The organism is Nonomuraea sp. 10N515B (assembly GCF_052245915.1).
Classification (GTDB): Bacteria; Actinomycetota; Actinomycetes; order Streptosporangiales; family Streptosporangiaceae; genus Nonomuraea.
Genome location: NZ_JBQQBQ010000054.1, coordinates 1 through 54,929, shown reverse-complemented (window position 1 = coordinate 54,929; position 54,929 = coordinate 1). Strand labels below are relative to the sequence as shown.

Annotated in this window: 56 protein-coding genes and 3 pseudogenes (1 of these 59 running past the window's edge); 30 read left to right on the top strand and 29 right to left on the bottom strand. The window is 68.3% G+C overall.

What is annotated here, in order from left to right:
* From ACTWQA_RS45955 to ACTWQA_RS45930, 6 genes and pseudogenes are all read right to left on the bottom strand, one after another.
* Positions 1-255 carry the 5' end (the start) of an ATP-binding protein gene (locus ACTWQA_RS45955; protein ID WP_443165169.1) on the bottom strand. It extends 1,794 nt beyond the left edge of the window, so only the first 255 of its 2,049 coding nucleotides appear in the window; the start codon lies at positions 253-255; its stop codon lies beyond the left edge, outside the window.
* 163 nt (positions 256-418) lie between these two features.
* Positions 419-1,108: pseudogene (locus ACTWQA_RS45950) on the bottom strand (Tn3 family transposase); the annotation flags it as partial.
* Between the two features lie 3 nt (positions 1,109-1,111).
* Positions 1,112-1,633, bottom strand: coding sequence for a GNAT family N-acetyltransferase (locus ACTWQA_RS45945; protein ID WP_443165168.1), 522 nt, complete (start codon positions 1,631-1,633; stop codon positions 1,112-1,114).
* Complete coding sequence (locus ACTWQA_RS45940; protein WP_443165167.1) at positions 1,615-1,815, bottom strand: hypothetical protein; 201 nt, start codon at positions 1,813-1,815, stop codon at positions 1,615-1,617. The genes ACTWQA_RS45945 and ACTWQA_RS45940 overlap by 19 nt, the downstream gene beginning before the upstream one ends.
* Before the next feature lie 201 nt (positions 1,816-2,016).
* The gene (gene pta / locus ACTWQA_RS45935; RefSeq protein WP_443165166.1) at positions 2,017-4,095 is read right to left on the bottom strand and encodes a phosphate acetyltransferase; all 2,079 of its coding nucleotides are present in this window, start codon (positions 4,093-4,095) and stop codon (positions 2,017-2,019) included.
* 208 nt (positions 4,096-4,303) lie between these two features.
* A complete protein-coding gene (locus tag ACTWQA_RS45930) occupies positions 4,304-4,831 on the bottom strand; it encodes a hypothetical protein (protein WP_443165165.1) in 528 nt (175 codons plus the stop codon).
* Between the two features lie 360 nt (positions 4,832-5,191).
* On the opposite strand from ACTWQA_RS45930, the gene ACTWQA_RS45925 reads away from it, so the two are divergent.
* Entirely contained in the window at positions 5,192-6,052 is an 861-nt protein-coding gene (locus ACTWQA_RS45925) for an Acg family FMN-binding oxidoreductase (RefSeq protein WP_443165180.1), read from the top strand.
* Here ACTWQA_RS45925 and ACTWQA_RS45920 read toward each other — a convergent pair.
* Positions 5,957-6,154 (bottom strand): DUF1918 domain-containing protein, encoded by a 198-nt coding sequence (locus ACTWQA_RS45920; RefSeq protein WP_443165164.1) that lies wholly within the window; start codon positions 6,152-6,154, stop codon positions 5,957-5,959. The two genes, ACTWQA_RS45925 and ACTWQA_RS45920, sit on opposite strands and share 96 nt — an antisense overlap.
* A 176-nt stretch (positions 6,155-6,330) precedes the next feature.
* Between ACTWQA_RS45920 and ACTWQA_RS45915 the strand changes: the two genes are divergently transcribed.
* Positions 6,331-6,936 carry an Rv1733c family protein gene (locus ACTWQA_RS45915; protein WP_443165163.1) on the top strand — a complete coding sequence of 202 codons (606 nt, stop codon included), beginning with the start codon at positions 6,331-6,333 and terminating at the stop codon, positions 6,934-6,936.
* A 156-nt stretch (positions 6,937-7,092) separates the two neighbouring features.
* On the opposite strand, the gene ACTWQA_RS45910 is transcribed toward ACTWQA_RS45915, so the two are convergent.
* Both ACTWQA_RS45910 and ACTWQA_RS45905 read right to left on the bottom strand, forming a co-directional pair.
* Positions 7,093-7,626 (bottom strand): NUDIX domain-containing protein, encoded by a 534-nt coding sequence (locus tag ACTWQA_RS45910; protein ID WP_443165162.1) that lies wholly within the window; start codon positions 7,624-7,626, stop codon positions 7,093-7,095.
* Complete coding sequence (locus ACTWQA_RS45905) at positions 7,584-8,324, bottom strand: helix-turn-helix domain-containing protein (RefSeq protein WP_443165161.1); 741 nt, start codon at positions 8,322-8,324, stop codon at positions 7,584-7,586. The genes ACTWQA_RS45910 and ACTWQA_RS45905 overlap by 43 nt, the downstream gene beginning before the upstream one ends.
* A gap of 110 nt (positions 8,325-8,434) precedes the next feature.
* Here ACTWQA_RS45905 and ACTWQA_RS45900 point away from each other — a divergent pair, with 110 nt between their 5' ends.
* From ACTWQA_RS45900 to ACTWQA_RS45885, 4 genes are all read left to right on the top strand, one after another.
* On the top strand, positions 8,435-8,776 hold the full coding sequence (locus ACTWQA_RS45900) for a hypothetical protein (RefSeq protein WP_443165160.1): 342 nt from the start codon (positions 8,435-8,437) through the stop codon (positions 8,774-8,776).
* A 574-nt stretch (positions 8,777-9,350) separates the two neighbouring features.
* Positions 9,351-9,611: a dsRBD fold-containing protein gene (locus tag ACTWQA_RS45895; RefSeq protein ID WP_443165159.1), complete on the top strand. Its 261-nt coding sequence runs from the start codon at positions 9,351-9,353 to the stop codon at positions 9,609-9,611.
* A 391-nt stretch (positions 9,612-10,002) separates the two neighbouring features.
* Positions 10,003-10,350 carry an STAS domain-containing protein gene (locus ACTWQA_RS45890; protein WP_443165158.1) on the top strand — a complete coding sequence of 116 codons (348 nt, stop codon included), beginning with the start codon at positions 10,003-10,005 and terminating at the stop codon, positions 10,348-10,350.
* A gap of 76 nt (positions 10,351-10,426) precedes the next feature.
* Positions 10,427-10,597 (top strand): hypothetical protein, encoded by a 171-nt coding sequence (locus ACTWQA_RS45885; protein ID WP_443165157.1) that lies wholly within the window; start codon positions 10,427-10,429, stop codon positions 10,595-10,597.
* On the opposite strand, the gene ACTWQA_RS45880 is transcribed toward ACTWQA_RS45885, so the two are convergent.
* Positions 10,594-12,375 (bottom strand): DUF4132 domain-containing protein, encoded by a 1,782-nt coding sequence (locus tag ACTWQA_RS45880; protein WP_443165156.1) that lies wholly within the window; start codon positions 12,373-12,375, stop codon positions 10,594-10,596. The two genes, ACTWQA_RS45885 and ACTWQA_RS45880, sit on opposite strands and share 4 nt — an antisense overlap.
* A gap of 53 nt (positions 12,376-12,428) precedes the next feature.
* On the opposite strand from ACTWQA_RS45880, the gene ACTWQA_RS45875 reads away from it, so the two are divergent.
* The 4 genes from ACTWQA_RS45875 to ACTWQA_RS45860 all read left to right on the top strand — a co-directional run bounded on the left by ACTWQA_RS45875 (position 12,429) and on the right by ACTWQA_RS45860 (position 14,727).
* Positions 12,429-13,052: an HD domain-containing protein gene (locus ACTWQA_RS45875; protein WP_443165155.1), complete on the top strand. Its 624-nt coding sequence runs from the start codon at positions 12,429-12,431 to the stop codon at positions 13,050-13,052.
* A 16-nt stretch (positions 13,053-13,068) separates the two neighbouring features.
* On the top strand, positions 13,069-13,554 hold the full coding sequence (locus ACTWQA_RS45870) for a DUF6193 family natural product biosynthesis protein (protein WP_443165154.1): 486 nt from the start codon (positions 13,069-13,071) through the stop codon (positions 13,552-13,554).
* On the top strand, positions 13,544-14,092 hold the full coding sequence (locus ACTWQA_RS45865; RefSeq protein WP_443165153.1) for a hypothetical protein: 549 nt from the start codon (positions 13,544-13,546) through the stop codon (positions 14,090-14,092). Before ACTWQA_RS45870 ends, ACTWQA_RS45865 begins: the two co-directional genes overlap by 11 nt.
* 242 nt (positions 14,093-14,334) lie before the next feature.
* Positions 14,335-14,727: a hypothetical protein gene (locus ACTWQA_RS45860; RefSeq protein ID WP_443165179.1), complete on the top strand. Its 393-nt coding sequence runs from the start codon at positions 14,335-14,337 to the stop codon at positions 14,725-14,727.
* Positions 14,728-14,943: 216 nt separating this feature from the next.
* Here ACTWQA_RS45860 and ACTWQA_RS45855 read toward each other — a convergent pair.
* From ACTWQA_RS45855 to ACTWQA_RS45845, 3 genes and pseudogenes are all read right to left on the bottom strand, one after another.
* Positions 14,944-15,111, bottom strand: a pseudogene (locus ACTWQA_RS45855) (WS/DGAT domain-containing protein); the annotation flags it as partial.
* A gap of 194 nt (positions 15,112-15,305) precedes the next feature.
* Complete coding sequence (locus ACTWQA_RS45850; protein WP_443165152.1) at positions 15,306-15,962, bottom strand: wax ester/triacylglycerol synthase domain-containing protein; 657 nt, start codon at positions 15,960-15,962, stop codon at positions 15,306-15,308.
* A 122-nt stretch (positions 15,963-16,084) separates the two neighbouring features.
* The gene (locus tag ACTWQA_RS45845; RefSeq protein ID WP_443165151.1) at positions 16,085-16,789 is read right to left on the bottom strand and encodes a universal stress protein; all 705 of its coding nucleotides are present in this window, start codon (positions 16,787-16,789) and stop codon (positions 16,085-16,087) included.
* Between the two features lie 164 nt (positions 16,790-16,953).
* Here ACTWQA_RS45845 and ACTWQA_RS45840 point away from each other — a divergent pair, with 164 nt between their 5' ends.
* From ACTWQA_RS45840 to ACTWQA_RS45825, 4 genes are all read left to right on the top strand, one after another.
* Positions 16,954-19,545: a bifunctional acetate--CoA ligase family protein/GNAT family N-acetyltransferase gene (locus tag ACTWQA_RS45840; protein ID WP_443165150.1), complete on the top strand. Its 2,592-nt coding sequence runs from the start codon at positions 16,954-16,956 to the stop codon at positions 19,543-19,545.
* Between the two features lie 86 nt (positions 19,546-19,631).
* The gene (locus ACTWQA_RS45835; protein WP_443165149.1) at positions 19,632-20,312 is read left to right on the top strand and encodes a CBS domain-containing protein; all 681 of its coding nucleotides are present in this window, start codon (positions 19,632-19,634) and stop codon (positions 20,310-20,312) included.
* A 2-nt stretch (positions 20,313-20,314) separates the two neighbouring features.
* Entirely contained in the window at positions 20,315-20,920 is a 606-nt protein-coding gene (locus ACTWQA_RS45830; RefSeq protein WP_443165148.1) for a CBS domain-containing protein, read from the top strand.
* A complete protein-coding gene (locus ACTWQA_RS45825) occupies positions 20,917-21,621 on the top strand; it encodes a CBS domain-containing protein (protein ID WP_443165147.1) in 705 nt (234 codons plus the stop codon). Before ACTWQA_RS45830 ends, ACTWQA_RS45825 begins: the two co-directional genes overlap by 4 nt.
* A 342-nt stretch (positions 21,622-21,963) precedes the next feature.
* Here the strand turns inward: ACTWQA_RS45825 and ACTWQA_RS45820 are convergent, their stop codons facing one another.
* Positions 21,964-24,129 (bottom strand): hypothetical protein, encoded by a 2,166-nt coding sequence (locus ACTWQA_RS45820; RefSeq protein ID WP_443165146.1) that lies wholly within the window; start codon positions 24,127-24,129, stop codon positions 21,964-21,966.
* A gap of 156 nt (positions 24,130-24,285) precedes the next feature.
* On the opposite strand from ACTWQA_RS45820, the gene ACTWQA_RS45815 reads away from it, so the two are divergent.
* The gene (locus ACTWQA_RS45815) at positions 24,286-24,519 is read left to right on the top strand and encodes a hypothetical protein (protein ID WP_443165145.1); all 234 of its coding nucleotides are present in this window, start codon (positions 24,286-24,288) and stop codon (positions 24,517-24,519) included.
* 213 nt (positions 24,520-24,732) lie between these two features.
* A complete protein-coding gene (locus ACTWQA_RS45810) occupies positions 24,733-25,257 on the top strand; it encodes a hypothetical protein (protein ID WP_443165144.1) in 525 nt (174 codons plus the stop codon).
* Between the two features lie 181 nt (positions 25,258-25,438).
* On the opposite strand, the gene ACTWQA_RS45805 is transcribed toward ACTWQA_RS45810, so the two are convergent.
* From ACTWQA_RS45805 to ACTWQA_RS45795, 3 genes are all read right to left on the bottom strand, one after another.
* Complete coding sequence (locus tag ACTWQA_RS45805; protein WP_443165143.1) at positions 25,439-25,771, bottom strand: amino acid permease; 333 nt, start codon at positions 25,769-25,771, stop codon at positions 25,439-25,441.
* A 195-nt stretch (positions 25,772-25,966) separates the two neighbouring features.
* Positions 25,967-26,959: an Acg family FMN-binding oxidoreductase gene (locus ACTWQA_RS45800; protein WP_443165142.1), complete on the bottom strand. Its 993-nt coding sequence runs from the start codon at positions 26,957-26,959 to the stop codon at positions 25,967-25,969.
* A 221-nt stretch (positions 26,960-27,180) separates the two neighbouring features.
* Positions 27,181-27,699, bottom strand: coding sequence for a flavodoxin family protein (locus ACTWQA_RS45795; protein ID WP_443165141.1), 519 nt, complete (start codon positions 27,697-27,699; stop codon positions 27,181-27,183).
* A 284-nt stretch (positions 27,700-27,983) separates the two neighbouring features.
* Between ACTWQA_RS45795 and pflB the strand changes: the two genes are divergently transcribed.
* The 6 genes and pseudogenes from pflB to exaC all read left to right on the top strand — a co-directional run bounded on the left by pflB (position 27,984) and on the right by exaC (position 34,444).
* Positions 27,984-30,230 carry a formate C-acetyltransferase gene (pflB, locus tag ACTWQA_RS45790; protein WP_443165140.1) on the top strand — a complete coding sequence of 749 codons (2,247 nt, stop codon included), beginning with the start codon at positions 27,984-27,986 and terminating at the stop codon, positions 30,228-30,230.
* A 10-nt stretch (positions 30,231-30,240) separates the two neighbouring features.
* The gene (gene pflA, locus ACTWQA_RS45785; RefSeq protein WP_443165139.1) at positions 30,241-30,966 is read left to right on the top strand and encodes a pyruvate formate-lyase-activating protein; all 726 of its coding nucleotides are present in this window, start codon (positions 30,241-30,243) and stop codon (positions 30,964-30,966) included.
* A gap of 154 nt (positions 30,967-31,120) precedes the next feature.
* Positions 31,121-31,531 (top strand): pyridoxamine 5'-phosphate oxidase family protein, encoded by a 411-nt coding sequence (locus ACTWQA_RS45780; RefSeq protein ID WP_443165138.1) that lies wholly within the window; start codon positions 31,121-31,123, stop codon positions 31,529-31,531.
* 241 nt (positions 31,532-31,772) lie between these two features.
* A complete protein-coding gene (locus ACTWQA_RS45775; RefSeq protein WP_443165137.1) occupies positions 31,773-32,333 on the top strand; it encodes a hypothetical protein in 561 nt (186 codons plus the stop codon).
* A gap of 43 nt (positions 32,334-32,376) precedes the next feature.
* Positions 32,377-32,910: a hypothetical protein gene (locus ACTWQA_RS45770; protein ID WP_443165136.1), complete on the top strand. Its 534-nt coding sequence runs from the start codon at positions 32,377-32,379 to the stop codon at positions 32,908-32,910.
* Positions 32,911-32,925: 15 nt separating this feature from the next.
* Positions 32,926-34,444 (top strand): annotated as a pseudogene (gene exaC, locus ACTWQA_RS45765) (acetaldehyde dehydrogenase ExaC).
* Positions 34,445-34,749: 305 nt separating this feature from the next.
* On the opposite strand, the gene ACTWQA_RS45760 reads toward exaC, so the two are convergent.
* Both ACTWQA_RS45760 and ACTWQA_RS45755 read right to left on the bottom strand, forming a co-directional pair.
* Positions 34,750-35,307 (bottom strand): vitamin K epoxide reductase family protein, encoded by a 558-nt coding sequence (locus ACTWQA_RS45760; protein WP_443165177.1) that lies wholly within the window; start codon positions 35,305-35,307, stop codon positions 34,750-34,752.
* 74 nt (positions 35,308-35,381) lie between these two features.
* On the bottom strand, positions 35,382-36,137 hold the full coding sequence (locus ACTWQA_RS45755; protein ID WP_443165135.1) for a DsbA family protein: 756 nt from the start codon (positions 36,135-36,137) through the stop codon (positions 35,382-35,384).
* Positions 36,138-36,628: 491 nt separating this feature from the next.
* On the opposite strand from ACTWQA_RS45755, the gene ACTWQA_RS45750 reads away from it, so the two are divergent.
* Entirely contained in the window at positions 36,629-37,039 is a 411-nt protein-coding gene (locus ACTWQA_RS45750) for a hypothetical protein (protein ID WP_443165134.1), read from the top strand.
* A 37-nt stretch (positions 37,040-37,076) separates the two neighbouring features.
* On the opposite strand, the gene ACTWQA_RS45745 is transcribed toward ACTWQA_RS45750, so the two are convergent.
* From ACTWQA_RS45745 to ACTWQA_RS45715, 7 genes are all read right to left on the bottom strand, one after another.
* Positions 37,077-38,039: an Acg family FMN-binding oxidoreductase gene (locus ACTWQA_RS45745; RefSeq protein WP_443165176.1), complete on the bottom strand. Its 963-nt coding sequence runs from the start codon at positions 38,037-38,039 to the stop codon at positions 37,077-37,079.
* A gap of 2 nt (positions 38,040-38,041) precedes the next feature.
* Positions 38,042-38,533, bottom strand: coding sequence for a hypothetical protein (locus tag ACTWQA_RS45740; RefSeq protein ID WP_443165133.1), 492 nt, complete (start codon positions 38,531-38,533; stop codon positions 38,042-38,044).
* Positions 38,534-38,568: 35 nt separating this feature from the next.
* Positions 38,569-39,252, bottom strand: coding sequence for a respiratory nitrate reductase subunit gamma (gene narI / locus ACTWQA_RS45735; RefSeq protein ID WP_443165132.1), 684 nt, complete (start codon positions 39,250-39,252; stop codon positions 38,569-38,571).
* Positions 39,249-39,962 carry a nitrate reductase molybdenum cofactor assembly chaperone gene (narJ, locus tag ACTWQA_RS45730; protein ID WP_443165131.1) on the bottom strand — a complete coding sequence of 238 codons (714 nt, stop codon included), beginning with the start codon at positions 39,960-39,962 and terminating at the stop codon, positions 39,249-39,251. Before narJ ends, narI begins: the two co-directional genes overlap by 4 nt.
* A complete protein-coding gene (gene narH, locus ACTWQA_RS45725) occupies positions 39,959-41,509 on the bottom strand; it encodes a nitrate reductase subunit beta (protein WP_443165130.1) in 1,551 nt (516 codons plus the stop codon). The genes narJ and narH overlap by 4 nt, the downstream gene beginning before the upstream one ends.
* Positions 41,509-45,177, bottom strand: a complete 3,669-nt coding sequence (locus ACTWQA_RS45720; RefSeq protein WP_443165129.1) for a nitrate reductase subunit alpha — start codon at positions 45,175-45,177, stop codon at positions 41,509-41,511. Before ACTWQA_RS45720 ends, narH begins: the two co-directional genes overlap by 1 nt.
* 887 nt (positions 45,178-46,064) lie before the next feature.
* A complete protein-coding gene (locus tag ACTWQA_RS45715; RefSeq protein ID WP_443165128.1) occupies positions 46,065-46,532 on the bottom strand; it encodes a hemerythrin domain-containing protein in 468 nt (155 codons plus the stop codon).
* A 278-nt stretch (positions 46,533-46,810) separates the two neighbouring features.
* Here ACTWQA_RS45715 and ACTWQA_RS45710 point away from each other — a divergent pair, with 278 nt between their 5' ends.
* Positions 46,811-47,803 (top strand): ISAs1 family transposase, encoded by a 993-nt coding sequence (locus ACTWQA_RS45710; protein WP_443165127.1) that lies wholly within the window; start codon positions 46,811-46,813, stop codon positions 47,801-47,803.
* Positions 47,800-47,973 (top strand): hypothetical protein, encoded by a 174-nt coding sequence (locus tag ACTWQA_RS45705; protein ID WP_443165126.1) that lies wholly within the window; start codon positions 47,800-47,802, stop codon positions 47,971-47,973. The genes ACTWQA_RS45710 and ACTWQA_RS45705 overlap by 4 nt, the downstream gene beginning before the upstream one ends.
* Positions 47,974-48,151: 178 nt before the next feature.
* Here the strand turns inward: ACTWQA_RS45705 and ACTWQA_RS45700 are convergent, their stop codons facing one another.
* A complete protein-coding gene (locus ACTWQA_RS45700; RefSeq protein WP_443165125.1) occupies positions 48,152-48,874 on the bottom strand; it encodes a winged helix-turn-helix transcriptional regulator in 723 nt (240 codons plus the stop codon).
* A 106-nt stretch (positions 48,875-48,980) separates the two neighbouring features.
* Between ACTWQA_RS45700 and ACTWQA_RS45695 the strand changes: the two genes are divergently transcribed.
* On the top strand, positions 48,981-49,436 hold the full coding sequence (locus ACTWQA_RS45695) for a DUF6632 domain-containing protein (RefSeq protein ID WP_443165124.1): 456 nt from the start codon (positions 48,981-48,983) through the stop codon (positions 49,434-49,436).
* Between the two features lie 278 nt (positions 49,437-49,714).
* The gene (locus ACTWQA_RS45690; protein ID WP_443165123.1) at positions 49,715-49,978 is read left to right on the top strand and encodes a hypothetical protein; all 264 of its coding nucleotides are present in this window, start codon (positions 49,715-49,717) and stop codon (positions 49,976-49,978) included.
* Between the two features lie 270 nt (positions 49,979-50,248).
* Here the strand turns inward: ACTWQA_RS45690 and ACTWQA_RS45685 are convergent, their stop codons facing one another.
* Positions 50,249-51,181: a nitroreductase/quinone reductase family protein gene (locus ACTWQA_RS45685; protein WP_443165122.1), complete on the bottom strand. Its 933-nt coding sequence runs from the start codon at positions 51,179-51,181 to the stop codon at positions 50,249-50,251.
* 562 nt (positions 51,182-51,743) lie between these two features.
* On the opposite strand from ACTWQA_RS45685, the gene ACTWQA_RS45680 reads away from it, so the two are divergent.
* Positions 51,744-52,064, top strand: a complete 321-nt coding sequence (locus ACTWQA_RS45680) for a hypothetical protein (RefSeq protein ID WP_443165121.1) — start codon at positions 51,744-51,746, stop codon at positions 52,062-52,064.
* Between the two features lie 164 nt (positions 52,065-52,228).
* Here ACTWQA_RS45680 and ACTWQA_RS45675 read toward each other — a convergent pair whose 3' ends face one another.
* The gene (locus ACTWQA_RS45675; protein WP_443165120.1) at positions 52,229-52,585 is read right to left on the bottom strand and encodes a serine hydrolase; all 357 of its coding nucleotides are present in this window, start codon (positions 52,583-52,585) and stop codon (positions 52,229-52,231) included.
* 207 nt (positions 52,586-52,792) lie between these two features.
* On the opposite strand from ACTWQA_RS45675, the gene ACTWQA_RS45670 reads away from it, so the two are divergent.
* Positions 52,793-53,479, top strand: a complete 687-nt coding sequence (locus tag ACTWQA_RS45670; protein ID WP_443165119.1) for a GbsR/MarR family transcriptional regulator — start codon at positions 52,793-52,795, stop codon at positions 53,477-53,479.
* A 717-nt stretch (positions 53,480-54,196) separates the two neighbouring features.
* Positions 54,197-54,664: a pyridoxamine 5'-phosphate oxidase family protein gene (locus ACTWQA_RS45665; protein WP_443165118.1), complete on the top strand. Its 468-nt coding sequence runs from the start codon at positions 54,197-54,199 to the stop codon at positions 54,662-54,664.
* Positions 54,665-54,929: the final 265 nt, after the last annotated feature.

Below are 54,929 nucleotides of genomic sequence, written 5' to 3'. Positions count from 1 at the left end.
CATCCGTAAACTCTCCGCCGAGCAGTCGACGTCCCGGCCGTCGACGGTGACGGCCACGCGGCCCGCGGCCAGGGCCCGCATCCGGAACTGGTGAAGCAGCGTGGTCTTGCCGATACCGCCAGGACCATGCACGAACAACACCCGGCGCAGCGTGTCGGCCCCCAGCGCCGCCTCGAAACTGGCCAGCACGGCCGCCCTTCCCACGAACGCTCGGCGGCGGGCTTCATCGATGACTGACGCGAGATCCTTCGCCATCACAGCTCCCGCCCATCCACGGCCGAGGCGCAGCGCGCGACTCCGTCCGAAGCCAACGCCGTCAGAATAAGCCCCGCTGGTGCGAGCGACACCTCGTCAGACCTGGAGCTCTCGACGATCCACCGGCGCGGCAGCCGCCGCGGGCCTGCTTGCCTGACGTGCCTTAACGACCTTCAAGCCGCTGACCAGCCAGAACGCTCGACAATCCCAGATAGCGATCGACGCTGTCCTCGTCCACGACAGTGGCACTGGCGGTATTGGCCTTGGGTGACGTCGCCGTGCCGAGAGGCCGCAAGCCCTTGTCCGGCGCCGAGGAGGCGCTCGCATAACGGCCCAGGCAGTTGAGGTGGGCATGGCCCAGCGGAGACAGCCGCGCCACGTCCTCATCCTTCACCGGCACACCTTGCGGATCTGGCCGCCTCCGCCGTGGCAGATCTTGCGGGCCAGCCGGTGCCGGGACTCCTGGACGGTGAGCTGCTTGTTCAGCTTGCGCCGGTAGGTGTCGTCGATCGGGTCCACGATGGACAGCAGGTGCAGGGTCTTGTCGATCCGGCCGTACTCGGCGAACGCCTGCCCCAGCGGGGTCGGGCGCCCGCCTCGGGCGAACATGCGCAGCAGATCGTAGGCGCGCACCTGGTTGGTCACCAGCGACCCGGCGACCCGGGTCATATCCGCCCATTGGGTGCAGATCTTCTGCCGGTTGATCTTGTTGCGGGCAATCGCCTCCAACGGCCCGTAGTCGCTCGGGGTGTTGCTGCCGGGCACCTCCGAGCGCCAGAACCGCTGGTCGCCCAGGTCGGCGAAGCGGGGCGCGAACCGGTTAGCCGAGCATGGAGAAGATCCCGAACAAAACGGATCAGTCGCGGAGTTCGCCTTCGAGGAGGCCCATAAGGATCATGTCGTGCCACTTGCCATCACGGCGGAAGCCTTCGCGCACGCGGCCCTCCTCGACGAAGCCCACCTTCTCGCAGACTCGGCGCGCTGCAGTGTTCTCTGCCGCGAAGTCCAGAGTGATCCGGTGCAGGCGCATTTCGTTGAAGCCGTACCTGCACATCAGGCGCATCGCCTCAGTGGCGAAGCCACGACCCCAGACATCCTTTTCGCCAATCTGGATATCCAGCTCAGCATTCCCGACCTCCGGCTTCGCATCCCTGAGCCGGACGAATCCGACGGCGCGCCGATCGTCGAGCGACTCGATGATAAACCGGCAATTCTCATAGCCGTTGCGCGGCGCCGCCGCCAGCCGCTCCTGTGCCTGCACGAACGACTCTGGGTAGCCGCTGCTCATCCAGCGCACCACTTCGGGGTCGTGACTCCAGCGCCAGATGCTCTCGAAATCAACGGGCTCGACGGCGCTCCTCAGTCCGTCGACGTGCATGATGATCTTCCTGAAGAGTTGCCGTCATCCGGATCGGTGGTCTCGCCGAGGTCGGTGAGCAGGCCGGTGAGACGGCGGGCGATGGCGGTGTGCCGTTCGACTTCGCGGGTCCAGCCGCGTTCGTCGGCGTCCGGGACTGTACGGTTTTCTGGACAGGCCCGGGCTGGGCGCCGCGCATGCATTGGATGATCGTCCTCGGGGGCCCTTCCCGGGCTCCCTACCCCCACCCCGGCGCATAAAGCGGTCATATTCCGCTGATCGACATCGGCGGGGGTGGCGGAGATGTCAGCGCATATGGAGACAGCCTCGTGTCGCATGCCGTCAAGTACGGGCGCACTTGTCCCGCATCAAGGCAGAGCTGAGGGTCAGTTGTCTTCGGCGCGTCAATGGCGTATCGCCGTTTGCACTTCGTCCTCACGGTCAGCGTTCGGTTCGTCGTCACGTACCTGGGCGGCGGTGATGGCCACCGTGGTGACGATGTCGGCGACGGTGGCGCCGCGCGACAGGTCGTTGACGGGCTTGCGCAGTCCTTGCAGCACCGGTCCCACCGCGACCGCGCCGGCGCTGCGCTGGACGGCCTTGTAGAGGTTGTTGCCGGTGTTGAGGTCGGGCACCACGAAGACGGTCGCTCGCCCGGCCACCTGGCTGTCGGGCATCTTGGTCCGCGCCACCGAAGGGTCGACCGCGGCGTCGTACTGGATCGGCCCTTCCACCGGCAGATCAGGGCGGCGCTCGCGGACCAGCGCGGTGGCGGTGCGGACCTTGTCCACATCGGCGCCGGCGCCCGAGGCACCCGTCGAGTACGACAGCATGGCGATCTTGGGATCCACGCCGAACAGGGAGGCGGTGCGGGCCGAGGAGATCGCGATGTCGGCGAGTTGTTCAGCGGTCGGATCGGGATTGACGGCGCAGTCGCCGTACACCAGGACCCGATCGGCCAGGCACATGAAGAACACGCTGGAGACGAGTCCCAGGCGCAGGATCTCGAATGCCGGCCTGATCGTGTGTGCGGTGGTGTGCGCCGCGCCCGAGACCATGCCGTCGGCCATGCCGGTGTGGACCATCAGGGTGCCGAAGTAGGACACGTCGGTGACGTTGTCGCGGGCCAGTTCGACGGTCATCCCCCGGTGCGCCCGGACTCCGGCGTACTCACAGGCGAACCGCTCGCGCAGCTCCGCGTCGAACGGGCTGAGGACCCTGGCCTCGTCCAGGTCCAGGCCGAGTTGAGCGGCCTGGACCCTGATGCGCTCCTCGTCGCCGAGCAGGGTGAGCTCGGCCACGCCACGGCGCAGCAGGACGTCGGCCGCGCGCAGGATGCGGGGTTCCTCGCCCTCGGGCAGCACGATGTGCCGTCGGCGGGTACGCGCCCGGTCCAGCAACTCGTACTCGAACATCAGCGGCGTGACGACGTTGGTCTTGGCGATGGCCAGCCGATCGAGCAGCAGCCCGCCGTCGACGTGCTCGGCGAACAGCCGCAGTGCCGTGTCGATCTTCCCGCCGGCTTCGGGCGTGAACTGGCCCTCCACCGCCGACAGACGGGTGGCGGTGTCGAAGGTGTCGTGGTCGGTGGCGATGACCGGCAGCGGAATGGCCATGCTGCGCAGCAGCCGGTCCACTGGGGCGGGCAGATCCGTGCCGCGGGTCATGATCACCACCGACAGGGCGGGGAAACCCGGCGCGGCATGCGCCGCGATCAGCCCGGGCAGCAGCGCGGCGGCCCGATCGGAGGGGATGATCACTGCTGTGCCCTCGGTGTAGCGGTCCAGGATGCTGGGCAGCGACATCGCGCCCACCATCAGCGCGCTCGCCTCCCGGCCGAGCCCGTCGCGCTCGCCGAGGAAGAACCTGCCGTCGCAGGCATCCAGCAGATCGGCGACGGTGGGCGCGCGCAGAGAGGGCGCCTCGGGCAGCACGAACGCCGGCGTGGGGTGTTCAATTGCGATGTGCTCGGCCGCCGCCCGGGTGACCACGACCGCGAGTTCCCGGGCGTGGTGGTGCACCAGTTGCCGGGACGACAGCTCGACCGCGGCGGCGATCTCCGCGACCATCCTGCCTCTCCCGCTCACCACGTTCAGCACGGGTGTTCCCAGGTCCGCGGCCAGCCTGGCGTTGAACTCGAACTCGGTCGGCGCGCCCACATCGGTGTAGTCGGTCCCGACCACCACAACCGCGTCACACCGCCCCGCGAGCGCACGGTATCGGGCCACGATGTCGCCGGCGGCACGCTCGGCATCGGCGTGCACCTCGTCGTAGGTGACGCCGGCGTACGTCTCGTAGGGCAGGCTGAGCTGGAACCTGCTGCGGATGGTGTTGATCAGGTTGTCCTCGCGTCCTGCCCTGACGACTGGACGGAACACGCCCACGGTCTCCACCTGCCGGGACAGCAGCTCCACCATGCCCAGGGCGATCGTGCCCTTGTTGCTTCCGGCTTCGCCTGCCGCGATGTACACCGCACGTGTCATGTTCACCATTCTCGACGGACGCGGCAGACCCCACACACCGGGGAGGCGGACTCGGATCATCCAGCGGTTACGGTGCACTAGGGTCAGCCGAGCCCAAGGCTCGGAATTGTCTACCGCGGACCTGCTGCGGCGGGCAAAGACATGAGAAGGAACCGCGCGAGGCGACGCCCACCCCTGGGGCATCGGGGTGGGCGTGTGGTCTTGCGCACTACTTGAGCCAGGCGTTCTGCTGCACGATCGGCAGCCTGCCCAGGCCGAGCGTGGTGCCGGCGTTGGCCAGGGCCAGGCCGATGAGCACGATCGCGTAGATGATGTGGTCGTCCATGAAGGGGTTGTTGGCCAGGGGCAGCTCGGCCGCCCACATGAAGACCAGCATCAGGGTGCCGGTGGCGGCGGCGATCCGGGTGCCGACGCCTAGGACGAGCGCGGCGCCGATGCCGAGCAGGCCGGCCACGAACAGCCAGTCCACCCAGGCCTGTCCGGCCAGGGCGCTGAAGAAGCCGCCGAGCGCGTTCTCGCCGGTGCCCTTGAGGAACCCGGTCGTCGGGCTGCCGCCCTCGATCCAGGCGCGGTTGGCCGGGGTGGCGAACCCCCAGCCGAAGGTCTTGTCCAGGAACGCCCACAGGAAGACCCAGCCGATCGAGATCCGGGTGATGGCCCAGAGATAGTCGACGAGGCGGCGTGCATAGGTGCCTGTGCTGGTCGGGGTGACGGACCTATTGATGGTGGCGGCCATGGTGGCCCCCTTTCATCGCTGATTGGTCGTCTCTGTTACGCCTCAAGCACACCGTCTGCTCCCTTGCCGGGGCAGTGCCGTACGACCCGCAGCGCCAGGACCTTGGTCCCATCACGTCGCCGCGACATGACCAACGCCTGGGCGCCACCCTCCCTCGGCACTCCTCGCCGCCGCGATACCGTCAAACCGCCCCGGCGGGCACCAGTTAGTGGGGCGAGGGACCTTCGGCAGGACCTCCGTCCCTGGCAGCACTCGCTCTCGCGGGCAAGCCTGAGGCCCTGAGAGGTGCGTCATGACCACTGCACGCACCATCGATCTCGCGGTCAGGCGGCTGCTGGTGGCGGCGGGGAGGCGCCTTCGGTGCACAACACCCAGCCGTGGCGTTTCAGAGTGCGCAGCGAGAACGTGATCGAGATGCTGGCCGACTGGGACCGCGGGCTGCGGGTGAGGGATCCACGCGGACGTTCCCTGCATGTCAGCTGTGGCACCGCGCTGTTCCACCTGCGCGTCGCGGCCCGGGTGGCAGGACGCAGACCCGCCGCTGAGCTGCTCCCTCCCTCGGACGAGGCACCCGGCCTGCTGGCCATTGTCCGGTTCGACGCACGGGCGCCGTTGTCAGCTGAGATGCGAGAGCTGTACGAGCTCATCCCCCATCGGCATACCAACCGGAAACCCTTCAGCGAGCGGCTCATCCCGGCACCGGTGCTGAGCGAGATGCGCACCGCCGCCGTGCTTGAGCGCGCCAGGCTGATCTTTCTGGACCGGCGCAGTGCTACGGACCTGCTCGACAACGCTGCCATCGCCGAGGACGAACTGGCCATCAAGCCGGAGTACCTGGCCGAGTTGGCGGCTTGGAGCACAGGCCACGGAGTGCCCGCTCATGTCCAAGGGCCGCTGGCCATAGGCGACGTGGATCCGGTCCGCGACTTCGGCCGCCGTGTCGGCAGCGCGCGCTTTAAGGCGCGTCCTCAGCTGGCGGTGCTCACCACCGCCGCAGACGAGCCGCTGGACTGGCTGCGCGCCGGGCAGGCCCCTGCAGCGGGTGCTGCTGGTGGCGACCAAGCACGCCGTGCTCGAGCGTGGGCGGGACGGCTTCGGCTTCCGCCCTCGCGGTCGATCACGACCTCATGCCTGCGCCGTTCTGCTCACCGGGCGGACGATCCACGCGTCGGGCCCGGGGAAGATGAGGCTCTCGTGTCCGTCGTCCAGCCAGTGCACTAGGTAGGGCGGCGATCCGTCCGCGTGGCTCACCTCCACGATGAACCCTTCGCGGCGGATGCTCTCGCCGCGTACCCTCCGCGACCAGCCGACTGTCGCCTTCATCGCCGTCTCCTCAGAAGCGGTGGCCTGTTCTTCCTCTCACCCTCCAAGCCTCCGTCCTAACGGGGCAGGGCCGGAGAGGTCTCCACGGAGGAGGACTTTCGGCCCTCACGTAGCAGCCGTTCGGCTCTGCCGTTCCCGGGCGGCTTCTCTCACAGTGGCCTGAAGGAGGTTGTCCCATGAAGAGCGCGGTTCATCCGTTAGTGCTGTGTGTGCGCCTGTACCGGCACGACGACAATCCCTTGCGCCGCCGTTCCGATCGGCTGGAGTCCGTTTTCGTGCTGGCGGCTCTGGTCGTTGTGCTGGTCAGCCTGTGGCCGGCCGTGGTCGCCGGGCGGGCGGTGTACGAGGGGGCGGTGCAGGATCAGAGCGCGGGGACCGATGTTCGACGGCAGGTCATGGCCACGTTGACGCAGGATGCTCCGCCCGCCCGCGTGTCGTTCTCGGAGGTCCCCGCCGCGCAACCGGAGACGATGGCCCGCTGGACGAACCCTGAGGGCGCGGCGCGGAGCGGCTTCGTGCCGGCGCCCTCGTTGGCCAAGGCGGGCTCTGTGGTCCCGGTGTGGATCGATGCCGCGGGGGCACCCGCCTCACAGCCCGCTGACAGTGCGGTGCTCGCCATGCGGGGAATGGTGATGGGGCTCCTGGTCGTGCTCGGGACGGGGTTGCTGGTGCTGACGGCGTTCTTGGTCTTCCGCCGGCGGTTGGATCGGATCCGGTACGGCGAGTGGGACGCCGCGTGGGTGCGGGCCGGCGAGCAGCGGCGCCGCCCCAGACAGCCGTGAGCAACGGCTCAGCCCGGCTCCATCTGGGGTTTCTGGAAGCGCCAGGACACGTTCAGCTCGGGTGGGTGACGGCAGCAAGCGCACGCCCCAGCGCCTGCTCCGATGGAATCCGACGCTCCTGAGACATGCCCCGGAACCAGGGGGCACCGGGGGTCTTTAGCCGATGTACGGGTCCAGCCCTTTGAAGCCGTGATCGATACGCAGTCGAATGGCGGGGTGGATGGGGTAGTCCTGAAGAGCTTCGGGATCGACCCACCGCACCTCGCGTGCTTCAGTGGGCTCGGGCTGCATGATCCCGCCGACGACCCGGGCGCGCAAGCAGATGTTGATCGGCTGCCGCACCTCGTCGACCTTGTCACCGTGCATGTAGACGATCACGTGGTCAGGTGTGGAGAACACACCCACCAGGCCCGTCACCTCGACGTCGAGGCCGGTCTCCTCACGGCACTCTCGTGCCGCCGCCTGAGCAACCGTCTCGCCTCGCTTCACACCCCCGGTGGGGATCGTCCACAGGTCGTTGTCCGTACGACGCAGCATCAGTAGACGGCCCCCGTCGTCACGGACGAACACACTCGCCGACGCCTTACGACTGGTCGGTTTCGGCGCGTCCGGGTCACGCCAGTAATCGACGCGCTTCGCCTTCTTCGTCACGCGACGACCCCGCGATCCCACGGCCGTGCCGACGCCCATACCCGCTCGAACGATTCCACGTAGGTGTTGAACCACGTCCCGTCCATCCTGCGCAGATGGACCGTGGGCGTGTACGCGGCAAGCAGCCCGTACACATGGACGTTCACCAACATCTCGTCGTCGAAGCGGTAGATCGAGTTGTACAGCGGTGTGTCGTGCAAGCGGATCTGCACGCTGGGCGGCATGTGCTTCCGGTAGTATCCAAGCACCGCCGCCACACGTCCCGCCACGCCCCCGCCGATCTGATGCTCTGCGTCACGCGAGGCGAGCTGTTCTCCCTGTGGATCGCCGAGCAGCAGGCGCACCCGTGCACCCTCTTTCGCCTTGCCGGCCAGCGTGGGGAGCCAGTCAGGGTGTTCCTCCGTCAGGAACAGGCCGGCGAACGCCAGGAGGTCGATGTTGCGCTCGGCGTTGCGCAGCGTCTCCGTCCACAGATGGCGCGGCACGTCATTGCGGCGCGGGTAGGAAGCGACCACCTCGGCACCCACGAGTGACGCCTTGTCGATGGCGTCCGGCCACAGGTACGACTCGTCTTCTTCGAGGATGGCGGCGACCCGGTAGTGGGTTTTGGGGTAAGGGACGACCGTCCCGTGCAGCCAGCGCTCGACGGACTTGACGCTGACCTCAGCTCGGTCCGCGAGTTGACGGGGGTCGAGCCCGGCGCGGAGCATAGCCCGGCGTAGGCGTTCGTTCACCATGGCGGCATCCTGCCTTAGGACATCCGAGCGCATCCAGTTGACTGCAAGATGTCGCTAGGTGTCCAGGGGTGACGATGCGCTGTCCTGTAGTCACAGATGATGCTGAGGCTGTGAACAACGCCGTACGCCAGCAAGTGCCTCCCGCTGACAAGGTGGCCGTCGAGATCAACAGCATGATCCTTCACGTGCCAAAGGGCACGACGACCGTGTATCGCGTGCAGGCCCACATCAACCCGGTGAAGCCCGCGGAGGTCTCCCGAGCGATCCTGACGACGGATCTCATGTTCGCCTGGACATGGCTGATCGAGGCGCTTGCCGATCAAGGTTGGGGAGAAGTGGTCGCGTTCGATGTGGCGCTCAAGACGTGCCCCCGGTGGTCTCGCAACCTGGGCCGGATTGACGGACCCACCAAATACCCGAACCCGCTCAGGCACCCGCCGATCGAGTCCTGACCCATGCTCGGTGTGACCAAGCTCGTTTGGTCGCCTTACCAGGGCCGTGGCGCTCGCACCCGGGTACGCGATCACGTCACCGTTCACGAGGGAACCGAGCTGGAGCTGATCACCGAGGCGGGTCAGTGGGCAGTTCGCCGGACGACATGGGAGGGCTTCCGGATGATCCGGCAAGAGGAGACGGCACGAGGGGTCTCGCGTAGGGCGAAGGATGCGTGGCACTGGCTGACTGGCCGGTGGGTCTAGCCTAGGGCCGTCTCTGGGCGGCACGGCGTGTGACGTGCCAACGGGTCCTCGGAGACTGGAGGGTCCCCGCCGAGAACCGTGCGGCGGGGGCTCATGATCGAATTCCTCACGAAGCCTGCGGGCGATCACGAAGGGCCCCTAGACAACGTACGGACACCGCTGAATTCATCACATCATGAATATCGATTGCGGCCCCCCGGTCAGCGGGCTGAGGGGCCTCGACTAAAGGTCTTTCGTCCCCGCGAAACCGGGCGTTCGCCCCTGGCGGGCGTGCGAGCGCCAAGTGAAGACTGGACAAGATCCAAGGGTTGCGCAGGAGGTTCCTACGGTGGCGAACAAGCAGTGGACCGTGCAGATCTATCTCGCCGATGAAGGGGATGAGACATCGGCACGTGCTGTCCTGATCACCAAGGGCGGCGGGCGTGTGGACGGTATAGGGCGCAGGCACCGCAACCCAGCCGATGCCCGGGTGCCCGAGATCGGCGAGGAGGTGGCCGCCTCTCGCGCACTGGCCGACCTGGCCGGCAAGGTGGCGGCCATCACCAAGCAGGATCTCGCGGAATCCGCCGCCATCCCGGCCGAATCGTGATGGACGACGCCGATATCTTCTACCCAAATGTCCCGTAGGAGGCCCTTGTCCCCGCGGCCAGGGGACTTCGGTCCAGGCTGCTGGAGAAGTTCGGCCCCAGCGCATCCGCGACACGCCGCGGTCGGAGTCGGCGGGCAGGGAGGGGCTTGCGGCCCGCGCTCTCGGACCTTTGGCAGGCCAGAGCGTGAGATGCCAAGGGCTATTCTGCCGAGAAGGCTGAGTCCATGATCGATGAGATGGTGCGATCCCTCCCGGTCAACTATCACTCCGTGTGACGTTGGACGTGAAGAGGTGGGACCTTCGGCCCTACCGCGACCATCGACGTCCCTAACAGCATGAAGTGATTCGGTGAAGGGCCTGGGCTCTTCGGCGAGACTCAGCTGGAGGGAAGATGGACAGGAAGCTTGCCCCGCGAGGCCCGCGTGGACATCCCTTCGGGCTTTCCGCGGAGGTGGAAAACGGCACAGCGCAGATCGCGGTCTCAGGAGAGATCGACATCGCGACGGCACCGACGTTGGCAGAGCTGCTCGTCGGCACGATGGCCGAACCGGGTACGGCCGCCGAGGTCGACCTGGGCAACGTGTCCTTCATGGACGCGTCTGGCCTCACCGCCCTCATCCGGGCCGATGACAGGGCCCGGGACATCGGCGGGCAACTGCACCTCTCCCGCGTCCCCGAACGTGTCTCCCGCCTCCTGAAAATCACTCATTTGGACCGCCGCTTCTCCGTACTCGCCTGATCGCTGCCACGTACCCCAAAAGAACACGCACAGCTGAGAGGCAAAACCCCAGCTCGGCACCTCTGTGAACAGGGCTGTGTCGCTAGTTGGCGGCTGGGGCCACCTCCGGGAGAAGGACGCCGTCGAGGAGTTCCGGCGACGGGGCGGCGACGTCGTCCCCAAACCACGCAACCCCGCCCGCGGCGACATCGACGGCGACGAGACCGTCATCCTGGGCATCGTCGTGTCGGTACTGCATAACTTCTAGTGCCAATATCCGTCGTAGTGGTCGACCAGGTGCTGGGCGTCTGGGCCGGCCGAAGCGGCGGCGACTGTGAGGTCGGCCTCTCGGAGGATCTCCGACCGCACCAGCGGCGGCACCGACGCCGCCGGCACCTCCTGGCCGTCGCGGTGGAAGGTCATCGGGTTGGTCGCGCACAGCGCGTCCAGGTCCCAGCCCTCGTCGGACATGCCCTCGACGACGCGCAGGAGCCAGCGGGCCTGCCAGCCCGCAAGGTCGCGCACCACCTCGCCCTGCCCCTCGTGACAGTCGTGCTCCCAGTAGCCGATCGACACGCCGGTCCAGCCGTGCCGGATCAGCTCCGTCCGGGCCAGGTCGTAGCGCACGACGTGACCGGCGACGCGGTCCGGCTCTTCCACGTACACCTCGCGGAGGACTTGTTCGAACGGCTGCGCCAGACCCCTCTCGCGCCACGCGCCCACCTCCTCGGCGCTTGCGTCGGCCGGGTGCCATAAGGCGACAGGGCCCTTGGGGCGGCGCCCGGCCAGTTCCCAGCCGTCGACGGTTCTGACTGGCAGGCCTGAGGGGCCGCCGGGGATCCGCCACACCAGGGTGCGTGCGTCGGGGCCAGTGACGGGGTGGTCGAGGAGGTGCTCGCCGACCTCACGCCAGGTCCATTCGCGCTGGTGGATGAGCGCCTGTTCCAGGCGGTAGCGCGCGGCCGTGCGCGCCTGCTCGACCTCTCTGGGCGTGGCGGCGGCGGGCAGAGTGCGGTCGAGGAACTGGTCGCGGGTCAGCGCGGCCGCGTCGGCGAGCGCATCGAGCGCGCGAGTGACATTCTCCTGTACGGACGCCGCCCGCACCCGCGCCTGAATGAGCGCCAGCGGGGTGACTGTCTCGGGTCCGCCCCGGCGGACCAGCACGCCGATAGCCCCGTTGGCGACGGTCTCGCTGCGGCAGGTGGAGCCGGGGCCATCGTGGCCGGTGCCGCAGGTGACGGCGGCGTCGGCGAGCAGCGACGGGACCCAAGGTTCGTCAATGACCTCGCAGGTCCAGATCAGGCCGCGCGCCACCGAGACGGTCCGGCCCTTCAGGAAGCGGTCCTCGCTCCAGCTGATGTCGGCGTGGTGGCAGACGAACGGGCCGCCCCGGTAGGCGGCCAGGCGGATGACCAGCTCGTGGACCAGGGCGATGGCCTCAGGAGTGAGCAGGTCGCAGACGACCGGCAACCAGCCGTCGCCTGGGGCCGGTGTGTCGGCGGCGGCCCAGTGACGCAGCAGCGGCAGCATTCCGGCCAGGCGGAGGCCGTACTCCTCGGCCAGCATCGTGGCGAAGGGGTCGGCCTCCCCGATCACGTTCCTGACCGCACCGGCTGGGCCCTCCTCGGTGAGCAGGCTCTCCAGGAGCGGCTGGAGCTCTCCGAGGTCCGTCAGGTGGCCGAACAGGTCGCGGCGCTGTTGCGGATGGAGCAGGTGGGCGGCCGACAGCGGAATCCGATAGAGCTCCTCGTGGCGGGTGTGACCCTGGCGGGCCCAGTAGCCGGCGCGTTCGGCCAGGTTCCAGGCGTCGTCGGGAGTCCAGTCGACGGCGCGCCCGGCCACGGTGCGGACCAGGCGCAGGACGCGCTCGTCGTAGTCGTGGCCGCCCTGCGGGCCGAGCCAGAGCTTGGTGTGGGCGTAGGTGCCGAAGAGGCGCCAGTCGGTGCCAGGGCCGGGGTCGAGGCCCTGCTCGGTGAGGGAGTCGAAGCGCCGGTAGGCCTCCTTGGTAGCCGGTTCCAGATGATCCCAATTCCCCGCGAACGTCACCCGGTGATCGTAGTCGCACGATGTCCGAATGAAGATCCCCTAACGAACACAAGATGAGGCACGATCAGTACCCTGGCGAGGTGACGATAGACGCCGCCATGTCGAGGGCCACGAGAGGCACAGTCGACTCACCTCTGCTCCCTCTGCCAGAACACATCGCGGAACTTCTGTCCGACGTGGGAAGCCCGCCGCGGCTAGCGGCCCATCTGCGGGCCGTCCACGATGTCGCGCATCAGTTGGTCGACTGGGCGGAGAAGCACCGTCCTACCTTGACCTTCGACCGAGAGGCGGTGCTGTTCGGGGCCGCGACGCACGACATAGGAAAGGCCGTCCATCTCGGCGAGCTCTCCGGTCCTGGATCGGCGCATGAGGAAGCGGGGCGAGCCCTTCTGCTCGGCCACGGCGTCAGCCCGGAGCACGCCCGCTTCGCCGCAACGCACGCATCATGGACGCAACCGGATGTCGGCGTGGAAGACCTCCTTGTAAGCCTCGCCGACAAGATCTGGAAGAACAAGCGCGTCCCGGACCTGGAGGACCTCCTTGTGGCCCGCCTGTCCGAGGCGACCGGCCGAGCAACGTGGGAGGAGTTCATCGAGCTCGACGAGATCCTCTCCCACATCGGCGACCGGGCCGACGAACGGCTGGCGTTCCAGGCATCCTTCCCGATCCACAGCTGAAAACCGGCGACACACCATGACGATGAACTCCGGCGCCTCCGGTCGGATACCTCGGATTCCGCCGAAGCCAGAGCTTCCCGATCTCGCTGCTGCCCGCATGCTCGGCCCCGCGGAGACCGTAGAGGCGCGCTGGCAGCAGCTGCTGCTCGTCTGGCGCTGGCATCACGAGCGGCACGAAGCCTTGCACCCCGGCAACGCCTACCCAGGCATCGTGGCTCTGATCGAGGCTGCCGGCGCGGAACCGAAGCTCTGGCAGCTCTATCCCTTCACCAGCCATTTCAGGGTGCTGTTCAGCAACTGCACGAGTTACCCGTGGTCGGTCCAGGCGCCGTCGATCGAACCGCTACGTGACGGCCGGTTCTGTGTCCGTCGTCCTCGAAGTTCCGAAGTCATCGGGGTCACCCACACCGCGGGCACCGCAGTGGCCCTCGCCGTCGACAACCTCCCAGCCGGGCTCGGCCCAGCTGTCGACTCTCAAGGAGATGGCACTCGTGATCTTTGAGGAGAATACGAAGCAGCGGTTCCTGATCTTGCATGACTACGGCATGGGCGGTTCGTGGTGGTGGGTCCGCGCCCGTTCGGCTCGCGAGGTCCTGGAGACGTTCGCGGAAGTCGAGGTGATCGAGGCCCCGGAAGCGATCGAGCGGGCTGAGGGATGGAACCTGGACGAAGCCGATGTCGACGCGCCGACGATGCCTGCAGGCTTGGACGGCTTGCACGCCCAGCGGCAAGCACACCGGCACCTGCCCGGCTTCGGGGCGCTGGCCGATCGAACCATCGTCTACCTTCGGCGCCGCTGGGACGGAGACGACGGAGTCGACCCGGCCGACTACCTGATGGAGATCGGATCCGACGGACGCCGGCTGAGACAGGTGGAGCTGACCGACAACGGAGACATCTTCAAGAGCGATCCAGACGACTGGCCGTTCAACCCGCCCGTCGTGGACCTCTTCGACCCAGAACTGAAGGCCCTGGAGATCAACAGAGAAGAATTCGAGGCGGCCTGGCAGCGCGCCCGCAAGGACAACCGTGACCTCTGATCACCCGCACAGCGCCTCAGAAGCGCAGAGGTACAGCGCGGCCGATATCACCGTGCTCGAGTTCGACGCCGCAGTCCTCAAACGGCCGGGCATGTACTTCGGGGTAGGGCTGGACGATCCCAGGCTGCCAGCCTTTCTTGCTGTCGGCTGCTGCGCGGCACGCACTGCACCCAGCAACGCGAGTCGCAGAAGATCACTCGCTGGCCACAGAGATCGTCGTCCTCGGTGACCTCCGCTTCACCATGACCATCGACCAGCAGCACTCTTGGCAAGACTCCCCGCCCCTCGGCTACTTCGACTCCCTGCTCGGCCCCGAGTGGTGGCTCTTGGCAGCTATCGCGACCCTCTGCACATCGACAACGGTCGAAATGTGGAGCGACGGCCGAGGCTTCCGCCAAGAACTCGCCGGCCTGCGCCCCCTCAGCCCTGTGCAGAGGTTCGATCCGCAGGCCGGAAGCGGGACTCGCATCATCTTCACCATCGACGGCCACAACCTCCCGCCCAGCGCTGCCTTTCCCACAGACCTCGGCAACATCGACGCCCACGGCACGGACTGCACCGCAGAAGTCGGACCCGGTTACGTCGTCATCCGCGACGACAGGCCGAGCGACCAGCGCAGCACCCGCCTGGCCTAGGTGTCCTCTATTCGTCGCATGGTGCGGCGATCCCGAACAGCACCGCCGCATCAGGAGGACCGGTGGTGATACGCCCGACGCCCAGCCCGCGGCCCGTTTCTGCCGTATTCCGGTGGCACCCCTCCAGGGCTCGGCGGCCGAGGAGGTATAACGGCACGGGGGGCCGGGGACGTTCGTAGTGACCGTGACGACGGTGCGCTGTGGGAGACGGGCGAGCAACCGGATGACCCACGATACCGGTGGGAACGGCTCGTAGCGGGCCAGCGTGGTCATCGCCTCGCCGGCCTGCGCCTCCATGCTCGCCTTAAGCTCCGTGAGGTGGGCGTGCACAGCTAGGAGGCGTTCGCCGGGGTCGGCCAGATGCACCGGGAGAAGCGCCAGCATGACCGAGATCCGGTTCGCGCACATGCCTTCGTCACCGGGGGCCCGTACCGACACCGGCACCGCCGTACGGACAGCGTGCGGGTGCGGCTCCTCGCCCCGGTGGAGCAGCAGGGATCGGAAGGCGCCGGCGATGGCCGACAGCGCCACGTCGTTGAGGCTCGCGCCGGCCTGGTGAGCGGCCTGTTTCATCTCTGTCAGGGAGCGCGGGCGACAGAGTAGCGGCGCCGCTCGCCGATGGGGCCGCTCAGCGTGGAGCGGGCTGTCGGCCAGAGTGAACCCGCGAAGGTGAGCAGACCGCGGGCGGTGTCCGCGATGCGCTGCGCGGTGGTGCGTGGCGTCCGGAGCGCCTCGCCGATCATGCGCAGCTGCTCGATCGGGTTGAGCACCAGGTCACGTACCGCGTCGATGATCAGGTGCGGCGTCGATGGCTCCGGATCGGGGGCGTAGGCATCAAGCGGCGCCTCGCTCTGGTCGCCGTCGGGCGACAGGTCGAAGAGCACGTAGTACAGGTTGGCGCCGGAGATGCCGTCGACCAGGCAATGGTGCACCTTGGACACCAGCGCCCGGCGCCCGCCGGACAGCCCGTCCAGCAGCCAGTACTCCCACAACGGCCGGTCGCGGTCCAGGCGCCGCGACATGATCTCACCGATCCGCTCGCACAGCGCCGCATCGTCCCCCGGCTCGGCCACGCTCGCATGCCGGATGTGCCGGTCGAGATCGAAGTCCGGATCGTCGACCAGGACGGGTGCGCCGAGGTCGAACGGCACCTGCCGGGCCTTCTGCCGGTACAGGGGGACCAACGGCAACCTGCGCCGCATGGCCGCCTCCAGGGGGCTGAGGTGTTCGGTCATGGCCGGGCCTCCCCTTGGTCTGGTACGGGTTCCCCCAAGCCTGCGACCGGGACGCGCGGGGGCACAGAGTCTTAAGTCCTGGTCCGATCCGCGATTTGCCACGTTCTTGCCCCCACCCGGGGTCAGCTTTCCGACACCACCGCCACGGGGCAGGGCGCGTGCTGGAGAAGGTAGTTCGCGGGGCCGAGGTGCGTGGCGCGTGTGCGGCCGATGACCATGAGCGTGGCGCGATCGACTGCGTCACCCTCCTGGGTCCGAACTGCAGGATGGCGTGCCGCCCATTCGATCAGGTCGGCCGAGGAAGAGAGAGGAACCTGGCGCAGGGCGGCTTCGCCGAACGCGAACTCCAGCACGGCCGGGTCCGGCTCCCTGCCGGCGACGACGATCGGCCCTGGGTCGGTGGGCGCGGGCAGGGGCCCTGGGCCGCGTACGACGATGACCGGGCAGTCGGCGTGGGCGGCGACGTATCCAGCGACCGAACCGACGACCGCCCGGGGCAGCGCGCTCAGGCCGCGGGAGCCGACCACGATGAGGTCGGCGCTGCCGGAGAGCTCGACGAGGCGCTCGGCGGCGGGGCCTTCGTACAGGTCGGTCTCGACGCGTACGCCCGCGCTGGTCGAGCGGGCGCAGTCGGCGCCGTGCCACAGCACGTGCTCGGCCGCCTTGCGCAAGTGGGCCTTGGCTTCCTCCTCCACTTCGCCGTACGGCCATTGCCAGGCGTGGGCGACGGTCAGTGGCAACTTCCTCAGCTCCGCCTCATCCAGCGCCCAGTCCAGGGCCTGCATCGAGAAGTCCGAGCCGTCGTAGCCGAGCACGATGTGGTTCATGTCGGCGGCCCCCTTCAGACGTCCATGGCACCCAGCTTCCCGTATCCACGACTCGATGAGCAGGGACCTTCGGCCCCAAGGCGAGGGCCGTACGGCACTGTCCGCCGCACATGGCCGGCGGACAGTCTCGGCGTCGAGAGCCATATCGCGGAAGAGAGACCGGCATGCCCGAGGGATACGACGTACTGCTGCGCGACGGCGGCATTGCCCACGTGCGCCCCCTGCGCCCCACCGACCGCGACGCCCTGCACGAGCTGATCGACCGATCCTCTGAGCACTCGGCGTACCTGCGTTTCTTCACCGGTGGCCGCACGACCGCGCACGCCTATATGGACCGCATCACCAGCGACGAATACGGCGGACACGCACTGGTCGCCACCATCCGTGGGCAACTGATCGGGGTAGCGGAGTATGTCCCCGGCCGCGATGACAGTGCCGACCTGGCCATCCTCATTGATGACGCCGTTCACGGGCACGGCCTGGGCACCTTACTGCTCGAGCACGTCGCGCTGGACGCGGGCGCGCATGGAGTTCGGGAACTGGCGGCCGACGTGCTGGGTGAGAACCGGCCGATGCTGCGGGTGCTGCACGGCCTCGGACTGGAGATGACGCAACGCTTCGAGGAGGGGATGCTGCACGTCGTCATCGCCGCCGAACCCACCCATCGGCTGCACGAGGGCATCGCGGCCCGCGATCACGAAGCGGGACGGGCGTCACTGCGGCGGGTGCTCGCGCCTCGCTCGGTGGCGGTGATCGGCGCCAGCCGCAACGAGCGTGCCGTCGGGCCCAAGGTGCTGCGCAACCTGATCGACGGCGGCTTCCGCGGGCCGATCCATCTCGTCAACCCCAACGCCACCGAGGTGGCCGGGCTGGCCTGCCACGCCAAGGTTCCTGATGGTGTGGACCTGGCAGTGGTGGCGGTGCCTGCCCGGCACGTGCTGGAGGTGGCCCGCGACTGCGCGGATGCGGGCGTGGCGGGGTTGGTCGTGGTGACGTCAGGGTTCGCCGAGACCGGGCAGCGCGACGGGGAGTCCGAACTGCTAAAGATCTGCCGTGCGGCTGGGATGCGCCTCATCGGGCCGAACTGCTTGGGCGTGGTCAACACTGCGGTCCGGCTGAACGCCAGCTTCCTGCCACACCGACCCGTCCGTGGCCGCGTGGCGCTGATGTCGCAATCAGGTGCCGTGGGCGCGGCGCTGCTGGAGCGGCTGGACGTTTCCTCGTTCGTCTCGGTCGGCAACAAGGCCGACGTCAGTGGCAACGACCTCCTCGAATACTGGGAGGACGACCCTGGCACCGATGTGATCGCGTTGTATCTGGAGTCGTTCGGCAACCCGCGCAAGTTCGCCCGCATCGCCCGCCGGGTCGGGGCGCGCAAGCCGATCCTGCTGGTCAAGAGCGGCCGCCGCGGGGCGGGCGACCGGGCGGTGCGTTCGCACACCGCCGCCGCGGCCACCCCCGACGTGGCGGTGGACGCGCTCACCCGCGCCGCCGGCGTGATCCGGCTCGACAGCGTGCACGAGCTGATCGACACCGCCAAGCTGCTGGCCGCCCAGCCCTTGCCGCGCGGCCGCCGGGTCGCGATCGTCGGCAACTCCGGCGGACCCCAAGCAATGGCCGCCGACGCCTGCGAGCGTCACGGCCTGGTCGTTCCGGAGCTGCCGCCCGGGCTGCTGGACGCCCGTGCCGCCGCCGCGCTGGGCAACCCCGTCGACCTGACCGGTGACGCCACCGCCCCCGAGATCGGCGCGGCCGTCAAGGCGGTCGCCGAGGCACCGGACGTGGACGTGATCCTCGTCGTCTACACCCCGCCGTTCGGCGATGGCCTCGACGCCACCCGCCAGGCCATCGCCGACGCTGCCAAGGGTACGGACAAGACCGTGCTGGCCTGCGTCATCGGCCACGACGGCCTGATCGACGGCCGCGTGCCCAGCTACGCCTTCCCCGAGCAGGCCGTCGCGGCAGTCGCTCACGCTGACCGCTACGCCGAATGGCGCCGACGCCCCATCGAACCCGCCCCCGCGCCGATGTCGGTGGACGTGGCCACGGCACGCGAGATCATTCAGGCGGAGTTGGCCAAACACCCTGAGGGCTGCTGGCTCTCCCCCACAGCCGCCGCCCGGCTACTGCGCTGCTACAGCATTCCCTTTGCCGAGACGGTCGACGTGCACAGCCCGGAGACCGCCGTGCAGGCAGCGGTCCGCGTCGGCCTGCCCTGCGTGCTCAAGGCCGTGGGCCCGGTGCACAAGAGCGACGTCGGCGGTGTCCTGCTCAACCTCCGGTCACACGATGAAGTGCGGCAGGCCTACCGCGCGATGTCCGCGCGGATCGGCTCGGAGATGACGGGCGCGGTCGTCCAGCGCATGCTGCCCGCGGGCGTCGAGATCATCGTCGGCGGGGTCAACTACCCGGCGTTCGGACCGCTCGTCATGGTGGGCATGGGCGGGGTGACAGCCGACCTGCTGGCCGATCGCGCCTTCCGGGTGCCGCCCGTCACCGACGCCACCGACATGATCGGCGAGCTGCGCTGCGCCCCGCTGCTGCACGGCTACCGTGGCTCCCCGCCTATGAACATCCAGAGCCTGGCCGACCAGGTCACGCGGATCGGCAGGCTGCTCGACGACCTGCCACAGGTGGCCGAACTGGACCTCAACCCCGTCATCGTCAGCCCCGACGGCGCGGCCACGGTGGACGCGCGCATCAGAGTGGCTCCCTGCGAGCCGCCACCCTCGCCGCTGCTGCGGCGGCTGCGCTGACCAACGACCGTCCTGCTCGGGACTTCCGCCCCTACTTTCCGGATCGTCCGGGAGATGTGATGAAACCAGCGACATTGGAGGTAGGCATGCGTATGACCGTCGCGGACGTGATGACGGACAAGGTCGTCTCCGTCACCGCCGCCACCCCGTTCAAGGACATCGCCCACACGCTCATCAACGGCGGCATCAGCGCCGTCCCGGTCACCGATGACGACAACCACGTGATCGGCATCGTCTCCGAGGCCGATCTACTGCGCAAGGAAGAATTCCGCGAGGAGTTCTACCGCGAGGGCTACCGGCCGCCGCTGCGCGCCCGGCTGCGCCACCCCAAGGGCAGGCAGAAAGCCAACGGCGACACCGCCGCCGACCTGATGACCAGCCCCGCGATCACCGTTTCCCCCACTGCGTCGGCGGTCACCGCCGCCCGCCTCATGGACGCCCACGACGTCAAACGACTCGCCGTCGTCGCCCCCAACGGCCACCTCGTCGGCATCGTCAGCCGCCGCGACCTGGTCAAGGTCTTCCTGCGCAGCGACGCGGAGATCGCCGCCGAGATCCGCGACGACGTCCTCGAGCGCAGCCTGTGGGTGGACACCGCCGGCGTCACCGTCTCGGTGAGCAACGGCGTGGTCACGCTGTCCGGGCAGATGGACCGCCGCACCGAGGCCGGCATCGCGGCCCGCATGACCGGCCGCGTCAACGGCGTCGTCGACGTGATCGACAAGCTGACCTGGAAACACGACGACTCCTCATGGGAGGCCAGCTAGCCATGCTCGTGCGCGAGGTCATGAGCAGCCCGGCCATCACGGTCCGCCATACCGACCCGGTGCGGCGGGCCATCCGGACCCTCTACGGCCATGACATCACCGCCGCCCCCGTCGTCGACGACAGCGGCCACCTGGTCGGAGTGGTCAGCGAGCTCGACCTGCTACGCGGGGAGTTCGAGCCCGACCCCCGCGCCACCGTACGCCCCGTGCCTGCGGATCACGCGCCGCCGCCGCGCCGAGTGGTGGAGGTCATGACGCACGACGTCGCCACCGTCACCGAGACCACCGACGTCACCATCGCCATCGACCTCATGGTGGGCAAGCGAATCAAGAGCCTGCCCGTGCTGTACGGCGACGAGATCGTCGGCATGCTCAGCCGCCGTGACCTCATGGCCATGCTGGCCCGCCCCGACGACGAACTACGCGAGGCGGTCGTCACCGCGCTGCACGAGCAGTACCCGTCTGGCCTGAGCTGGGACGTCGCCGTACGCGACGGCGTGGCGGAGCTGTCCGGGCCATCCCACGAGTACGCCGACCACATCGCCGGCCTGCTCGCCCGCACCGTGCCCGGCATCGTCCGGGTCAAGGAGATCAGGAGATCGCCATGAGAATGACCGTCGAGAACGTGATGACCACCGACGTGGCCGCCGTCAACCAGAAGGCGTCCTTCCACACCGTGGCCGACCTGCTCATCAACCGGGGCGTCAGCGGTGTGCCCGTGCTGGACGACGACAACCGCGTCGTGGGCGTGGTGTCCGAGGCCGACCTGCTGGCCAAACAGGAGTACAAGGAGCGCCACCGCGGAGACTACTACCGGCCGTCGCTGGGAGCCCGCATCCGCCACACTGTGGGCAGCGAGGGCAGCGGCTTCTACAAGTCGCTCGGCGAAACCGCCGGCGAGCTGATGACCTCGCCCGCCCACACCACCACCCCCGACGCCCCCGTCGTGGTGGCCGCACGGCAGATGGACAAGCACGGCGTCAAACGCCTGCCCGTGGTCGACCCAGGCGGCCGCCTGGTCGGCATCGTGAGCCGCCGCGACCTGATCAAGGTCTTCCTCCGCGCCGACACCGACATCGAGCACCAGGTACGAGAAGCCATCCAAGCCGTCGGCGGCGAGGTCACCGACCTCGGCATCACCGTGCACGACGCCGTCGTCACGCTGTCGGGAACGTACGACCATCACAGCCATGCCATCGCCGCGGTCCGCATGGCCGAGCGCATCGACAGCGTGGTGGCCGTCCATGACGAGCTCACGTGGAAGCACGACGACATCGTCGAGCTCCCTGTCGTCTGGGGCGGGGCCTGATCGCGATGTGCGAGGCTTCCAGTCGAGGCTTGGCAGGTATTCCGCTGCGAGGGCAGGTCGTGACGACCTGGATCCAGCCGCCCTACCGTACCTCTCGGACGTTGACCGCGGTCAGGATCCAGATCGCGCCAGCGGCGAGCAAGGCGGTGTCGGCAAGCGCGGGCCCGAAGTAGGTGTTGTTGTCGTCTGTCTGTGTCTGTCTGGTGCCTGCGGCACCTGGCGCGGCTGCTTTATGTGGCTGGGGCAGCCGCGCACGGGGGCCGCTGTTGATGCTGCTGTTGTCATCCAGCTCCGGAGGCTCACCAGCAGCGGCTGGCGTTCCTCGTCTTCGACAGCGGTTAATCACTCCAGGTCGTCCCACGTCCAAGGAGCGGCCGGGCTCCCATCGGGCTCTCGCCCGAACGCGAACCGCCTCTGTCGATCACCATCGCGGAGCCACAGCCAGAACAGGCCTGCCGCTGGAAAGCGATTCGTAAGAGCGACGATCTGCTCGTCCGCCCCAATGTGCCGCAGCCTGTCCAGCAGTCTCACCACGTCGGCCGGGTTGTCGAGAGGGATGTACGCGGCAGCGCGGTCGGCCAGCACCCTGGCCTGCTCATCCGCCCCAATCATCCGCAGCGTGTCCAACTGGCTCACCACGTCGGCCGGGTCGAGGGCGGTGGGTGCAGCAGGGGAGCCGATCAGGAGCGTGGTGATCTGCTTGTGCCCCGCGATCTCCTGCAGCATGGGCATCACGGCGGGGTTGTCGAGGGGAGCGTGTGCGGCAGCGCCGTCGGCCAGTTGTGTTGCCTTCGCGTCCATCCCCATCGTCCGCATCCGGCGCACGAGTGTGGCCGCGGCAGTTAAGTCGTCAACGGTGGTATGTACAGGGTCACGGGCCAAGAGCATCCTGACTGCTTCGTCCGCCCCGACAGTCCGCAGCTGGACCACCAGTTCGAATTCGGCGAGCAGATCGTCGAGGGAGGTGTGTGCGGCAGCCCAATAAGCGGGGTGGTGATCGTTGGGATTGAGCTCATGCATATGCTCGACGAGGGCTGCTGCGGCGTGCGGGTCGCCATAGCAGCTGGTGGCATGTTTCCACAGTTGAGCGGCGTCGCGATACAGCCCGCGAGCGCGAGCGGCGTCGCCAAGAGCCTTGAAGTCGCCAGGCTGGGCGTGTCGGGCGGCTGCGGTCCAGAAGTCGATCGGGGGAATCTGGTCGGCGCGAGCCCGCCGCGCATGCTGGTCGAGGTAATCAGCCAGCCGGTACATCGGCCCGATGCCGGCTTGAGGTGGAGCGGCAGCGTTCGCGCTGGTGCGGCGGTTGCGAGCGGTGTCGGGCTTGGCAGGGGTGAGAATGCCGGGGATGCCGTTGCAGGGCTGGGTCACGTAGTTCAGGGCGTGCGTCAGCCAGTGCTCGTCGGTCTGGTCCCACTCGGTGTTGGTGAGGTAGCCAGGAGCGGCGTCGGCCAGCAGCGCCAGCGGCAGACGTGGCCCGCGGCCGAGTCTACGGGCGTCCATCGCGGCGTGGATCAGCGCCCGGATGGGCGGCGCTGCCTGGTGATAGCGGTCCATAAGGACCGGAACGCCGGCCAGGTACTGAGTGATACGGCCGTCCTGGGCGCGCTCGGAGGCCTCTCCGAGCCGGGGATCACTGTCCTTCTGGTTCACGAGCGCCTCGAGGTCGGTGCCGGTGAACGCGTCCGGCACTGGGAGGTTGTGTCCATCCAGAAGTTCCCGAGCCTGGGCGTGTAGGTCGGGGTCGGCGCGGCTGGTCAGGCTGTCCCAGTACTTGGGCCATAAGGTGGCCAGCACCAGCACCGGCGCCCGCCGCGCATCGCGCAAGAGTTCTCGCAGCGCGGCCGCCACACTTTCGCCCAGCGCGCTGTCGGCAAGGTAGAACTGCGCCTCATTCAGCCACACCACCGTGTACGGGCTGAGCTTCGTCAAGCAAGCGAGGGCGGCCTCGGGGCGAGTGGGGTCGATCGGATGCCACAGCCGCCACGGCTCCGGCTGGGCACGTAGCAGGTGCAGCGCCTCCCAGCAGGCCCGGGTCTTGCCGGTGGACGATCCTCCCACGAGGACCGCGATCCGGCTGTCCCCGGCCGCGCCCCGCGCCACCACCTGGGCCAGCATTCGGTCATGCTCGCGCGGCACATACACCGGAAGCGCCGACAAGTCGGCGTCACCGGTGTCGATGGCGTGGTGCACTTCCAGGTCGAAGCGGAACGGATCGGTCACCTCGGCCAGCGGCCAGCCAGGCCCAGCAGCAGGCTTGTCGCCTGCGGCACGCTGGTGAGCAGTCTGCCAGGCCGCCAACTCCTCCTGCGGGACACCGAGCGCGATCAAGACAGACTTCAAGGTGACCCACCGCGGGAAGCTCGCCCCGGTAACCATGGCATGCAGGGTCGCCGGAGCGATCTTCGCCTTGGTGGCCACGGCCAGGTAGCCGCTGTCGACGGACTCGAACAGCTCCTGCAGTGCCTGACACAGGCTGGCTCGGGTTTGGATCTGCCGAGGGTCGGTCATCGTCGGTCCCCCTCACCGTGGCCGCCGTCTTCAGCTACTGCGCCGTGTTCGGCTTCTGTTCGGAGGATAAATCCGCCCATCCCGGCTGAGCAGCGCCTTCGCTCAACTTGCTCAGGCCGGATGCGGCCGAACACGGCGATCCCGGAGCGTCGAGGCATGACCTCGACCATCCTGGCCGCCCTGGGCGCCGCCGTGCTCATCCTGCACACCGCCACCCGCCTGCCAGTAGCACTCGCCGACCTGCTGCGAGCGTGTCTGCCCCTCGCCCACGCTTTGCGAGACCTACGTGCCGCCTTCACCGCCCGCGACAACAGCTGCACGCCGCCTCCATCCGTGCCGGACGCAAGACCGGCGCCAGCGCCAGGAGATCTGCCGGAAGGTCGAGGGTGAGGTTTGACCATCGAGCCGGTAGTGGCCGACTCGCCCGATCTTGGCTCGGGCGCCGCCGCGTCCATTGACACGCCGGCGGCGCTACCACCAGCCTTGCCTTCGGGAGGAAGGATGCCGCTGGCGAAGGAAACACCCGACGACGTCACGACAACGATGGACCTGGTGGAGAGATAACGCTGGGTCGACGTTGGCTGCGGAAGGGATGCTGGTTGCGTGTCTGACATGCCTGAACGATCACTCGAGCCGATCAGCGCAGATGCTCTTGACCGTCTTTCGGATCTCGCGGCCAAGGACCGAGACAAATTCTTCAGGAAGCGTCCCGAGTACGCCGCTCGGCTGCTCTGCGTGGCGCTATGTCAAGGGGCTGGATTACACTTCGTGCACCTTGCTCAGGGCAAGGCGAACCCGAACGGGATCAAGGACTTCGATGTCTGGTCCTTCTTCGCCGCGGTTCCCAACCAACGGTTCCCCGCCGACCGGCGGTACGTGCCTATTGATTTCGGTCCGTCGGTGTATGGACGCTGGACGCGGGAGCCGGAGAGGTTTCGCCACTACCTGGGCCGACGGGTTGATCTGTTCGTACGTGCCCTGCCGGTCAGTATCGACGCCGATCCGGTCGGTGCGGTACGTGAGTATTTGAGCGCCGGACGGACTCAAAGCGCCCGGCTGCTCGCCGCCAAGGGCGTCGTGCTGATAGATCCTGCTGGGCGTCGCGGTGAGATCGTCTGGCCATGCTAAGCGCCCGGCCTGCCTCTTAGCCATCACGCCGCGCTTCAACGCGATCTCACCGATAACGCCATCGTCACCAGCGCCGGGTAGAGGCGCTCGAACCGTGTTCGGATCGCGTTATCACGTGGATGACGTTCGGCCGCCCTGATTGGATGAACGTCTAAGTAATAGTGCGCAGGAAGAGGCCTGGTCACGCTATCAAATTCGGTGACGCCAGACAGTAGCCGAGATAATTGACGAGTGCCACCGCGATGGCGGCGCTGCCGACCCGTACCGCGATCCAGTAGCCCCAGGCGGTCCGGAACCCGAGGAAGTCGCCGAAGGCGCGGCGCACGTAGGCGTACGGGCCGCCGGTCTTGGGGTGGGCGCGACCGAGCCGCGCGAAAGACCAGCGCAAGCAGCAACCCGCCTGCCGAGGTGAGCCCCATGCCAGCAGGCTCGCGCTGCCGAAGGCGGCCAGAAAGGCGGGGAGCAGGAACGCGCCGGATCCGATCATGTTCCCGACGAGGAGCGCGGTCGCCATCGACAGGCCCAGCTTGCGGCGTTGCGGTAACGGTGTGACGGATATGGTGATCCCCTTCTCGTGCGATCACCACCAGCACACCAGCCTTGTCAGCGCAGGTATGAAGGTTAAAGACATCGATCCGCCGGGGAGCATCGTCCCTCGCTCACTGATCAGGCCCGTAGGCCGCGGATGCCAGCCGGCAGTCCTCGGTTCTTACCAGATGATCTCGGACAGTGGGCGGCGCATCGAGCCCTTGTCGTCGAAGGTGATACCCAACCGCATGATCATCTGCGGGTATTCGCCCGAGCACAGCTCCTGCCTCGTGAACTCGCGCAGCAGCTCCATCTCGAGCGCCTGGGTGTGGAAGGCTGCGCTGACGCCGTACGCCGAGGCGTGCAACAAGACGTGTTGCAGCGCCTGCCCGGCATCGATCCAGTCCTGGCGGCTGTCGCCCCGCGTGGTGAGCACCGCCACGACCCCGGTCGCCGTCGAAGCTTCCTGGTCCGCCTGGCTCCCCCACTCATGCCCCCAGGCGTAATCACGCTGCGGGAAGTGCGGCTCGGTACGCGCCGTCTCACGCGGATAGCCCTCCGCGGGCACCCCGTCTGTGCGGCTACTGCCCGGTGGCCTTGCCCAGCGGATCACCTCGAGACTGAAGCGCTGGTCCTGGGCCTGCACGCCCTGCGCGGCCTGAGTGAGCGCGGCGATCACGCCGACCGCTTCGGCAGAGCGGATGGGCGTCAGCTTGGCCCCCTCTTCCGCGGCTGCGTGGACCAGCTTCTCGATGAGCGGGTCCGGCACCGGCACATTGGCGAAGCCCGCCCGGTGCGTGCGGCGGCGCTCGATCTCCCGCCCCAGAGCCTGAATGGATTCGTCCGCCTGTACCTCGGCACCCGGCCGGATAGTGGCCAGCAACGACGGGCGGTCCGGATCCGGCAGGACGCGCACGACAGGCTCGAAGCCCTCGCAGCTCATCGCCGTACGCATGGTGAACAGAGCCGCGCCACAACTGATCAGCAGCTCCCGCCCTGAGACATCCTCGACGCGAAGCTTCCTGTCAGGGTCGGCCCGCAGGCCGATCTCCTGCTCCGATACCGAGAAGGTCCAGGGCTGCGTGTTGTGCACGGAAGGCGCCCAGCGCGCCGCATCCACCACAGCATCCAGCGTGTCCTTGACTGAACGGATGTCCATGGCTCTCACCTCCATGGGTCCTCACCCTCAGTTCATCACACGGAGGCCACCACGGCAGGGCCGAAAGTCCCTCTTCCCAGGGACGTTGGCCCCCTGATGTCCTGTCTCGTTGAGGTCGAGCAGTCTCTCTAATGTGAGGGATCCAGCGCGCCGGCTCATCAACGCTTTCCGCAAGCCGCCGCCCGCGCCAGCGGCGGGCTGATCGTGCCTCTCGCCAGCACCAGCTCGTGGGTACGTCAGGTGGCCGGGACCGGGAATGACGCGGCTAGGCTCTCTCCCCACTGCCTGGCCCGCTCCAGTTCCCCCTCCGCCAGTGGCCCTTGCGTACCGGTGACGTAGAAGCTCTGCGCCGGCGCCACCGCCCGGATGCCCAGGCGGCGCAGCCGCTTGGCGACGGCGCGAGCGGCCGAGCCGGGCATGCGCGGCTTGACGATGCGGGTGTCGAACGCGGCCGAGCCGAGCCCTGCGGAGGAGGTGCGGAGCGTCGCCAGCCATTCCCGGACGCCGTCCCCGCTGGAGACCAGTGGTCCTTCAGCTTGCTCAGCGGCGGACTTCCGGGTGGAGGCCCGGCTCATGGAGAAGGCGTGCGTGGGCCCTCCGACCACGAGCAGTCGCACCTCCTCCCCCACGGCGGTGGGTGCGGAGCCGACCTCCACCACTTCGGCCGGCATCCGGGCGGCCAGCCCTTCGGCCACCGCCTCGGCGATCTGCTTGGTGTTGCCGTACATGGATTCGTAGACGACCAGCGCATGCATCGCGCGCCTCCTATCAGGGCCTCGGGTGCGGGGCCCGGATAAACCGGACCCTCGGCAAAGTCGGACCTTGCCACCTCCACCGTCGCGACGTGGGTTCGCCCGGACCGGAGGCCAAAGTCCCGGTTCAGGTCGGCGTTGGTCCTGAATTCACCCAGCGGGGCACGAAGCCGAAAGGTATCGATCTTCGGGGACCTTCGTCCCTCCTGCTGATGTCCTTGGACCGATGTGACGGCGCCCCCCTTGAACAAGAGTGAAAGCGAGCAACCGCGGCATAAGGGGAAACGATGACAGCCACGACGTTCGAACTCGGAGCATGGCGCGGCTTCCACGGCACGGCCTGGCAGTCGACCGTGGACGTGCGCGCCTTCATCCAGGCCAACTACACACCGTACGAGGGCGACGATGGCTTCCTGGCGTTGGCCACCGACCGCACCCGGATGGTGTGGAACCGCGTCACGGAGCTGTTCCCGGAGGAGCGGCGGCGCGGGATCTACGATGTCGACACTTCGACCCCGTCGTCGATCACCTCGCACGGCCCGGGCTACATCGACCGCGACCGAGAGCTGATTGTCGGGCTGCAGACCGACGCGCCGTTGAAGCGGGCCATCATGCCCGCCGGTGGTCTGCGCTTGGTGGAGAACGGCCTGGCCGCGTATGGATACAAGCTCGACCCCGGGGTGAAAGAGATCTTCACCCGGTATCGCAAGACCCACAACGACGGCGTCTTCGATGCGTACACGCCGGAGATCCTGGCTGCTCGCCGCTCCGGCATCATCACCGGCCTGCCCGACGCCTACGGCCGCGGCCGGATCATCGGCGACTACCGCCGCGTCGCCCTCTACGGGGTGGACCGGCTGATCGACGCCAAGCACGCCGAGCAGCGCTCCCTGGACGATGCCTTCGCCTCCGACGCGGTGATCCGCGACCGGGAAGAGCTGGCCGAGCAGATCCGCGCGCTGGGCGAGCTGAAGGAGATGGCCGCCTCCTACGGCCACGACATCTCCCGCCCCGCCGAAACCGCCCACGAGGCCATCCAATGGCTGTACTTCGCCTACCTGGCCGCCATCAAGGAGCAGAACGGCGCCGCCATGTCACTGGGCCGCACCTCCACCTTCCTCGACATCTACCTCGAGCGCGACCTCGCCGAGGGCCGCATCACCGAGGAACAGGCGCAGGAGCTCATCGACGACTTCGTCATCAAACTGCGCATCGTCCGCTTCCTGCGCACGCCCGAATACGACCAGCTCTTCTCCGGCGACCCCACCTGGGTGACCGAGTCGATCGGCGGCCTCGGCGACGACGGCCGCCCCCTCGTCACCTGCACCAGCTACCGCTACCTGCAGACGCTGCGCAACCTCGGCCCCGCACCAGAGCCGAACCTCACCATCTTCTGGTCACCCCGGCTGCCCGAGCCGTTCAAGCGGTTCTGCGCCACCCTGTCGATCGAGACCAGCACCATCCAGTACGAGAGCGACGAGCTGATGCGGCCCCGCACGGGCGACGACACCGCCATCGCCTGCTGCGTCTCGGCCGCCCCGGTGGGGCGCCAGATGCAGTTCTTCGGTGCCCGCGTCAACCTCGCCAAGACCCTGCTGTACGCGATCAACGGCGGCCGCGACGAGATCACCGGCACCCAGATCGGCCCGGTGTACCCGCCGCTGACCGGAGACGTTCTCGACTACGAGGAGGTCATGGCCGCCTTCAACCGAATGATGGACTGGCTCGCGCGGACCTACGTCAACGCGCTCAACATCATCCACTACATGCACGACAAGTACGCCTACGAGCGCCTCGAGATGGCCCTGCACGACTACCCGGTCAAACGCACCCTGGCCTGCGGCATCGCCGGCCTATCGGTCGCCGCCGACAGCCTGTCGGCCATCAAGCACGCCCGCGTCAAGGTCATCCGCGACCAGACCGGCCTCGCAGTCGACTACGAGATCGACGGGGACTACCCGGCCTACGGCAACAACGACGACCGCGCCGACACCATCGCCGTCGACCTTGTCCGCGCGTTCATGGACAAGATCCGTCACCACCCCGCCTACCGCGACGCCGAGCACACCCAGTCCGTGCTCACGATCACCTCCAACGTCGTGTACGGCAAGCACACCGGTAACACCCCTGATGGCCGCCGCGCCGGAGAGCCGTTCGCCCCCGGCGCCAACCCGATGAACGGCCGCGATCGCCATGGCGTGATCGCCTCTGCCCTGTCGGTCGCCAAGCTCCCCTACGACCAGGCCCTCGACGGCATCTCTTTGACCAACACGGTCACCCCCGATGGCCTCGGCCGCACGCCGGAAGAGCGCATCGCGAACCTGGTCGGGGTGCTCGACGGCTACTTCGACGCCGGCGGCTTCCACATGAACGTCAACGTGCTGACCCGCGCCGTGCTCCTGGACGCCATGGAACACCCCGAGCGCTACCCGCAGTTGACCATCCGCGTCGCCGGCTACGCCGTCAACTTCGTCCGCCTCACCCCCGACCAGCAGCGCGACGTCATCAACCGCACCTTCCACGGCTCCCTGTGAACGGCCGGCCATGAACGGCGTCATCAGCTCCTGGGACCTGTCGATCGGGGTGGACGGCCCCGGCACCCGCTTCGTGGTCTTCACGTGCGGGTGCCCGCTGCGCTGCCAGTACTGCCAGAACCCGGAGACCTGGCGGATGCGCGACGGCCGCCAGGTCACCGTCGACGAGGTGATGGCCGAGATCGACACGTACCGGCGCTTCATCGCTGTCTCCGGCGGCGGGGTGACGATCAGCGGCGGCGAGCCCCTGCTCCAGCCCCGCTTCACCGCCGACCTGCTCCACCGCTGCCACAACAGCGGCCTGCACACCGCCCTGGACACCTCAGGACTACTCGGCGCCCGAGGCACCGACGCCATGCTGGCCGACACCGACCTGGTGCTGCTCGACATCAAGTCCTACGACCCGGCCACCTACCAGCGAGTCACCGGCGGCCCCGTGCAGCCGACCCTGCGCTTCGCACGGCGGCTCGCCGAGCTCGGCCGGCCCACGTGGGTACGGTTCGTGCTGGTCCCCGGGCTCACGGACGCCACCGAGAATGTGGACGGGCTGGCCCGGTTCGTCGCCGGTCTCGGCAACGTGGAACGGGTCGACGTCCTGCCCTTCCACCGCATGGCCACCGCCAAGTACCAGCGCCTCGGCCTGCGCTTCCCGCTGGCCGACGTGGCGCCGCCCGACGACGCGCTCCTGGATCGCGTCCGCGCCCAGTTCCGCGACCAAGGGCTCATCGCCATCTAGATCCTTGGGGTCAATGGTCTTGCAAAGCGACCCCAAGCGATCATTAAGACGGCTTGTCGGACGGTCTACGGTCACCACGACCGAGGGCGATCGGCGACCGTCCCGGGACTTTCGTCCCTAACCTGTCAGGCAGGGACGCTGGCAGGCTGGCGATATGAAACTCGACTCGGCCGGCCTGCAGGTGCTTAGCCACGAGGAGTGCATGCGCCTGCTGCCCTCACGACCCATCGGGCGAATCGTCTTCACCGACCGCGCCCTGCCGGCCGTGCAGCCGGTCAACTTCTGCATGGACGGGGAGGACATCGTCATCCGCACAGCGGCCGGTTCCAAGCTGGCCGCCGCCACCCGCCGTGCGGTCGTGGCCTTCGAGGTCGACGACTTCGACCCGGAGGAGCGTAACGGCTGGTCGGTCACCATCGTCGGGTTTGCCCGTGTCGCCGACGACCCTGCGGAGATCGCCCGGCTGGAAGAATTGCGGCTGACGCCGTGGGCGCGCGGCCGCGACCACTTCATCGTCATCACGACGGTTGAGGCCACCGGTCGGCGCATTCAGCAGCCCACCTGACCATCCAGATCAGGCAAGCAGCCCCCCAGATGTTGGTCCAGGTGGCACATCAGGCGGGTCCGCCCGCCGCAGGGCCGCCAGGTCGGGACAATCAGTCTTTGGTCGTCAATCCGGCTGGGCCGTCACGGGCCGGGGACTTTCGTCCCTGGCGCGAGAAGGGCGCCTCCCTCATGCTGGGAACGACATCAGCGGAAGGGCTCAAGGGGAGCGCGGCCCATGAGCACGTACTCGAGGATTGGGCATGTATCGGCACGGTACGCTGCGTGAGCGCCGTGACCGGCTGCATCGCCACTGGGCGGGGTGGGTCGCGGGCGATCGGGCGAACAAGCAGGCCGGCCTGCGCGAGGAGATCGTCGCGTCGTCGTGGCGGCGGTCGATCCGGTGGGTGCCTCCCGAACGCGACTGCGCACCCGTAGACGCCGCCGCCGACGACCGGTGGGCCTGTTCGCCGCTGCGTGAGCCCGTACGGTCCATTTCGGATGAGTTGCGGACGATCGCCGAGGACGGCGGGTTCATCGCCGCGATCACCGACGAGTCGGGCACCATCCTGTGGACGTGTGGCGGACGAGTCATGCGCCGCCGAGCCGAGACGGTGAACTTCGCGCCCGGCGGATGCTGGGACGAGCCGGCGATGGGCACCAACGCGCTGTCCCTGGCGCTGCGGCACGGGCAGCCGGCCACCGTGTTCTCGGCCGAGCACCTGGTGCAGGCCCTGCACGGCTGGGTCTGCTACTGCGCCCCGATCAAGGCGCCGGCCGGGTCTGTACCTGCGCTGTCAAGGGGACGTAGAGCTGCTGCGTGACGGCATCCCGGTACGGTTGCGGCCCCGCCAGTTGGAGATCCTCGTGCTGCTGACGCTCAATGGGCACGCGATGTCCCCCGAGCGGCTGCGCGACGAGCTGTACGGCGAGCGGTACGTCGCGGCGGCCACGCTGAAGGCGGAAGTATCTCACCTCAGAAGCACGCTGCGCGGGGCGCTGTCGACCCGCCGGTACGACCTCACCGAGCCGATCGCGTCCGACGCGGCCGAGGTGCTCTCACTGCTGGCGGCCGGCCGGGGCGAACAGGCCGTCGACGCCTACCGCGGCCCACTCCTGCCGTCGTCCGACGCGCCCGGCATCCGGATGTCGAGCGAGCACATCGAGGTCGCCGTGCGCGAGGTTGTGCTCCGGTCCGGGCGGCCGGAGCCGGTGCTCCGGTATGGCGAGTTGCACCCGTACGATCTGGAGGTCCACCAGCGGGCCCTGGCCCTGCTGCCCAGCGGCGATGCGCGCCGTGGGGTAGCGCTGCCGAAGCGCCCTGGGCGACTGAGCGGCGATTCTTCCGCCAACCTTTCGCCAACCACACTTCTTCACCGTGGGCTTGTTAGCGCCGCGTGAAGGAGAGACGACACCATGGCTTACGCACCCCCAGGCTCCGAGGGCAGCATCGTCACCTACACCAAGCAGTATGAGAACTTCATCGGCGGGGCGTGGGTACCCCCGGTGGGCGGGGAGTACCTCGATGACCTCAGCCCGATCAACGGAAAGGTCTTCACCCAGGTCCCGCGTTCCACCGCCGCCGACGTCGAGCTGGCCCTGGACGCGGCGCACGCCGCCGCCGACCGATGGGGACGCACCTCCCCGGCCGAGCGGGCGAACATCCTCAACAAGATCGCCGACCGCATCGAGGCCAACCTGGAGCGGCTCGCCGTCGCCGAGACCTGGGAGAACGGCAAGCCGGTACGGGAGACCCTGGCCGCAGACCTGCCGCTGGCAGTCGACCACTTCCGGTACTTCGCCGGTGTGCTGCGCGCCCAGGAGGGCGGCCTCAGCCAGCTCGACGACGACACCGTCGCCTACCACTTCCACGAGCCGCTCGGCGTGGTGGCGCAGATCATCCCGTGGAACTTCCCGATCCTGATGGCCGCCTGGAAGCTCGCCCCGGCACTGGCGGCCGGCAACTGCGTGATCCTCAAGCCAGCCGAGCAGACCCCGGCCAGCATCCTGCTGGTGATGGAGCTGATCGCCGACCTGCTCCCGCCCGGCGTCCTCAACATCGTCAACGGCCTGGGCCCCGAGGCGGGCAAACCGCTGGCCGCCAGTCCTCGCGTGGCCAAGGTGGCCTTCACCGGAGAGACCACCACCGGCAGGCTGATCATGCAGTACGCTGCCCAGAACATCATCCCGGTCACCCTGGAACTCGGCGGCAAGAGCGCCAACATCTTCCTGCCCGACATCCTGTCGGCGGACGACGACTTCCTGGACAAGGCCGTCGAGGGATTCGTGATGTTCGCCCTCAACCAGGGCGAGGTCTGCACCTGCCCGTCCCGCGCCCTGATCCACTCCTCCATCTACGACGAGCTCATCAGCCGGGCCCTTGCCCGCACCGCGGCCATCGTCGGCGGCGACCCGCTCGACCCCGCCACGATGATCGGCGCCCAGGCGAGCAACGACCAGTACAACAAGATCCTCTCCTACATCGACATCGGCCGCAACGAGGGCGCCGAGCTGCTGACCGGCGGCGGCGCCCGTACGATTCCCGGCCTGGAAGGTGGCTACTACATCCAGCCGACCGTGTTCCGCGGCACCAACGACATGCGCATCTTCCAGGAGGAGATCTTCGGCCCGGTGGTCTCGGTGACCACGTTCGACTCCGAGGACGAAGCCCTGAAGATCGCCAACGACACCCGGTACGGACTCGGAGCCGGCCTGTGGACCCGCGACATCAACGCCGCCTATCGGCTCGGCCGCGGGATCAAGGCCGGTCGTGTGTGGACCAACTGCTACCACGCCTACCCGGCGCACGCCGCCTTCGGCGGCTACAAGGAGTCCGGCATCGGCCGCGAGAACCACCGCGCCATGCTCGACCATTACCAGCAGACCAAGAACCCTACTGGTCAGCTACTCGCCGAAGAAGCTCGGCTTCTTCTGACAAGCACCCCCGACGGGCCGTACCCGCCCGCAAGCCAGGTGGGCACGGCCTCGCGGAGATCCGGCCTCCCAGTCGAGACCAAACGCCGCCCACAGCCGACCTTCGTCCCTAAGCCCGCTACCCGCCTCCTTCCGAAGCTGGAGCTCCGCCACGGCGTTCCCGTCGTCGAGAAGGGGGTGTTTTCATGCGCGCCGCGATCGTCACGGCTTTCGACATGCCACTGGAGATCCGCTACCGCATCCTGCCCCTGCGTGTGGAGGGCAGTTGGCGAGCCTGGCCGGGCGCGTCCTGACCGTGAAATGACGCTAGCCGAACAGCGTCCAGCCGTACTTGAGCACGACGGCCAGGACCATGCCCAGGATCCAGATCGTGACGGCCATCGCGTCCAGGTCGGAGTCGATTGCCTGGCTCAGCGCCGCCTGTACTCGCCGGGGCAGGAACAGGTTTCCGTCGCGGACGTTCACGTGCGTCAGGGTCGACCACACCAGAGTCGTGGACACGGTCACCAGCAGGCACCACGGGCACAGTGCGCCGATCACGTACATGGACTGGTAGAACAGCCAATACGCGAAGATCAGGCCGAGCGTGTAGACCACCTGCGCGGCGAACATGAACCAGCGCGGGAACCGCACCCGGCCCAGGCTCGCCACCGCGATGGTAATCACGACCGGCTCGGCCACCAGCCCCAGGAAGGCGTTCGGAAAGCCGAACAGGTGCGCCTGCCAGGAGCTGCCGACCGTGCCGCAGCTGACGACACTGTTGATGTTGCAGGACAGGTCCGCACCCGGGTCGGCCGCCAGGCGCACCGCGTCGATCGACAGCACGAACGACGCGGTCAGGCTCAGGCACGCCGAGAACAACATGGTTCCGAAGATCCACGCGTTGGAGTGACGGAGCGCGTGCAGGCGAGGCAGGACCGTGGTCACAGTCGGCACCACTACTGGCCCTTGGCCGCGGTCACGGCCGCGGTCAGCGGGCCCGCGGTGTAGAGGTCGCCCTCGAACACTTTACCGTTGATCTTCACGGTCGGCGTGCCCGAGATCCCCGTGTTGAAAGCGGCCTGCGTCGAGGTCGCGATCCACGGCTCGAAACTGCGGCCGGTGAAGGCGTTCACCACGTCCGCCGGGACGCCGGCGTTCCTGGCTAGCGCGGCGATCTCCTCGTCGGACAGGCCGCGGCTGCCCTCTTCGGGCTGGTGGGCGAACAGCGCCGTGCTGAGCGCCAGAACCTTGTCGGGTGCAAGGTCGGCGACGGTGGCGACGGCGTTGGCAGCCCGCGTGGAGTACTTCGCGCCGTTGGACGCCTTGTCCAGGAACGACAGCGGGTACAGCTCCAGCCGCACCGTTCCGTCGGCCACCAGCATCTCCAGCTCGCCGCTGTTGGCCTGCTCGAAGCGCCCGCAGTACGGGCACATGTAGTCGAGGTAGATCTCGAGCTTCACCGGCGCTGCCGCGTTGCCCAGGGCCAGCGCCCCGCCCGCCGTAGCGATCGCCGGGGCCTTGCCGCCCTGACCCGCCGGGGAGCCGCCATTACCCGCCGCGTTGGTCAAGCTGATTACAATGGCGACCAGCAGGCCCACGATGATCAGGCCGCCGCCGGCCGCGATCAGGCGGGTACGCTTCCGCCTGCGCCGCTCGGCGGCAGCCCGGGCGTTGCGTAGCTCGCGGGACTTGATGCGTGCCTCGGTGCTCATGGTCTCGTTTCCTTGCTGGACGAAAGATCGAACGCCACGCGACCAACGCGTCGTCACCATTCCTGACCGGCGCTCGGCCCTGGCCGGATGCCTCTCGCTGACGCTCGCCGTCCAGCTTGGAGCAGACCGCCGCACCCACACCCGGGCCGAAAGTCCCAACCCTGTGGACCTTGGTCCTGTATCGGACGTCTCACCCAGCCGTGGCCCCTCGGCCAGGCCCAGGCATACGCCCCTGCTGACGTGCCCCGCGGCGATCTCGGTGTGGTGGGCGATGCCGGTCAGCGGCAGGAAGGTGGCGATGGTGGCGCGCCCGGAACTGGTCGTAGCTGGTGTGCAGGAAGCGCTCGTCTATTAGGACTGCGAGTGCTCCGCAATGCGCAGGAGCACTCGCCTTCCGGGTTGTTGTACCGGGTGCCGCGCCTCGCGCTCGCTCACCCTGTCAGCACAGCGGGGGGCATCGTGGTCCCCCTTTACCCGAAGTGAGGCCCGCTGTGGCACAGCTCGACATCACCAACCTGCACTGCTTCAAGACCCGCGATGGCATCACGAACCTGGACGAGATCGACGTCTACCTCGCCCTCGACGGCGAGTCCGAGCAGCACGTGTCCGGCCCGCATCACCTGAACAAGTCCAGGAACAACGAGAACGTCTCGCTCGCCATCCACAAGGAGTTCAGCACGCGGGCCGCGGTCCGGCTCAGGGAGCGCAACGGCGGCCGCGGCGGCGAAAACGATCTCGACCTCGGGACCGAAGAATTCGGCCCGGGCGTCCAGGCGGCCCGTGACATTTCGTTCAGCGGCAACAACGGGCGGGTGGTCTACACCGCGCTGATCGGCGTCTCGGCCTGGTCCTGGCAGAGAGTCACCGCCGCCCCGGCCGCCACTGGTGGTCGGGGCGGCTAGTAGTGCTGACCACAGCACGAGGACCAGGCACCTACTCTTACTGCCGGGTGTTGAAGACCTCGTGGAGGGGGCGGCGTGGCACGGCGGGAACCGGCGGACCGTACCCCAGCCGCAGCAGCATCTGCAGATGCCCGAGTGTCCCAGTGGGCTCGCCGCGGCGCCCATTGCCTGGTAGATCCAGAGGCTGGCTGAACAGTGACGCCGACACCCCATGGGCGGTGGCGGTGAGCAGCACCCGCTGCAGCGCCTGTCCGGCGACCAGCCAGTCGCGCGGACTGTCGCCACCGGTGAACAGGGCGGCAATCTGCGGGTTTCTTTCGAAGCTTGCCACCTCCCGGCTCGCCCCGAGCCCGAAGTCGCGCAAGGGTAGTGCGGTGCCGTCGGGGCGAGGGCCGAAGGCGTGGCGGGGTACGCCTTCCACGTCGGGGGCGTCTCTCGCCCAGGGGGACAGCTCGCAGCGGTATGCCTCATCGCGGGAGAGCGCTCGGTCTGCGGCGGCGACCATGTCGAGGACCGTGCGTGCCGCCCGGTCGTCCAGCATGACAAGGGTGGCGCCCTCATGGCGAGCCGCGACGATCAAGTCGTCGACGGTCTCGTGCGGCAAGGGCCGGCCGTCGAAGGGGAAGCGGTTGGTGCGCCGGTGCGGGATCACGGCATGCAGTCGCTGCTCGTTCGGTGACGGCGGCTCCCCTTGGACGGCGCGCACGACGGCGAGGAGATCGGGCGCGCCGCGCGGAGCGGGCAACGGCAGGACACGAGCCTCGTACCCGGTCATTCGGATGGCCAGCCTCATGTTGAACAACGCCGCCCCGCAGCTCAAGCCGAGGCAGCGCCCGAGGGGATCGGTGACGTGCAGTTGCCGACGGAGGTCAGCGTAGACGGTCATGCTGTCCCTCAGGTGGTGGAACAGCCACGGCTGGGTGTTGTGCACGGAGGGCGCGGCGACCGCGGCCTCGACGATCCGGCGTACGCCAGCGGGAGTGGCGAAGGGCTGGACCATTGTCACGTGGCAAGGGCGAGCGTGGTGCTCGTGGCGAGGAGGGCGGCGCCGGTGATGGTCAGCAGTGCGCCGAGGCCGATGACCAGGGTGGTGAGCTGCCAGGCCTGGTAGGCGTTCAGCAGGGAGGCGCGCAGCATCTGTCCGGTGAAGGCGGTTTGCCGCAGCCCTTCCAGCTTCTCGTCGTCGCCGCCCGCGGCGTGCAGCTCGGCGCTGATCTCGCCGTACGTCCGGCCGCCCGTCGCCATCAGCACATTGTTCCCGATCACTTGGGCGAAGGCGCGGGCCTGCGGGCCGGTCAGGACCGGCTTGCCCTCGTGGGTGGCGAGTTCGGTAGGCAGTCCCTTGCCGGGGAAGCTGATCGCCTGCCCACGCAGCTCCCCCTGGATCTCGGCGCGCGCCTTCCTCCCCTGGGCGGCCATCACCGGGCCCGCGGCCACCATCGCGGCGCCGGCGGCGCCCAAAAGCATCACCGCCGCCGCTCGGACAACGCTCATTTCTTGCTCCTTGCCGTGATAACGATGAATGCCGGTCATCGGTGCGCGGGAAGGCGCCGCCGGTAGACGACGTAGGGCCGCCATAGGTACGCGATGGGTGCCGACCAGACGTGGACGAGCCTGGTGAACGGCCAGATCGCGGCCAGCAGCCAGGCCGACATCGCGTGCAACTGGAAGATCAGCGGCACGTCGGCCATCAGGCTGGGATCGGGGCGGAAGGTGAGGACGCCGCGGAACCAGACGGCGATGGTGGCGCGGTAGTCGTAGCCGCCGCCGAGCAGGTTCTTACCCACGGTCGCGGTCATGCCGAGCAGGATCACCACCGCCAGGATCGCGAACAGGACCTTGTCAGCGCGGGTGGTGGTGCGGCGCACGCGCGGGCTGGTGAAGCGGCGAGCCAGCAGCAACCCCAGACCGGCCACCACCATCAGCCCGGCCACGGTTCCGGCGCTCACCGACACCAGGTGGTAGAGGTGCTCGTCGACGCCGACCGCCTCAGTCCAGGACTTGGGCACGAGCAGGCCGAGAACGTGGCCGCCGATGGCGGCGAACGCGCCGAGGTGGAACAGTGGGGAGCCGAGCCGCAGCAGCCGGCTCTCCAGCACCTGCGTGGTGCGGGTGGTCCAGCCGAACTGGTCGACGCGCCAGCGCCAGATGTGACCGACGACGAAGATCGTCAGGGCGATGTAGGGGACGACGACCCAGAGCGCGACGCTCACGGTCTTACCTCCAATTCGGTGAGCGGCGGACCGTATGGGGCCAGCCCAACCTCTTCGGCGGGCGGACCCGCCAGGGCGAGGTCGGCGACGGCGGCGTGCTCGGCTGCCGACAGGTCGGGCAGTTCGGCGCAGAGCGCGTCGAGGACGAGGGCGTAGGGCGAGCCGCCCTCGTGCAGGGCCGTGCGGATGAGCTCCAGGCCCTTGCGGTGCTGACGCAGCGGCGCCTCGCCCGTGGCCGGGCCCGCCAGGGCGGCGAACTCGCAGACCACCGGCAGGAAGTCCGGCAGCTCGCCCTCGGGCGGAGTGAGCCCGGCCACGCGGTAACGCTGCTTGAGCGTCAGCAGGGCCATGCCGCGGCGGCGGGTGTCGCCGTGCAGGTAGTAGGTGAGGTAGAGGCTGGACTTACGGCGCAGGTCGAACGTCTCGACGTAGTCGCGGGCCAGCGCCATCGGCTCCCTGTCGCAGAACCACATGAGGAACCGTGTCAGCGACTCGCGTGCCGCCGACTCCGGCAGGCCGCTCACCGCCTCGGTCAGCTCGCCGCGGGCGGCGATCAGGCTGGCGTCCGGGTACTGCAGAAGGATAGAGACTAGCCGGAGCAGCACGGCACGGTGCTCGGGCGCTGTGTGCCCGTCGCGGATGTGCGCGGTGTGCTGGGACGGGACGGGCGGGGTGACGGCCACCCGCCGGGGCCAGGACAGGAGCTTCACGCCGTGCCTCCCTTGCCGACGAAGAGCTTCAGCGCCATGCGGCCGTCGCTGCGGCGGCCGGTGAGGCCGGTCGGGTGGAAGTCGCTCATGCCGGGGCCGCCGTCGCCGTCGAGGCTGCAGCCGTCCACCTGGGCGGACAGGGCGGCGGCGTCCTCACGGTGAGCTGCGGGCACGACGTAGCGCTCGTCGTACTTGGCGATGGCCAGCAGCCGGTACATGTCCTCCATGTCGGGTGCCGTCATCCCGGCCGACTCCAGCAGGTCCGTGGCGATGGTGCCGTCGATGGTGCGGGTGCGCATGTAGGCCCGCATCGCCGACAGTTTCATCAGCACACCGGCCACGACCTCGGTGTCCCCGGCGGAGAACAGGCTCGCCAGGTATTCGAGCGGGATGCGCAGGTCGGTGATGGCGTGGAAGACGTTGTCGGGGTCGTCAGCGTCGGCGCCTGCGCCGGTCACGGCGTCGAGGACAGGGGACAGCGGCGGGATGTACCAGACCATGGGCAGGGTGCGGTATTCCGGGTGCAGCGGCAGCGCCACCCGGTAGCGCATGGCCAGCCGGTAGATCGGCGACTTCTGCGCCGCCTGGATCCAGTCCTCGCTGATTCCCGAGGCACGCGCGGCCGCGATCACCCCGGGGTCCTCGGGGTCAAGGAAGACCCTGCGCTGGGTTTCCAGCAGGTCCTTCGGGTCCGGGACACGCGCGGCCTGCAGCACGGCGTCGGCGTCGTACAGGATGAGGCCGATGTAGCGCAGCCGGCCGACGCAGGTCTCGGCGCACACGGTCGGCTGTCCCGCCTCGATGCGGGGGAAGCAGAACGTGCACTTCTCGGCCTTGCCGGTCTTGTGGTTGACGTACACCTTCTTGTACGGGCACGAGGACACGCACATGCGCCAGCCGCGGCAGCGGTCCTGGTCCACCAGGACGATGCCGTCCTCTTCGCGTTTGTACATGGCGCCGGACGGGCAGGCGGCCACGCAGGCCGGGTTGAGGCAGTGTTCGCAGATGCGCGGCAGGTGGAACATGAAGGTCTTGTCGAACTCCATCTTCACCTTCTCCGCCATCGCGGCCAGGTTGGGGTCGCCCGGGGCATGCTCGGGGGCGCCGCCGAGGTCGTCCTCCCAGTTCGCGCCCCAGGTGATGGCCATGTCGCGTCCGGTGATGGCTGATTTGGGGCGGATGACCGGAGTGTGCGGCCCGGCGGGGGCGTTGATGAGGGTGTCGTAGTCGTAGGTGGCCGGCTCGTAGTAGTCGTCCAGGTCGGGCAGGTCGGGGTTGGAGAACAGGTTGAGCAGCCGCTTGATGCGGCCGCCGGCGCGGAGCTTGAGCCGGCCGCGCCGGTCCAGTTGCCAGCCGCCGTGCCAGCGGTCCTGGTCCTCATACCGTTTGGGGTAGCCGACGCCGGGCTTGGTCTCGACGTTGTTGAACCAGACGTACTCGACGCCGTCCCGGTTCGTCCACGTCTGCTTGCAGGTGACCGAGCAGGTGTGGCAGCCGATGCACTTGTCCAGGTTCATCACCATCGCGACCTGTGCCATGACGCGCATCAGTAGGTCACCTCCTGGCCGCGGCGGCGGATCACCGTGATCTCGTCACGCTGGTTGCCGGTCGGCCCGTAGTAGTTGAAGGCGTAGGTGAACTGCGCGTACCCGCCGATGAGGTGGCTGGGCTTGAGCAGCAGCCGGGTGAGGGAGTTGTGCACGCCGCCGCGCCGGCCCGACTTCTCCGTCAGCGGGACGTTCACGTTGCGGTCTTTCGCGTGGTACATGTACACGGTCCCGGCGGGCATGCGGTGCGAGACCACCGCCCGGGCCACGACCACGCCGTTGCGGTTGTATGCCTCGATCCAGTCGTTGTCGGCGACGCCGATCTTGGCGGCGTCCTCGACGCTCATCCAGATGTCGGGCCCGCCGCGCGACAGGGCCAGCATGTAGGCGTTGTCCTGGTATTCCGAGTGAATGGACCACTTCGAATGCGGGGTCAGGTAACGCACGCTGACCTCGGCCGCTCCCCCGTCGCCCTGCTCGCCGTAGTGGCGGCGCATGTTGAGCGGCGGCCGGTAGGCGGGCAGCTGCTCGCCCAGCTCGATGATCCAGTCGTGGTCGAGGAAGAACTGCTGGCGTCCCGTCAGCGTGTGCCAGGGCTTGTCCCGCTCGACGTTGATGACGAAGGCGGAGTAGCGGCGCCCGCCGGTCTCCGACCCGGACCACTCCGGCGAGGTGATCACCGGCTGCGGCCTGGATTGCGTGTCGGCGAACGTGATGCGCTTGCCCTCGTGCTCGGCGGCCAGGTCGGCCAGCTTCGTGCCGGTGCGCCGCTCCAGGCTCTCGAACCCCTGGGTGGCCAGGCGGCCGTTGGTGGTGCCCGACAACGCGAGGATGGCCTCGCACATCCGGTCGGCCGTGGCCAGCGAGACGCGTCCTTCGCCGGTGGTGCCGTTCTTGCCGGCCAGGTAGTCGAGCTCCGGACCGACCCTGTAAGTCACGGCCTTGGTCGTCAGCCCCAACTCGGCGAAGAGCGGCCCGATGGAGCGCATGCGCTCGCCGACGGCGGCGTAGTCGCGCTCGATCGTGATGATCTTCGGCATGGTCTTGCCGGGTACGGGCTCGCATTCGCCGTGTTTCCAGTCGCGTACCCGGCCCCCGGGCTGGGCGAGCTCGTCGGGGGTGTCGTGGGTGAGTGGGACGGCCAGCACGTCGGTGCGTTTGCCCAGGTGATCGGCGGCCAGCTCCGAGAAGCGGTCGGCGAGGGTGAGGAAGGCGTCGTAGTCACTACGGGTCTGCCAGGGCGGGGCGATGGCCGGGTTGAAGGCGTGCACGAACGGGTGCATGTCGGTGCTCGACAGATCGTGCTTCTCGTACCAGGTGGCGGCCGGCAACACGACGTCGGAGAACAGCGCCGTGGAGGTCATGCGGAAGTCGATCGCGGTGAGCAGGTCGAGCTTGCCTTCGGTGGCCTCTTCGCGCCAGGTAACCTCGGCCGGGTGCAGCCCTTCCTGGTTACGGGTTTCGGCGTCGGTGCCGAGCAGGTGGCGCAGGAAATACTCGTTGCCCTTGCCGGAGGAGCCAAGCAGGTTGGCCCGCCACACGGTCAGCACGCGCGGGAAGTTGGCCGGGTCGCCCGGGTCCTCGGCGGCGAAGCGGAGATGTCCGGACTTCAGCTCGTTCACGACGTGCTCGGCCACCGGGATGTCGGCCCGGTCGGCCTCGTCGGCGAGGGTGAGCGGGTTGCGGTTGAACGTCGGGTGCGAGGGCAGCCAGCCGAGCCTTGCGGCCTGGGCGTTGCAGTCGGCGAACGACTTGCCGTCGAAGGCGCCGGAGCCGAGCGGGCTGGCGAGTTCACCCGCCCCGAACTGCTCGTAACGCCACTGGTCGGTGGCCAGGTACCAGAACGCGGTGCCGGCCATGTGCCGGGTCGGCCGCTGCCAGTCGAAGGCGAAGGCCAGGTGCTGGAAGCCGGTGATCGGGCGGACCTTCTCCTGGCCGACGTAGTGCGCCCAGCCGCCGCCGTTGACCCCCTGGCAGCCGGTCAGCGTGGTCAGCGTCAGGAAAGAGCGGTAGATCTGGTCGGAGTGGAACCAGTGGTTGGTGCCCGCCCCCATCGCGATCATCGAGCGGCCCTCGGTGCGCTCGGCGTTGCGGGCGAACTCGCGAGCGATCCTGGCGATCGTCGCGGCGGGCACCGAGGTGATCTCCTCCGCCCACGCGGGCGTGTACGGCTGGCTCGCGTCCAGGTACGACTCCGGCCACTCCCCCGGCAGGTCGCGGGCCACGCCGTACTGGCCCATGAGCAGGTCGAAGACTGTGGTGACGAGCTTGCCGGCCACTTCTGTGACCGGTACGCCACGGCGCATGACGGAGCCGCCCTCGGTGGCGCCCTCGTCGAAGCGCGGCAGGTCGACGGCGACCGCGCGCCCGGACCGGTCAAACAGGGTCAGCGCGGGGGTCGCGCCGTGCAGGTCGAGGTTCCAGCGGCCCTCGCCCTCCTGGCCCCAGCGGAAGCCCAGCGAGCCGTTCGGCACCTCCGCCTCGCCCGTCTGCTCGTCCAGGAAGACGGTCTTGAACTCGGCGTTCTCGCTCTCCTCTCCCAGGTCGGCGGCGGTCAGGAACCGGCGCGGCACGTATGCGTCGCCGCGCGGCTCCAGCGTCACGAGGAACGGCAGGTCGGTGTATTTCCGGACGTAGTCGGTGAAGTACGGGACCTTGCGGTCGCGGAAGAACTCGGTCAGTGTCACGTGCCCCATCGCCATGGCGAGGGCGCCGTCCGTGCCGGGGTGCGGGGCCAGCCAGTCGTCGGCGAACTTGACGTTGTCGGCGTAGTCCGGGCTGACCGCCACCACCTTGGTGCCCTGGTAGCGGGCCTCGGTCATGAAATGGGCGTCCGGGGTGCGGGTGACCGGGATGTTGGACCCCCACATGATCAGGTAGCGGGAGTTCCACCAGTCGGCCGCCTCGGGCACGTCCGTCTGGTCGCCCCACACCTGCGGGGAGGCGATCGGCAGGTCGGCGTACCAGTCGTAGAAGGACAGCAGCGTGCCGCCGATCATCGACAGGAACCGTGTCCCTGCCGCGAACGACGCCATCGACATGGCCGGGATCGGCGAGAAGCCCACCACCCGGTCGGGGCCGTACTGCTTGATCGTGTGCACGTGCGCGGCGGCCATCAGCTCGACGACCTCGTCCCAGTTGGAGCGGACGAAGCCGCCCTTGCCACGCGCCCGCTTATACGCCCGCGCCCGCTCCGGGTCGCCGGTCAGCTCCGCCCACGCCAGCACCGGATCCCCCAGCCTGGCCCTGGCCTCACGCCACATCTCCAGCAGCACCCCGCGCACGTACGGGTAGCGCACCCGCGACGGCGAGTAGGTGTACCAGGAGAACGACGCTCCCCGCGGGCAGCCGCGCGGCTCATACTCCGGCGACTCCGGCCCCACCGACGGATAGTCGGTCGCCTGGTGCTCCCACGTGATCAGACCGTCCTTGACGAACACCTGCCACGAGCACGACCCCGTGCAGTTCACCCCATGAGTCGAGCGCACCACCTTGTCGTGCGCCCACCGATCCCGGTAGAAGCGATCCCAGCCACTCGGATCGATCTGATGCAGGGTACGGCCGTCGGCCGACACCTCCGCCTTCGTGAAGAACTTCCGGGCGGCCAGCAGCGGCCCCATGCCGGGGATCGTGTCGATGCCAGGCCCGTCATTCGGTGTCTCGGTCATCGGCCCATCCTTGACGCAGGCGAAACAGGGAACATGCCGTCAAGGATCCGGTGCGGCGAGCCAGTTCCGGCAGGGACCAAAGTCCCTCATTCCAAGGTCCGATGACCATCCGGGCTGGCGGGGTGGTGCCGATCCAGCGGGACGGCGAACGGCTCCGCTGATGCGGCCGCGCCCCGGCGGCGGCCGGCCCCGCGGACTGGTCATATCCGGCCGAGAATCCCCGCTACCGGGCATCGACGCAGGGCCAGCGGCTTCCGAGAAGACCGTGAAACCCCGGCAACCCAAGTCCCACTCAACGTGGGAGCAGGTGGCCCCTTTCCGTGGCCACCGTGCGATAGCACCCCGACTTCTGCGGCGCCGAGGTCTGGTTCCACGACGCACAATTCGGCGGGGGCAAGGTGTGGTTCCACCAGGCGCGGTTCCTGAACGGCAAGGCCTATTTCGGCACAGCGCTATTCAACGGCAGCGAAGTCACCTTCGAAGGCGCACGGTTCGAAGGCGGCGAGGTAGATCTGCGAGCCGCCTCCGGCGTGGATCCTGCCTCGTTCGGACTGCCCACCGCCGCTCCTGGTCTACTTCTGCCGCCTCAGGAACAAGTAACTGCTCACCGGGATCCGGATCAGCAGAGCGCGCGATGTTGAGGTCGAGCAGGATCCATGCAGGATTGAACGGGTAGGCGCGGACACCAGATCTCCAGAACGCGTTCGATCTGATCGACGAGGCGGACGGTGAGGCGGGAGTTGCCGCTGGTAATGCGGGTGATGGCGGCGATGGCTTCGGCGGTGGCGTAGTCGTCGGCGTCGGCCGCTGGGGGTCCGGGGGACGTCCATGACGATGACCTCGGTGGACTGACAGCACCTCGCATAGCTCAGAGGGGAAGGCCACGATCAGAGCGGTCCGAGGAGGTCATCCGGATCGGCGTCGAGGTCCAGCGTTGACAGGACGCCCAGGAGTTCGCGCTCCTCGTACCGGAAATGGGACTCCATGATCGCGGAGATGCCGTCCAGGTGCATGGCCAGCTCGCTCGGCGTGGCGTCCCAGGTGATCGCGCGGTCCAACCGCCCGAGCAGCATCGCGATCATCTCGTGGTCCTGCTGGAGCTTGGCGATCGTGGGCCGCAGCGACGGATGGCGCGCGGACAGTTTGGGAAAGAGCCCGACGTCCTCGCGCACGTGATGCCCGTCGAGGGCGGCACAGAATCCCTTGCAGTACAGCAGGAGGTCTGCCCGTGCCGAGGCGGTGTCCCCGGCTTCCAGGGATTCGCGCGCGAGGCGCAGTGCTCGATGCAGGCGTTGATGCGCCGCCTGCAGTTCAAGGTTCCAGGCTATGAGCCTGTTCTTCTCGCTCTCACCCACAGGTGGGGAACGGGGAAAGGATCATCATGACCACCTTCCGGATCCGACGCCTCCGTGCCTGACGCAGTCCGCCACCGACACGCGACGCTGCCTGGAACTCTAAACCGACGGCCCCCAGACGATCAACTCAGGCCGGCCGTCCCACCAGGACCCCGGCGTTCTTGAGTTCTGATGCGGTATGGCGCGGTTGAGGGTTTCGGCAGGTGGGATACGAAAGAGCGCGACTTCTGGTGATCTTTCAGGTCTCGAATCCGAAGATCGCCGCAGGAGTCGCGCTCGTGTCCCCATCTTCCCTGACCAGCCCCGCTCTCGTCCCGTGCCTTGACCAGCTCGCCGATCTGGCGTTGCGGGAAGCGGAACTGGCCGCCGACCCGGCTGTGGTGGAATCGGCGCTGATGCGCCGGTTGGCGACGGTGCCGGATCAGCGCTCGACCTGCGGGCTGCGCCACCCGCTGGTGGTCATCTTGACCTTGACCGCATGCGCCACGCTGGTGGTCGGCAGCGATAGAATCGCGGCGATCAGCGGCTATGTCGCCGACGTGGTCCGCCGCGAAGCCCCTGTGCCGCAGGTCCCCGCTACTCCCGGGCCCGCCGAGCGGGAGCAACGCCGTACCGAGCAGCGGCAGCACACCCATCCCGCCCCGCCCGCGCTGTTGCCCGGCGCCGCTGTGGACGGCAAGGCATGCCGCGGCGCCCGCACTGCCGACGGCGGAAGGGTCTTCCTGGTCGGGGCGATCAGCCACGAGCACGGCGTGGTGCTGGGGCAGTGCCAGGTCGCCGGCAAGCCTGGCGAAGGGCCTGCCGCCCGCGCCCTGCTCGCGCAGTTGGAGGTGGCCGGGATGGTGCTGACCCTGGACGCCCTGCACACCACCAAGGCCACCGCCCGGTTGATCACCAAACAGTTGGGCGCCTACTACGTGCTCATCTTGACGGGGAACCAGCCGCTGGCCCGCGCCGCCGTACAGACTCTGCTGACCGGCCCGGACACCGAGTGGATCGCCACTACCGCCATTGATGACGATCACGGGCATGGCCGCACCGAACGCCGCGCCATCCGCACCGCCGCGGCCGATGACGACCTGATCCCCGGTGCCCGGCAGGCCTTCCGGCTACGCCGCGACGTCGGCGACTTGGATGGCTGCTGGACCAGCAAGGAGATCGTGTACGGCATCACGAGCTTGCCCGCCGAGTTGGCCGGTCCCGCGCACCTCACCATTACGAGAGAGCACATTGGACAGTGGAAAATCGGCTCCACTGGGTCCGCGATGTGACCTTCCGGGAGGACTCTTCGCAGGTCAGGACCGGTACGCTGCCCAGAGCCCTGGCCAGCTTCCGGAATCTAGCGATCAGCACCATGCGTCTGGCCGACCGCGCCAACATCGCCCACGCCCGCCGCGACCTCCTCGACCGCACTGACACCTTCGCCGTCTACAACATCTGATCAACATGCTGGAACGAGACATAGCGAATCAACGCTGGGCCCTGCCAGGTCAGGGCCTGGCTCGAGGAGGGCTGGGCCTACTCGCCCAGGCGGCAACAGGTGATCATGGCGAGTGATCATCCGTCACGGCGGGGATGGGTTCTGGTGGATTCGGAAGCAGTGATTCCCATCCGAGTGGTTATCCACGGTAATCATCGGAAGTGGGCAGGGTGTCACTGCTGGAACGGGCGGAAATTCCGGTGATCGGCTCTGGGGGCGGGAAGAGGCGCAGAAAGCGTTCCGCGGTGGCCTGCGGCCCGGTCAGCATGAGGTCACCCGTGGTGAGGAAGTCGTCGAGGGTGCGGGCGCGGCCGAGCAGGGCGACCAGGACCTGCGGGCTGGTCTCGATGAGCAGGTCTGCCTGTGCCGGGCTGAAGTCGACGCGGGCTAGGTGGAGGCGATCGCGGTCTATCCGTAGCAGGAAATGGTGCTCGCCGAGCTGCAGACCGATGGTGAGGTCGAGCGCTTCGCCGGCAGCAGGCGCGAACAGGGCCTTCAGTGACAAGGCCGCGGAGTCGGCACTGAGCGGGACGTGGTGTGGCAGCGCGGGAGAGCGGCTGCTCCATCGGGCGAGGTTGGTGACGATGGGCTCCAGCTCGGCGCCCCAACCGGTCAGTTCGTAGATCCAGGAACCGGCGGGCGGGGAGAGCTTGCGGCGTTGCACGATGCCAGCCTCCCCGAACTCGCGCAGACGCTGGGTCAAGATGTCCGCGCTGATCCCCGGCAGCCCGGCGCGCAGGTCGGTGAAACGTTTGGGTCCGAGGATCAGCTCCCGCACAACCAGAAGCGCCCAGCGCTCTCCCACGAGTTCGAGAGCGTGTGCGATCGCGCATCCGTCGCCGTAACTCCGCTTGCCGACCATGTCCCCACCCTACCAGGTATAGTCCGTCAATCCATCTTTGTAGTTGTTTTTTCCAACTAGAGAGTTGTAGTGTCCGACCATGCAATGGCTCCGAGAGAGGCTTGACATGGACGAGCACAACCAGGACAAGAGGCCTCCCGCCCTCGCCGCGTTCCTACGCGTCTACGGCGTGATGTCACTCGCGATCTTCGTGCCGCTCTTCATCGGGTTCATCGTGCAGACACCTCTGCTGGCGGAGGCCGGCGGCCCACTGAACTGGACGATCTGGAACGACATCAGCTCCGGCCACGAGCACGCCCACGTACCGCCCATGCTGTTCACGATCTACATCGTGTGGGGCGTGTTCCTCCTGGCGGCGGCTCGCAACCCGCTCGCCCACAGGTCGTTCCTGTCCTTCACGATGTGGGCCAACCTGGCCCACGCCCTCCTCATGGTCGCGCAGGCGGCCACGGACCTGGACCGCTACTGGAGCAAGTTCCTGACCGACATCCCGTTCATCCTGATCCTGGCCCTCGGCATCTTCTTCCTCATGCCCTCCGAGAGGGTCACGGCCGAGCGATAACCCCGCTTGGGGGGTTCTCGCCCAGGCCAATCGACAAATCCGTGCTCGGCCGGGCACGCTCGCTACTGATCAGCTGGCTGACTGGCTTCTCGGTGGTGGTGAGGGGTGTGGTGCGGCATGCTGGAACAGGACATAGCGAATCAACGCCGGGGCCCTGGTCGTCCCACAACGTCGGTGTTCGCTTTCACCTTCACCGCCGCCGCCCAGGTCCCGGCCGTGGTCACCCTCGCGTTGCTGGGCGGCTTCGGCTTCGCCACCGTGGCCCGCTGCAGACCCGGGTGCTCGACACCGCCAAGGCCGCCCCCACCCTGGCCTCCACCGCCAACGTCGCCGCCTTCAACCTGGGCAACGCGATCGCCGCCTGCCTGGGCGGGCTGGCCATCGACGCCGGACTCGGTTACACCGCGCCCAACTGGGTCGGAGCGCTGATGACCACCGGCGGGCTGGGCCTGGCACTGCTGTCCGGACGGCTGGACCGCCGCACGACGGTCCAGCCACCGGCCCGCCTGCCCGTGACCGCGGACGCCCGCCGGGCGGCATGACCGGCGTCCAGTCTTCTCATCTGGCTGTCGCGACGGTTATCGCGCTGCTCACCGCAGACTGTCGGGGGGCTCTCAACTGCGGCTGGGACAAAGACCTCAGGCACTGGACCGTGGCGATCGTGTTCGCCGGAATGCGCACTGTGCCAGAGGCGGCAATGGCGACCGGAACCTGGATTCCCGAGCGGCGGCATCCTCGTGCCGGAGCCCCGGCGCGCAGCGGACACCCCTGCGCCGAGGAAGGGGTCGGCCCCGGGGGGTGCTGGTGGGTGATCAGCCGAATGTGGGAGCTGGGGCCGTGGCGTTGAGCGCCGTCACGATCGTCTCCTCCTCGTACCTGAGGTGGGACTCCAGCTGGTTCGCCAGCCGCTCCAGGTCGGCGCGCAGCTGCACGGGGTCGGTTTCACCAGGTACGAAGCTGTCGACGAGCTGCTGGATGTCGTCCTGCATCCGCGCCACCACCTTGTGCTCCTCGCCGAGCTGTGCCAGCGCCGGAGCGAGTGCGGGGAACTGCTTGGCCAGCATCGGGAACATGGCCATGTCCTCGCCGCCGTGATGCTTCCTCAGCGCCCCGCAGAAGTTCAGGCAGTGGGTGCGCATCTGCTGGGCGAGGTCCGGCGGCGTCCGCTCGATCGTGTCCACGCCGCCCTCGATCGCCTGGTCCGCCTGGGCGCGGAGCGTCTCGAGCTCCTTGCGCAACCAGTCGTGCACCTCGATGATCCAGTCGCCCATGCCCTTGACCCGCTCCTCGCCGGGCTTGGGGCCGATCCGGTGCAGTACGACGACCGGGATCTCCCGGGTCGTCTTGGCCTGGTGGTCGGCGTACCCCGGCGCCTCGGCGATCACGCGGTCGAAGAGCTTGTCACGCTCCTGGGTCGGCGGGATGGCGGCGATTGCCTGATAGGTGTCGCTACCCGTCTCGACTGTCACGATCGGGTTCTTGCGGATGTTGTGGTACCACGCGGGGTGCTTGTCGGCGCCATTCGAGGACGCGACGACGATTCCTTTTCCGTCGAATTCGAGATACCCCAGGATGCTCTCCCGTAGCAGGCCGCTCTTGGCTCCGACGGTCGTCAGCACGGCCAATGTCCAGCCCTCGAACATGCCGCTCATCTTCCCGTTGTTCGCCCGAAACTCGGCGATGACCTGGCGCTGGAACTCATTGACGTCGAAGCCCGCCCAGGTCTCGGCCTGTTCCTTGCTCATGCACTGCCTTTCCGTGTCGATTGATCGCGAAGGAGGGCCACGCCACCGGAAATCGACACAGAAATACCCCGCACGCCTACGCAGTGAAGATGGGCGCAGCAATCCCAGGACAGGGGTTGACAAGCTGCGAGAGACGGAACGTGCCGATCTCTGCAAGGGCTGAGTAGCCGCTACCTCCATGCGTAGGCCCATACGGGGCTCGGTGAGACCGTAACACCGTTCCCGCTGATCGAGCAACGTCACCTTGGCGGGTGCAATTGGGAGCCGGTGGACCGGAGTTGGGCCCGATCTCGAGTCAGCCCTAGAGATCACCCGATGGGCCGGAGGCTGCGGATCCAAATGAGAGAACCACGGCTATGCGCGACCCCTTGGAGGCCACCGGCCGCGTCGATGTTGGCGATTCCCCGCCCGGCGTCGCCTGGGGCGGCGGTAGCGGAGCGCGTGCGCGGCTACGAGGAGACCGCCGCCGGCGCGTGGAGGACTTCGCCGCCACCCTATGCTCCTGTCACCGCGTGGTTCTTCCGTGTGCCCAGCCATGTCTCAGGCCGAAAGGACTCTTCTGTTGTTGACCATCACCCGCATTCCCGCTTCCCCGGAGGAGCCGGACGCCGTACGCGCACAGATGCGTCAGGTCTTCTCCGACCCGCTCGTCCTCGACGGCGACGCCGACCTGCGCTCGGTCCTGCCGGACACCGGCAGCGTCCCCGGAACCTGGGTCACCGCCGGCCGCGCCTCTGCCGAAGAAGGCGTGACCGTTTACGTCCACCACGGCGGCTACTCCTTCAGCAACCCGCCGATGGAGCGCATCATGGCCTACCGCCTGTCCAAGGCCACCTGCCGACCAGCCTTCGCCGTGGACTACCGGCTCGCGCCCGCGCAATGACCATGGTCTCGTGCTCGCAGGAGGCCACCAGCTGGCGGCGCGCCTTGTCATCGTCGACAGCCCCTGCGTGCTCAACCATGCGGGCTGCCTGCTCGCACAGGTCAGCGGCCCGCGACAGCGATCGTGGCGATCGGGTTGCCGGACGGGCTGTTTGCGGGGGCTCGCTACGAGGCTGGGTGTCGGGAGGCCGCCGGGCAGAAGCGCGCCTCGAAGAGCTTGGTGAAGGTCTTCAGGTGGTCGTTCCAGTCGCCGTTCATGTTGCTCACCAGTGTGTGGGCGCCCTGCCGGTCGCCCATCGCGTACGTCACTGAGCCTTGGATGTACCCGCCGCCGCCCCAGAGCGTGACCCCGCACGAGAGCTTCTGCGAGTAGACGCCGAGGCCGTACCTGGTGTTCGGGACCCAGTCCGCGCCCTCTGTCGAGACGGTGGTGAACATCTCCTTCTGCAGGGCGGGCGGGAGGAGACGGCCGCGCAGCAGGGCCCGCAGGAACCGGTTCAGGTCCGTGGTCGTCGACACCATGCCCCGGCTGCGCCCGCCCAGCTGAGGTCCGCGTTGGTCACATCATGGATCTCCGTGGGACGGCCGGCCTGGTCGAACTTTGAGTAGCGCCCAGCGGCTACCTGGCCGACCGCGCCCAGCAGACCGCCGGGCAGCGCGCCCGCCGCCGCAGTTCAGGCCACGGAGCCACCAGCCGACGGGCGGCCGGCCGAGTCCGAGCGCGGTTTCGTGGAGCAGTTCGCGACGCTGCTGGTCGGGACCGGCCTTCCCCGGATGCCCGCTCGCGTGTTCGTCTGCCTGCTCACCTCCGACTCCGGGGGCCTGACGTCCGCCGAGCTCGTACGCCAGCTACAGGTCGGCCCAGCGTCGGTGTCCAAGGCCATCGGCTACCTCGAGGCTATCGAACTGGTCAGGCGCACACAGGATTGCGGCCGCCGCGAGCGGTACGTCATCGACGGCGACGTCTGGCTCCGGGCGTTCAAAGCCGACACCGGGGCACACGCCGAGGTCGCGGCGGCCGCGCGGTACGGGATCGAGATCTTCGGCGCCGGCACGCCCGCCGGCACCCGGCTGGGCCAGATGGCTCAGTTCTTCGCCTGGATCAGCGAGCAGATGAACGACAGCGGCCTCACCGACGCCGTCGTGCACGACGCGGTGACAGTACTGGCCGCGCTGGTGTACGCCGCTCGGCCACTCACCGTGGACGAACTCGCCACGGCACTGGACTGGCCCATCCAGCGAGTGGCCGACGCCCTGGACGCGATCAGCCGTCGTCCGATCCTGTCCGACCCGCTCACCGTGGAGCAGGTCGGGCGCGGCGCGTACGCTATCACCCCGAGGCCCGACCGCCTGAACCCCGCGCAACGCGACGCATTGATCGTCAGTCCGTGCTCGGCCCGAGGGACTCGAAAATGACGAAGCCGGATAGACGTCGCAACCGCGATCCCTCCAGCCCCACCCACGCGCCTGCCGGACAGCATCGCAGTTCCGAGACTGACACGTTCCCAGAAGTACGCTCCCGATGTGACTTCCGAGAATCCGGCTCCGGCCGGGTCACAACCCCCGCCAGCAACTTCCGAGAACGCGGGCAGTGATCAGCCGAAGCGGCGCGGTGCCCGCCCCACCCCACTGCTCGCCACCTACGAACACCTGCTCGCCGACTACGCCGCCGCACTGCAGCAGGTACCGCTGGCGGCCGACACCCGTCGCACCTACGTCTCCCGGGTGCCAGTATCTGGCCTGCCCCGGCCACCCTGCGTAAACGCCTGCTGAAGGTCCCGGCCCGGGCCGTTCGGCGCGAGTTAAATAGGCGAGCCCACCAGTACAGGACCCCGGCCCGCCGGGCGAATGCCACCGTCGCCCCCACCACGCCACCGGCACCGAGCCCGCTCAGCCCCCGGCCGGTCAGATAGATTCCGGCGTCAGGGGCGAGCGCGTTCAGCAGCACACCGATGATCATGAAGATGATGGCCGTCATGCCCCCTGTCAACGCCCTCATCGATCCCGCCAGAGCGTAGGAAGCTGGACCGCTGTGCCCAGGCGCGCGGAACAACCCGCGCACGGACCTTGCCATGCCGAAAAAAGGGACTTTGGTCCCTATTTCGGCGGGTTCGGGGACGGCAGGATGCTGGGGTGATTTCCCAGCACGGTGAGCGGCTCGACGGGATGAGTGCGCGGCATCTCCAGGAACTACCCGAGGCCGAGGCCATGCGCCTGCTGGCCGGTGTGCCGTTCGGCCGGATCGTGTTCACCCGCCATGCGCTGCCCGCGGTGCGGCCGGTCAACCACCTCGTCGTGGACGGGCAGATCATCATCCGCTCCAATCCCGGCACGATCCTCAGCACCCACGTGGCGCCGTCGGAAACCGTGGTGGCTTTCGAGGCCGACGAGCTGGACGGACACGAGCGCCTGGGCTGGAGCGTGATCGTCACTGGGGTAGCCCGGCTCGTGACCGATCCGCGGGAGACCGCCCGGCTCAAGGCCATGCTCCTCCCGTGGGTGGCGGGCGATATGGATCAGGTGATTCGTATCCAGCCCGAGATCGTCACCGGGTTCATGCTGGTTCCCGCCGCTGCGGTACCTGGCGCGACCTCGGGGTAGCCGCGTAGGGCGCGAAGCCGACGCCGCCGCCACGCCAGCCCATGAGCCGTTCTGCGGGAATGATGGGACTTTCGTCCCTACTGCGGAAGGGGCGCAAGCGGGAATGTTGAGAGGTATGCAGCTCGACTCGTCAGGACTTCCCATCCGCGTCAGAGCTAATGAACCAGTCCCGGTCCGAAACACCTATCAGCCGCGGGTAGTTTGATCACCCGTTGGAAGAGGTTGGAGCAGGTGGCAGGACCACAGCAGGACCCCAAGCAGTCCC

What these genes read in the sequence shown, in the direction of transcription:
- pta (WP_443165166.1), bottom strand. Translation starts at nt 4,095, where the DNA reads ATGACACGTGCGGTGTACATCGCGGCAGGCGAAGCCGGAAGCAACAAG.
- ACTWQA_RS45875 (WP_443165155.1), top strand. Translation starts at nt 12,429, where the DNA reads ATGAGGCACGATCAGTACCCTGGCGAGGTGACGATAGACGCCGCCATG.
- ACTWQA_RS45720 (WP_443165129.1), bottom strand. Translation starts at nt 45,177, where the DNA reads ATGACCGAGACACCGAATGACGGGCCTGGCATCGACACGATCCCCGGC.
- ACTWQA_RS45760 (WP_443165177.1), bottom strand. Translation starts at nt 35,307, where the DNA reads ATGTTGTTCTCGGCGTGCCTGAGCCTGACCGCGTCGTTCGTGCTGTCG.
- ACTWQA_RS45920 (WP_443165164.1), bottom strand. Translation starts at nt 6,154, where the DNA reads ATGAAGGCGACAGTCGGCTGGTCGCGGAGGGTACGCGGCGAGAGCATC.
- ACTWQA_RS45800 (WP_443165142.1), bottom strand. Translation starts at nt 26,959, where the DNA reads ATGGAGGTGAGAGCCATGGACATCCGTTCAGTCAAGGACACGCTGGAT.
- ACTWQA_RS45825 (WP_443165147.1), top strand. Translation starts at nt 20,917, where the DNA reads ATGAGAATGACCGTCGAGAACGTGATGACCACCGACGTGGCCGCCGTC.
- ACTWQA_RS45910 (WP_443165162.1), bottom strand. Translation starts at nt 7,626, where the DNA reads ATGGGCGTCGGCACGGCCGTGGGATCGCGGGGTCGTCGCGTGACGAAG.
- ACTWQA_RS45675 (WP_443165120.1), bottom strand. Translation starts at nt 52,585, where the DNA reads ATGGTGTCGACGACCACGGACCTGAACCGGTTCCTGCGGGCCCTGCTG.
- ACTWQA_RS45905 (WP_443165161.1), bottom strand. Translation starts at nt 8,324, where the DNA reads ATGGTGAACGAACGCCTACGCCGGGCTATGCTCCGCGCCGGGCTCGAC.
- ACTWQA_RS45755 (WP_443165135.1), bottom strand. Translation starts at nt 36,137, where the DNA reads ATGAGCACCGAGGCACGCATCAAGTCCCGCGAGCTACGCAACGCCCGG.
- ACTWQA_RS45915 (WP_443165163.1), top strand. Translation starts at nt 6,331, where the DNA reads ATGAAGAGCGCGGTTCATCCGTTAGTGCTGTGTGTGCGCCTGTACCGG.
- ACTWQA_RS45830 (WP_443165148.1), top strand. Translation starts at nt 20,315, where the DNA reads ATGCTCGTGCGCGAGGTCATGAGCAGCCCGGCCATCACGGTCCGCCAT.
- ACTWQA_RS45805 (WP_443165143.1), bottom strand. Translation starts at nt 25,771, where the DNA reads ATGGCGACCGCGCTCCTCGTCGGGAACATGATCGGATCCGGCGCGTTC.
- ACTWQA_RS45850 (WP_443165152.1), bottom strand. Translation starts at nt 15,962, where the DNA reads ATGACCGAACACCTCAGCCCCCTGGAGGCGGCCATGCGGCGCAGGTTG.
- ACTWQA_RS45820 (WP_443165146.1), bottom strand. Translation starts at nt 24,129, where the DNA reads ATGACCGACCCTCGGCAGATCCAAACCCGAGCCAGCCTGTGTCAGGCA.
- ACTWQA_RS45835 (WP_443165149.1), top strand. Translation starts at nt 19,632, where the DNA reads ATGCGTATGACCGTCGCGGACGTGATGACGGACAAGGTCGTCTCCGTC.
- ACTWQA_RS45740 (WP_443165133.1), bottom strand. Translation starts at nt 38,533, where the DNA reads ATGAGCGTTGTCCGAGCGGCGGCGGTGATGCTTTTGGGCGCCGCCGGC.
- ACTWQA_RS45890 (WP_443165158.1), top strand. Translation starts at nt 10,003, where the DNA reads ATGGACAGGAAGCTTGCCCCGCGAGGCCCGCGTGGACATCCCTTCGGG.
- ACTWQA_RS45685 (WP_443165122.1), bottom strand. Translation starts at nt 51,181, where the DNA reads ATGAGCAAGGAACAGGCCGAGACCTGGGCGGGCTTCGACGTCAATGAG.
- ACTWQA_RS45745 (WP_443165176.1), bottom strand. Translation starts at nt 38,039, where the DNA reads ATGGTCCAGCCCTTCGCCACTCCCGCTGGCGTACGCCGGATCGTCGAG.
- ACTWQA_RS45695 (WP_443165124.1), top strand. Translation starts at nt 48,981, where the DNA reads ATGGACGAGCACAACCAGGACAAGAGGCCTCCCGCCCTCGCCGCGTTC.
- ACTWQA_RS45945 (WP_443165168.1), bottom strand. Translation starts at nt 1,633, where the DNA reads ATGCACGTCGACGGACTGAGGAGCGCCGTCGAGCCCGTTGATTTCGAG.
- ACTWQA_RS45860 (WP_443165179.1), top strand. Translation starts at nt 14,335, where the DNA reads ATGACCATCGACCAGCAGCACTCTTGGCAAGACTCCCCGCCCCTCGGC.
- narH (WP_443165130.1), bottom strand. Translation starts at nt 41,509, where the DNA reads ATGCGCGTCATGGCACAGGTCGCGATGGTGATGAACCTGGACAAGTGC.
- ACTWQA_RS45940 (WP_443165167.1), bottom strand. Translation starts at nt 1,815, where the DNA reads ATGCATGCGCGGCGCCCAGCCCGGGCCTGTCCAGAAAACCGTACAGTC.
- ACTWQA_RS45775 (WP_443165137.1), top strand. Translation starts at nt 31,773, where the DNA reads ATGTATCGGCACGGTACGCTGCGTGAGCGCCGTGACCGGCTGCATCGC.
- pflB (WP_443165140.1), top strand. Translation starts at nt 27,984, where the DNA reads ATGACAGCCACGACGTTCGAACTCGGAGCATGGCGCGGCTTCCACGGC.
- ACTWQA_RS45700 (WP_443165125.1), bottom strand. Translation starts at nt 48,874, where the DNA reads ATGGTCGGCAAGCGGAGTTACGGCGACGGATGCGCGATCGCACACGCT.
- ACTWQA_RS45815 (WP_443165145.1), top strand. Translation starts at nt 24,286, where the DNA reads ATGACCTCGACCATCCTGGCCGCCCTGGGCGCCGCCGTGCTCATCCTG.
- pflA (WP_443165139.1), top strand. Translation starts at nt 30,241, where the DNA reads ATGAACGGCGTCATCAGCTCCTGGGACCTGTCGATCGGGGTGGACGGC.
- ACTWQA_RS45845 (WP_443165151.1), bottom strand. Translation starts at nt 16,789, where the DNA reads ATGAACCACATCGTGCTCGGCTACGACGGCTCGGACTTCTCGATGCAG.
- ACTWQA_RS45930 (WP_443165165.1), bottom strand. Translation starts at nt 4,831, where the DNA reads ATGGCCGCCACCATCAATAGGTCCGTCACCCCGACCAGCACAGGCACC.
- ACTWQA_RS45840 (WP_443165150.1), top strand. Translation starts at nt 16,954, where the DNA reads ATGCCCGAGGGATACGACGTACTGCTGCGCGACGGCGGCATTGCCCAC.
- ACTWQA_RS45795 (WP_443165141.1), bottom strand. Translation starts at nt 27,699, where the DNA reads ATGCATGCGCTGGTCGTCTACGAATCCATGTACGGCAACACCAAGCAG.
- ACTWQA_RS45780 (WP_443165138.1), top strand. Translation starts at nt 31,121, where the DNA reads ATGAAACTCGACTCGGCCGGCCTGCAGGTGCTTAGCCACGAGGAGTGC.
- ACTWQA_RS45870 (WP_443165154.1), top strand. Translation starts at nt 13,069, where the DNA reads ATGACGATGAACTCCGGCGCCTCCGGTCGGATACCTCGGATTCCGCCG.